General features: G+C 72.0%; 53 protein-coding genes (1 of these 53 running past the window's edge). 29 read left to right on the top strand and 24 right to left on the bottom strand.

Annotated elements, in window-relative coordinates; translation table 11 throughout:
* Positions 1-663, bottom strand: partial view of a globin domain-containing protein gene (locus QSK37_RS45030; RefSeq protein ID WP_285634259.1) — the 5' portion only. 447 nt of this gene lie to the left of the window's left edge; the window shows 663 of its 1,110 coding nt (coding positions 1-663); the start codon lies at positions 661-663; its stop codon lies beyond the left edge, outside the window.
* A 477-nt stretch (positions 664-1,140) separates the two neighbouring features.
* On the opposite strand from QSK37_RS45030, the gene QSK37_RS45025 reads away from it, so the two are divergent.
* The 3 genes from QSK37_RS45025 (at position 1,141) to QSK37_RS45015 (ending at position 3,624) form a co-directional block, all read left to right on the top strand.
* Entirely contained in the window at positions 1,141-1,860 is a 720-nt protein-coding gene (locus QSK37_RS45025) for a gamma-glutamyl-gamma-aminobutyrate hydrolase family protein (protein WP_285634256.1), read from the top strand.
* Positions 1,861-1,930: 70 nt separating this feature from the next.
* A complete protein-coding gene (locus QSK37_RS45020; protein WP_285634253.1) occupies positions 1,931-2,842 on the top strand; it encodes an alpha/beta hydrolase in 912 nt (303 codons plus the stop codon).
* Positions 2,839-3,624 carry an enoyl-CoA hydratase/isomerase family protein gene (locus QSK37_RS45015; protein ID WP_285634250.1) on the top strand — a complete coding sequence of 262 codons (786 nt, stop codon included), beginning with the start codon at positions 2,839-2,841 and terminating at the stop codon, positions 3,622-3,624. The genes QSK37_RS45020 and QSK37_RS45015 overlap by 4 nt, the downstream gene beginning before the upstream one ends.
* 7 nt (positions 3,625-3,631) lie before the next feature.
* Here QSK37_RS45015 and QSK37_RS45010 read toward each other — a convergent pair whose 3' ends face one another.
* Positions 3,632-4,063 carry an SRPBCC family protein gene (locus QSK37_RS45010; protein ID WP_285584236.1) on the bottom strand — a complete coding sequence of 144 codons (432 nt, stop codon included), beginning with the start codon at positions 4,061-4,063 and terminating at the stop codon, positions 3,632-3,634.
* A 79-nt stretch (positions 4,064-4,142) separates the two neighbouring features.
* Here QSK37_RS45010 and QSK37_RS45005 point away from each other — a divergent pair, with 79 nt between their 5' ends.
* Together QSK37_RS45005 and QSK37_RS45000 are read left to right on the top strand one after the other, a co-directional pair.
* Complete coding sequence (locus QSK37_RS45005) at positions 4,143-5,609, top strand: class I adenylate-forming enzyme family protein (RefSeq protein ID WP_285634247.1); 1,467 nt, start codon at positions 4,143-4,145, stop codon at positions 5,607-5,609.
* A gap of 288 nt (positions 5,610-5,897) precedes the next feature.
* Positions 5,898-6,266 carry a hypothetical protein gene (locus tag QSK37_RS45000; RefSeq protein ID WP_285634243.1) on the top strand — a complete coding sequence of 123 codons (369 nt, stop codon included), beginning with the start codon at positions 5,898-5,900 and terminating at the stop codon, positions 6,264-6,266.
* On the opposite strand, the gene QSK37_RS44995 is transcribed toward QSK37_RS45000, so the two are convergent.
* Positions 6,225-6,791: a helix-turn-helix domain-containing protein gene (locus QSK37_RS44995; protein ID WP_285634240.1), complete on the bottom strand. Its 567-nt coding sequence runs from the start codon at positions 6,789-6,791 to the stop codon at positions 6,225-6,227. The genes QSK37_RS45000 and QSK37_RS44995 overlap by 42 nt on opposite strands.
* 124 nt (positions 6,792-6,915) lie before the next feature.
* Here QSK37_RS44995 and QSK37_RS44990 point away from each other — a divergent pair, with 124 nt between their 5' ends.
* Positions 6,916-7,845, top strand: coding sequence for an SDR family oxidoreductase (locus QSK37_RS44990; RefSeq protein ID WP_285634237.1), 930 nt, complete (start codon positions 6,916-6,918; stop codon positions 7,843-7,845).
* Between the two features lie 56 nt (positions 7,846-7,901).
* On the opposite strand, the gene QSK37_RS44985 is transcribed toward QSK37_RS44990, so the two are convergent.
* Positions 7,902-9,083, bottom strand: a complete 1,182-nt coding sequence (locus QSK37_RS44985; RefSeq protein WP_285634234.1) for an acyl-CoA dehydrogenase family protein — start codon at positions 9,081-9,083, stop codon at positions 7,902-7,904.
* Positions 9,084-9,390: 307 nt separating this feature from the next.
* Between QSK37_RS44985 and QSK37_RS44980 the strand changes: the two genes are divergently transcribed.
* The 3 genes from QSK37_RS44980 (at position 9,391) to QSK37_RS44970 (ending at position 11,572) form a co-directional block, all read left to right on the top strand.
* Positions 9,391-10,443: a GAF domain-containing sensor histidine kinase gene (locus QSK37_RS44980; protein WP_285634231.1), complete on the top strand. Its 1,053-nt coding sequence runs from the start codon at positions 9,391-9,393 to the stop codon at positions 10,441-10,443.
* A gap of 65 nt (positions 10,444-10,508) precedes the next feature.
* Complete coding sequence (locus QSK37_RS44975; protein ID WP_285584250.1) at positions 10,509-10,823, top strand: PadR family transcriptional regulator; 315 nt, start codon at positions 10,509-10,511, stop codon at positions 10,821-10,823.
* Positions 10,820-11,572, top strand: a complete 753-nt coding sequence (locus QSK37_RS44970) for a permease prefix domain 1-containing protein (RefSeq protein ID WP_285634228.1) — start codon at positions 10,820-10,822, stop codon at positions 11,570-11,572. Before QSK37_RS44975 ends, QSK37_RS44970 begins: the two co-directional genes overlap by 4 nt.
* A 61-nt stretch (positions 11,573-11,633) precedes the next feature.
* Here the strand turns inward: QSK37_RS44970 and QSK37_RS44965 are convergent, their stop codons facing one another.
* On the bottom strand, positions 11,634-12,203 hold the full coding sequence (locus QSK37_RS44965) for a TetR/AcrR family transcriptional regulator (RefSeq protein WP_285634226.1): 570 nt from the start codon (positions 12,201-12,203) through the stop codon (positions 11,634-11,636).
* 97 nt (positions 12,204-12,300) lie between these two features.
* On the opposite strand from QSK37_RS44965, the gene QSK37_RS44960 reads away from it, so the two are divergent.
* Together QSK37_RS44960 and QSK37_RS44955 are read left to right on the top strand one after the other, a co-directional pair.
* On the top strand, positions 12,301-12,645 hold the full coding sequence (locus QSK37_RS44960) for a hypothetical protein (RefSeq protein ID WP_285634225.1): 345 nt from the start codon (positions 12,301-12,303) through the stop codon (positions 12,643-12,645).
* 202 nt (positions 12,646-12,847) lie between these two features.
* The gene (locus QSK37_RS44955; protein WP_285634223.1) at positions 12,848-13,393 is read left to right on the top strand and encodes a DUF4232 domain-containing protein; all 546 of its coding nucleotides are present in this window, start codon (positions 12,848-12,850) and stop codon (positions 13,391-13,393) included.
* 69 nt (positions 13,394-13,462) lie between these two features.
* On the opposite strand, the gene QSK37_RS44950 is transcribed toward QSK37_RS44955, so the two are convergent.
* The 3 genes from QSK37_RS44950 to QSK37_RS44940 all read right to left on the bottom strand — a co-directional run bounded on the left by QSK37_RS44950 (position 13,463) and on the right by QSK37_RS44940 (position 18,933).
* Complete coding sequence (locus QSK37_RS44950) at positions 13,463-16,540, bottom strand: discoidin domain-containing protein (protein WP_285634221.1); 3,078 nt, start codon at positions 16,538-16,540, stop codon at positions 13,463-13,465.
* A gap of 268 nt (positions 16,541-16,808) precedes the next feature.
* Positions 16,809-17,627 (bottom strand): hypothetical protein, encoded by an 819-nt coding sequence (locus QSK37_RS44945; RefSeq protein ID WP_285634218.1) that lies wholly within the window; start codon positions 17,625-17,627, stop codon positions 16,809-16,811.
* A gap of 1 nt (position 17,628) precedes the next feature.
* Complete coding sequence (locus QSK37_RS44940; protein ID WP_285634216.1) at positions 17,629-18,933, bottom strand: VWA domain-containing protein; 1,305 nt, start codon at positions 18,931-18,933, stop codon at positions 17,629-17,631.
* Between the two features lie 354 nt (positions 18,934-19,287).
* On the opposite strand from QSK37_RS44940, the gene QSK37_RS44935 reads away from it, so the two are divergent.
* Positions 19,288-19,680, top strand: a complete 393-nt coding sequence (locus QSK37_RS44935) for a hypothetical protein (RefSeq protein ID WP_285634213.1) — start codon at positions 19,288-19,290, stop codon at positions 19,678-19,680.
* 601 nt (positions 19,681-20,281) lie between these two features.
* On the opposite strand, the gene QSK37_RS44930 is transcribed toward QSK37_RS44935, so the two are convergent.
* Positions 20,282-21,472, bottom strand: a complete 1,191-nt coding sequence (locus QSK37_RS44930; protein ID WP_285634210.1) for a flagellar basal body-associated FliL family protein — start codon at positions 21,470-21,472, stop codon at positions 20,282-20,284.
* Between the two features lie 362 nt (positions 21,473-21,834).
* Here QSK37_RS44930 and QSK37_RS44925 point away from each other — a divergent pair, with 362 nt between their 5' ends.
* A complete protein-coding gene (locus QSK37_RS44925; RefSeq protein WP_285634207.1) occupies positions 21,835-23,436 on the top strand; it encodes an FAD-dependent oxidoreductase in 1,602 nt (533 codons plus the stop codon).
* A gap of 65 nt (positions 23,437-23,501) precedes the next feature.
* On the opposite strand, the gene QSK37_RS44920 is transcribed toward QSK37_RS44925, so the two are convergent.
* Entirely contained in the window at positions 23,502-24,929 is a 1,428-nt protein-coding gene (locus tag QSK37_RS44920; protein WP_285634204.1) for a sensor histidine kinase, read from the bottom strand.
* Complete coding sequence (locus QSK37_RS44915) at positions 24,926-25,681, bottom strand: response regulator transcription factor (RefSeq protein WP_349498046.1); 756 nt, start codon at positions 25,679-25,681, stop codon at positions 24,926-24,928. Before QSK37_RS44915 ends, QSK37_RS44920 begins: the two co-directional genes overlap by 4 nt.
* Before the next feature lie 181 nt (positions 25,682-25,862).
* On the opposite strand from QSK37_RS44915, the gene QSK37_RS44910 reads away from it, so the two are divergent.
* The 6 genes from QSK37_RS44910 (at position 25,863) to QSK37_RS44885 (ending at position 30,465) form a co-directional block, all read left to right on the top strand.
* Positions 25,863-27,233: a ferredoxin reductase family protein gene (locus QSK37_RS44910; protein ID WP_285634201.1), complete on the top strand. Its 1,371-nt coding sequence runs from the start codon at positions 25,863-25,865 to the stop codon at positions 27,231-27,233.
* A gap of 10 nt (positions 27,234-27,243) precedes the next feature.
* Positions 27,244-27,720, top strand: a complete 477-nt coding sequence (locus QSK37_RS44905; RefSeq protein WP_285634198.1) for an FMN-binding protein — start codon at positions 27,244-27,246, stop codon at positions 27,718-27,720.
* A 272-nt stretch (positions 27,721-27,992) separates the two neighbouring features.
* Positions 27,993-28,766 carry an FAD:protein FMN transferase gene (locus tag QSK37_RS44900; RefSeq protein WP_285634195.1) on the top strand — a complete coding sequence of 258 codons (774 nt, stop codon included), beginning with the start codon at positions 27,993-27,995 and terminating at the stop codon, positions 28,764-28,766.
* A gap of 181 nt (positions 28,767-28,947) precedes the next feature.
* Entirely contained in the window at positions 28,948-29,196 is a 249-nt protein-coding gene (locus QSK37_RS44895; RefSeq protein ID WP_285634192.1) for a hypothetical protein, read from the top strand.
* A gap of 77 nt (positions 29,197-29,273) precedes the next feature.
* Positions 29,274-29,729, top strand: coding sequence for a UbiD family decarboxylase domain-containing protein (locus tag QSK37_RS44890; protein WP_285634189.1), 456 nt, complete (start codon positions 29,274-29,276; stop codon positions 29,727-29,729).
* A gap of 85 nt (positions 29,730-29,814) precedes the next feature.
* Positions 29,815-30,465, top strand: coding sequence for a LysE family translocator (locus tag QSK37_RS44885; protein WP_285634188.1), 651 nt, complete (start codon positions 29,815-29,817; stop codon positions 30,463-30,465).
* 10 nt (positions 30,466-30,475) lie between these two features.
* Here the strand turns inward: QSK37_RS44885 and QSK37_RS44880 are convergent, their stop codons facing one another.
* The gene (locus QSK37_RS44880; protein WP_285634185.1) at positions 30,476-30,955 is read right to left on the bottom strand and encodes a MarR family winged helix-turn-helix transcriptional regulator; all 480 of its coding nucleotides are present in this window, start codon (positions 30,953-30,955) and stop codon (positions 30,476-30,478) included.
* 2 nt (positions 30,956-30,957) lie between these two features.
* Positions 30,958-32,799, bottom strand: coding sequence for an asparagine synthase (glutamine-hydrolyzing) (gene asnB, locus QSK37_RS44875; protein ID WP_285634182.1), 1,842 nt, complete (start codon positions 32,797-32,799; stop codon positions 30,958-30,960).
* Between the two features lie 936 nt (positions 32,800-33,735).
* Between asnB and QSK37_RS44870 the strand changes: the two genes are divergently transcribed.
* The 5 genes from QSK37_RS44870 (at position 33,736) to QSK37_RS44850 (ending at position 40,344) form a co-directional block, all read left to right on the top strand.
* Positions 33,736-34,197: an ATP-binding protein gene (locus tag QSK37_RS44870; RefSeq protein WP_285634179.1), complete on the top strand. Its 462-nt coding sequence runs from the start codon at positions 33,736-33,738 to the stop codon at positions 34,195-34,197.
* A 143-nt stretch (positions 34,198-34,340) separates the two neighbouring features.
* On the top strand, positions 34,341-34,610 hold the full coding sequence (locus QSK37_RS44865; RefSeq protein ID WP_285634176.1) for a hypothetical protein: 270 nt from the start codon (positions 34,341-34,343) through the stop codon (positions 34,608-34,610).
* Between the two features lie 483 nt (positions 34,611-35,093).
* Complete coding sequence (locus tag QSK37_RS44860) at positions 35,094-35,942, top strand: MEDS domain-containing protein (protein WP_285634173.1); 849 nt, start codon at positions 35,094-35,096, stop codon at positions 35,940-35,942.
* A 246-nt stretch (positions 35,943-36,188) separates the two neighbouring features.
* The gene (locus QSK37_RS44855) at positions 36,189-39,029 is read left to right on the top strand and encodes a helix-turn-helix transcriptional regulator (protein ID WP_285634170.1); all 2,841 of its coding nucleotides are present in this window, start codon (positions 36,189-36,191) and stop codon (positions 39,027-39,029) included.
* A 127-nt stretch (positions 39,030-39,156) separates the two neighbouring features.
* Positions 39,157-40,344 (top strand): polysaccharide pyruvyl transferase family protein, encoded by a 1,188-nt coding sequence (locus QSK37_RS44850; RefSeq protein WP_285634167.1) that lies wholly within the window; start codon positions 39,157-39,159, stop codon positions 40,342-40,344.
* 49 nt (positions 40,345-40,393) lie between these two features.
* Here QSK37_RS44850 and add read toward each other — a convergent pair whose 3' ends face one another.
* The 3 genes from add to QSK37_RS44835 form a co-directional block, all read right to left on the bottom strand.
* Positions 40,394-41,413, bottom strand: coding sequence for an adenosine deaminase (gene add / locus QSK37_RS44845; RefSeq protein ID WP_285634164.1), 1,020 nt, complete (start codon positions 41,411-41,413; stop codon positions 40,394-40,396).
* A 59-nt stretch (positions 41,414-41,472) separates the two neighbouring features.
* A complete protein-coding gene (locus QSK37_RS44840; protein ID WP_285634160.1) occupies positions 41,473-41,913 on the bottom strand; it encodes a hypothetical protein in 441 nt (146 codons plus the stop codon).
* Between the two features lie 65 nt (positions 41,914-41,978).
* Positions 41,979-42,902, bottom strand: a complete 924-nt coding sequence (locus QSK37_RS44835) for a LysR family transcriptional regulator (protein WP_285634158.1) — start codon at positions 42,900-42,902, stop codon at positions 41,979-41,981.
* A 144-nt stretch (positions 42,903-43,046) separates the two neighbouring features.
* Between QSK37_RS44835 and ypfJ the strand changes: the two genes are divergently transcribed.
* Positions 43,047-43,910 (top strand): KPN_02809 family neutral zinc metallopeptidase, encoded by an 864-nt coding sequence (gene ypfJ / locus QSK37_RS44830; protein WP_285634156.1) that lies wholly within the window; start codon positions 43,047-43,049, stop codon positions 43,908-43,910.
* A 190-nt stretch (positions 43,911-44,100) separates the two neighbouring features.
* Positions 44,101-45,843: a carbohydrate binding domain-containing protein gene (locus QSK37_RS44825; protein ID WP_285634154.1), complete on the top strand. Its 1,743-nt coding sequence runs from the start codon at positions 44,101-44,103 to the stop codon at positions 45,841-45,843.
* A 48-nt stretch (positions 45,844-45,891) separates the two neighbouring features.
* Here the strand turns inward: QSK37_RS44825 and QSK37_RS44820 are convergent, their stop codons facing one another.
* Both QSK37_RS44820 and QSK37_RS44815 read right to left on the bottom strand, forming a co-directional pair.
* Positions 45,892-47,133: an epoxide hydrolase family protein gene (locus QSK37_RS44820; protein ID WP_285634152.1), complete on the bottom strand. Its 1,242-nt coding sequence runs from the start codon at positions 47,131-47,133 to the stop codon at positions 45,892-45,894.
* Positions 47,130-47,603, bottom strand: coding sequence for a MarR family transcriptional regulator (locus QSK37_RS44815; RefSeq protein WP_285634149.1), 474 nt, complete (start codon positions 47,601-47,603; stop codon positions 47,130-47,132). Before QSK37_RS44815 ends, QSK37_RS44820 begins: the two co-directional genes overlap by 4 nt.
* Positions 47,604-47,692: 89 nt before the next feature.
* Here QSK37_RS44815 and QSK37_RS44810 point away from each other — a divergent pair, with 89 nt between their 5' ends.
* Complete coding sequence (locus tag QSK37_RS44810) at positions 47,693-48,700, top strand: C40 family peptidase (protein WP_285634146.1); 1,008 nt, start codon at positions 47,693-47,695, stop codon at positions 48,698-48,700.
* Between the two features lie 15 nt (positions 48,701-48,715).
* Here the strand turns inward: QSK37_RS44810 and QSK37_RS44805 are convergent, their stop codons facing one another.
* The 5 genes from QSK37_RS44805 to QSK37_RS44785 form a co-directional block, all read right to left on the bottom strand.
* Positions 48,716-49,669, bottom strand: coding sequence for an aggregation-promoting factor C-terminal-like domain-containing protein (locus QSK37_RS44805; protein ID WP_285634143.1), 954 nt, complete (start codon positions 49,667-49,669; stop codon positions 48,716-48,718).
* A 2-nt stretch (positions 49,670-49,671) separates the two neighbouring features.
* Positions 49,672-50,010, bottom strand: coding sequence for a hypothetical protein (locus QSK37_RS44800; protein WP_285584296.1), 339 nt, complete (start codon positions 50,008-50,010; stop codon positions 49,672-49,674).
* Between the two features lie 160 nt (positions 50,011-50,170).
* On the bottom strand, positions 50,171-51,391 hold the full coding sequence (locus QSK37_RS44795; RefSeq protein ID WP_285634138.1) for an SGNH/GDSL hydrolase family protein: 1,221 nt from the start codon (positions 51,389-51,391) through the stop codon (positions 50,171-50,173).
* A gap of 104 nt (positions 51,392-51,495) precedes the next feature.
* On the bottom strand, positions 51,496-52,182 hold the full coding sequence (locus tag QSK37_RS44790; protein ID WP_285634136.1) for a hypothetical protein: 687 nt from the start codon (positions 52,180-52,182) through the stop codon (positions 51,496-51,498).
* A 285-nt stretch (positions 52,183-52,467) separates the two neighbouring features.
* Positions 52,468-53,268, bottom strand: coding sequence for a class I SAM-dependent methyltransferase (locus QSK37_RS44785; protein ID WP_285634133.1), 801 nt, complete (start codon positions 53,266-53,268; stop codon positions 52,468-52,470).
* A gap of 103 nt (positions 53,269-53,371) precedes the next feature.
* Between QSK37_RS44785 and QSK37_RS44780 the strand changes: the two genes are divergently transcribed.
* Positions 53,372-54,262: an intradiol ring-cleavage dioxygenase gene (locus QSK37_RS44780; RefSeq protein WP_285634130.1), complete on the top strand. Its 891-nt coding sequence runs from the start codon at positions 53,372-53,374 to the stop codon at positions 54,260-54,262.
* A 232-nt stretch (positions 54,263-54,494) separates the two neighbouring features.
* Positions 54,495-54,728 (top strand): hypothetical protein, encoded by a 234-nt coding sequence (locus QSK37_RS44775; RefSeq protein WP_285634127.1) that lies wholly within the window; start codon positions 54,495-54,497, stop codon positions 54,726-54,728.
* A 90-nt stretch (positions 54,729-54,818) separates the two neighbouring features.
* On the opposite strand, the gene QSK37_RS44770 is transcribed toward QSK37_RS44775, so the two are convergent.
* A complete protein-coding gene (locus QSK37_RS44770; protein WP_285634125.1) occupies positions 54,819-55,883 on the bottom strand; it encodes an ADP-ribosylglycohydrolase family protein in 1,065 nt (354 codons plus the stop codon).
* Positions 55,884-56,018: the final 135 nt, after the last annotated feature.

The raw sequence follows: 56,018 nt of genomic DNA, 5'->3' as shown, positions 1-56,018 counted from the left end.
GGTGTGCCGGACGAGCGCCCCGCCGACCCATCCCGCGGGCAGCGCGCGTACGTGGAAGCGCAGCAGGCCGTCCGGGCGCGGGGCGTTGGCGACGGAGTACGGCCGCCACGTCCACGGCCAGCGCGCGGTCTGCACGGTGACGTACTGGCCCGCGCGGTAGGGGAGCGGCGAGCCGGGGCGTACGGTCAGCGCCGCGATGTCGGGCCGGCGCAGCTCGTGCTCGACGACCTCGGCGGTCCACCACGGCGGCAGCGGCGACTCCTCGGCGGCCTCGGCCATCATGTGGGCCGCGGTGGCGTAGGCGTGCCGCCATGAGCACTCCATCTCGGCGGTCCACGCGTCACCGCCGAACTTACGCAGCGTGGCCAGCAGCGCCCGCCCCATCGCGTCGTAGTGCTCGCGCGTCACCCCGAACTTGTGGTGGTCGCGGCCCAGCCGGGACAGGAGCGTCGAGAGAGTGCCCGGGCTGTCGATGCTCCAGACGATCTCCCGGATGGCGTGGAAGAAACGATCGCGCTGCCGGTTCATGGCCGGCGGGAAGAGGGCGCGCAGGTGCGGATTGTCGGCGAATAGGCGGCCGTAGAAATAGCCCGAAATATCCTCCTCTCTCCCCTCGAATAGGGCAAAACTCTCCTTGATGATCCGGGGATTCACCGATTTCATCAATCCCCCCACTGTCGGTTCGATGACCTCGATCACTTTTCCCCCGCAGGAAGTTTCGCATCTCACCAGGGAGAACATCAACCACCTACGGCGGCAGAGTCCGGGCATATACGTACTGTAATCGGTAATCGACTATTTATGCTCGGAGAGTGATTGCCGGGCGGTGACAAATACCAACCGGTATAAGATCGTTTTACGGGCGGCACTGATATCCTCCACTTCAAGAGTGTTATAAGAAATTCCAACGAGTTCGAAGGATCATTGACTCGGGGGCGGGGTTCCGTCATCCCGTGCCGAGGCGTCACCGGGCGGTGGCGTCCGGTCCGGGGGCGGTCCGCGGGTGCCCCGGCGACCGCGCCCGGAAGGCGGCTTATCGGGGGCTTGGTGGGGATGGGCCCGAAAAGCGCGACTATGCGCAATGATGATCACAAGCGATCGAGGCGCCCGTAGGCGCGGCGTCAAGGAGGGGGCTCTGGCATGGCAGGGGCGACGTACGGTGCGGGTCCCCCGCTCATCGGAATCACGGCCGGCATCGAGGCCGCCCGCTGGGCCGACTGGGTACGGGAGGCGGTGCTGCTCCCGGTGGCGTACCAGCGGGCGGTGGAGCGAGCGCGTGCCGTCCCCGTCCTCGTGCCGCCCTCGGTTCGCGCCACGATCCCGGTCCTCATCGAGCGGCTCGACGGCCTCATCTTCTCCGGCGGCGGCGACCTCGAGCCCTCCCGGTACGGCGAGGAGCCGCACGAGCAGACCGGCCCGCCGCAGCCGCACCGCGACCGCTTCGAGCTCGCGCTCCTGCGCGCGGCGATCGACGCCGACCTGCCCTTCCTCGCCATCGGCCGGGGCATGCAGGCGCTCAACGTCGTGCGCGAGGGCAGCCTGATCCAGCACTTGCCCGACGTCGTCGGCGGGCACGCGCACGAGCCCTCGCCGGGCCGGTTCGGCCGGCACCCGGTCCAGATCAGCGCGAGCAGCATGCTCGGCAAGACCCTCGGTGACCACGCCGAGGTGATGAGCGGCCACCACCAGGCGGTGCGGCGGCTGGGCAAGGGCCTGTCGACGGTCGCGTGGGCCGACGACCAGATCATCGAGGCGATCGAGCTCCAGGGGCACCGCTTCGGCATCGGCGTGCAGTGGCACCCGGAGGAGGCCGACGACCCACGCCTCATCGAGGCGCTCGTCGCCGAGACCCGAGGCTGAGACGCACGGCCCCGGGCGTACGCAACGCCTGGGATATGGTCGGCGCGAGCCGAGTCTGGAGGTCGAGCGCATGCCGCTGCATCCGCAGTCAGTCGCGTTCCTGGAGGTCATGCGGACCGGCGCGGCACCGGCGGAGCCCGACCTCGCCGCGATGCGCGCCGCCACCCGGATGAGCCCGCACCGGGGCGCCGGGCCGGAGCTGAAGGCGGTCGAGGACGCGGCCGTCGGCGCGATCCCGATCCGCACCTACCGCCCCGCGGACGGCGTGCTGCCCGCGCTCGTCTACTTCCACGGCGGCGGCTGGTCGATCGGCGACCTGAACTCCGCCGACCCGATGTGCCGCCGGCTCGCCGCCGAGGCGGGCTGCGTCGTCGTCAGCGTCGACTACCGCCTGGCGCCCGAGCACCCGTTCCCGGCCGCGGTCGAGGACGCCTTCGCGGTGACGACCGACGTCGTACGGCGCGCCGGGCACTACGGGGTCGCGCCGGACCTGGTGGCCGTGGGCGGCGACAGCGCCGGCGGCAATCTCGCGGCCGTCGCCGCGCGCCTCGCCCGCGACGAGGGCATCGCGCTCGCCCACCAGCTGCTGATGTGCCCCAACACCGACTCCGGGCTCGACTCGCCCAGCTTCACCGAGTTCGGTGAGGGCTACGGCCTGAGCGCGGCCTCGATGGCCTGGTTCTTCGGGCACTACCTCGGCAGCGCCGACCGCTGCGACCCGCGGATCGCGCCGCTGCGCGCCCCCGACCTGTCCGGGCTGCCGCCGGCGACGATCCTCACGGCCGAGTACGACATCCTCCGCGACGAGGGAGAGGCGTACGCGCACGCCCTCGCCGCCGCCGGCGTGCCGGTCGAGCTGCGCCGTTTCGACGGCATGATCCACAACTTCAGCACGATGCCGGAGGTGTTCGACGACGCCCACACCGCCCGTGTGTGGGCGGCCGGCCGTCTCCGGCGGTCTTTTGGTCAGGAGGAGCGATGAGTTACGCGTCGTACGAGCGGCTGAAGATCGACTGGGCCGCCGACGGTGTCCTGCGAGTGACGCTGAGCGCGCCCGGACGGCTCAACGCCGTCGACGCGACCGGCCACCGCGAACTCGCCGAGATCTGGCGCGACGCGGACGCCGACGACGACGTGCGCGCCATCGTCGTCCGGGGTGAGGGCACGGCGTTCTCGGCCGGCGGCGACCTCGACATGATCGAGGAGATGATGGCCGACTACGACGTGCGCTCCCGCGTCCTGCGCGAGGCGCGCGACATCGTCTACAACGTCATCAACTGCGCCAAGCCGGTCGTGAGCGCGATCCAGGGTCCGGCGGTCGGCGCGGGACTCGCCGTCGCCCTGCTCGCCGACATCTCGGTCGCCGGCCGCACCGCGAAGATCATCGACGGCCACACCCGCCTCGGCGTCGCCGCCGGTGACCACGCCGCGATCGTCTGGCCGCTGCTGTGCGGGCTGGCCAAGGCCAAGTACCACCTGCTGCTGTGCGAGCCGCTGACGGGCGAGGAGGCCGAACGGATCGGCCTGGTCAGCGTGTGCGTCGACGACGACGAGGTGCACGAGAGGGCGCTGGAGATCGCCGGCCGCCTCGCCGGGGGAGCGGCACAGGCCATCGGGTTCACCAAGCTGGCGCTCAACAACTGGCTCCGCACGGCCGGCCCCGCCTTCGACGCGTCGCTCGCGATGGAGTTCTTCGGCTTCGGCGGCCCGGACCTGCGCGAGGGCGTCCGCGCCCTCCGCGAGAAGCGGCCGCCGCGGTTCTGAGCGGCGGTCAGGTGAACCGCTCCTGGAGGGCGGCCAGGCCGGTCGCGAAGATGCCACGGGCGAAGGTCTTGGTCAGCCACGCCTCGTCCTGGGCGTCGGCGTCGTAGCGGGCGAACCACTCGGCGAACGCGAGCCCGGTGTCCGTGACCGGCGCCACCCGCAGCGTCGCGCGGTAGGACCGTACCGGGAACGGGCCCTCGAACAGGTCGTACGTCGAGGAGCGCTCGCCGTCGTCCAGCGCGACCAGGCGCTCACGGAACACCTCGCCGCCCGGTCCCGTCAGTCGGCGCACCGAGCCGACCTGGTCGCCGGCGCCGTGCTCCAGCTCGGCGGTCACGATGCCCGGATGCCACTCGGCGATGTTGCCGAAGTCGCGCAGGTACTCCCACACCCGATCGGCGGAGACCGGCAGGACGGTGCTGGCGTACGGCTTGGGCATCGCAATCGCTCCTGGTGTTGTGTTCTCATGGATGAGGTTCCCCCAGGTGCGGGGGAGCACGCGCGGACCAGGAGGGCGGATGCTGCTCGGAGACCTCGCTCACCGCGGCGGCGCGCTGTGGCCGTCGCGCACCGCCTTCGCCTGGGCGGGAGGCCGCCGCACGTACGGTGAGCTGGCCCGGCGCGTCGAACGGCTGGCCGGGGTGTTCGCCGCCGCGGGCGTGCGGGCGGGAGGCCGCGTCGCGCTGCTGACCGTCAACGCGCCGGAGGCCCTGGAGACCGCGTTCGCCGCGTCGCTGCTCGGCGCGTGCGTGGTGCCGCTCAACACCCGCCTGGCGCCGGCCGAGATCCGCTTCCAGGTCGAGGACGCCGGCGCCGTGCATGCGGTGGTGCATCCCGCGCTCGAACCGCTCGCCCGCGCGTCCGGGCTGCTCGGCCTGGCCCACTGGGTGATCGGCGAGGAGCTGGAGACCCGGCTCGACACCGCCACCGGCCCTCACACGGCGCGGCCGGACGACGACAGCCCGGTGATCAGCCTCTACACCTCCGGGACGACCGGACGGCCGAAGGGCTGCCTGCTCACGAACCGCGGCTGGGTGGCCGCGACGGCCAACGCCGTCCAGGGGCTGGGCCTCACCGCCGGTGACCGGCTGCTCGCGACGCTGCCGCTGTTCCACGTCGCCGGGTACGGCGCGGCGCTCGCGCACCTGGCGATGGGCGGCACCGTGGTGTTCCCGTCCGGCGCCGGCCTGGACGAGACGTGGTCGCTGGTCGGCGAGCACGGCGTCACCGTGGCGATCTTCCCGGCCGGCACGCGCAGGGCGTTCCGGCACCCCGCCGCCCGGCCCGTCCGCCTGGTGTACGGCATGGCGGGCACCGAGCGGGCCGCGACGCTGCGGATGCTCGCCGAGGCCGGCGTGGACTACCGGGGCGTGTACGGTTCGACCGAGGCGGGCAACTTCGTGTCCGTCTCCACGCTCGCCGAGGAGCTGGCCCGGCCGGGCACCGTCGGCCGCCCGCTGCCCGCCTTCGACGTGGCGGTCGACGCGCCGCCCGGCGAGGCAGGGGAACTGCTGGTCCGCGGCCCGTCGATGATGGCCGGGTACGCCAACCTGCCCGAGGCGACCGCCGAGACGCTGCGCGATGGATTCCTGCACACGGGCGACGTGATGCGCCGCGACGACGACGGATACCTCTTCTTCGTCGACCGCGCCAAGGACATGATCAAGTCGGGCGGGGAGAACGTCTACTCCGCCGAGGTCGAACGCGTGCTGCTCGCCCACCCGGCCGTCGGCGACGCCGCGGTCATCGGCGTGCCGGACCGCCGCTGGGGCGAGGCGGTCAAGGCCCTGGTGGTGGTCCGCGAGCCGGTCGGCGCCGAAGAGCTGGACGCGCACTGCCGCGAACGCCTCGGCGCCTTCAAACGTCCACGCTGGTACGAGTTCGCCGAGGCGATCCCGCGCAACCACTCCGGCAAGATCCTCAAACGCGACCTCCGCGCGGCACACGACCCGGCCGTGGCCGTACGCCTCCCGGAGCGTTCCTAGGATCCGGGGCCGCTCCCCGTCAGCAGCCGGTTCAGTTCGTCTCCCGCGTCCTCGTACCCGGCATCGCGGACGCGCCGCAGCTCGCGCAGGTCGCCGGCCGCGGCCGCGCGCCGGGTCAGCAGGAACCCGGCCCGTATGGACCCCTCGTCCAGCAGCTCGCTCAGCTCCGCGACGTCATCTGCCGCGTCGGCGAGGTCGGCCAGCCGGTCCAGAGCGGCCTCGTTGCCGTCATCGGCCAGGTCCGCAGGGGCTCCCGGTCGACGTTCGTGTTCACCATGACGCCATGGTGTGGCCCTGCCCCTGGGGGAAGGTCAAGCGAGACGAGGGACGGGTGCTCACCATCGGACAGCCGGCCAGGACCAGCGGGAGATTCTGGCCGATCCCGCGCTGCGGCGGCTCTTTCTCGAGTACGACCACACCTACGACCTCGACGCCGGCGATCCTCGCATCGACGGCCTCGCCCGCCGGGTCGCTGAGGCGAGCCGGGAGCGCTACGGAGCCGGCGGTCCGCCCCGGCTGGACGCGGCCTCCGAGATCCCCGTCCTCATCCAGGGCATGGTCAACGCGGCGTCCCCGGCGTGGCGGCGGCTCGACACGCTCATCCGCGACGCGATGCTAGGAGAGACTCGAGGCGACGGCTCTGAGTTCGTCGAGTGACTCGCGGATGAGCCGCGGTAGGTCCTTCCGCTCGCCCTCGGCGATCCAGCGGGCGAACGCGACCTTGAAGACGGCGATGCCCGCCTCGGCGGCCAGGCTCGCGGTCAGGTCCGTGACGCCGCGCCCGCGCAACGCGGCGGTGAGCGCCGAGGCGAGGGACGCCAGCTTGATCAGCTCGCGCTCGCGCAGCTCGGCGTTCGCGTCGATGACGGCCTGACGCTGCCGGGCGGACTCGCGGTCCAGGAGCACGGTGTCGGCGGCCGCCAGGGCGGCGGCCACCGCGTCGATCGGCCCGGCGGAGTCCGGCGCGTCGGCGACGGCCCGTACGAACAGGTCCTCCAGCACGGACCCGCCGGCGAACAGGACCTCACGCTTGTCGGCGTAGTGCCGGAAGAACGTGCGCTCCGTCAGCCCCGCCCGCTTGGCGATCTCCGCGACCGTGGTCTGTTCGAACCCGTGCTCGCTGTAGAGCTCCATCGCCGCCTGCGCGAGGCGCCCGCGCGCGTTCGGCTGCCATCGACCCATGCGCAGATCCTAGTTGATGTCAGCGACTGACATGCCTATGATGACGATGACAGCGACTGACATCGGTCTCTGGTCCTCGCGCACGCTTCGCGTCGAGGGCACCCACTCTTCTGGAGGTTTCGTCATGCGCGTTTTCGTCACGGGCGCGTCCGGCTGGATCGGCTCCGCCGTCGTCCCCGAACTCATCGGCGCGGGCCACCAGGTCACCGGGCTGGCTCGCTCGGACGCCTCGGCCGCCGCCCTCACCGCGGCCGGGGCGCAGGTGCGGCGCGGCACCCTCGACGATCTCGACGTCCTGCGAGACGCTGCGGCCGCGTCGGACGGCGTGATCCACCTCGCGTTCAAGCACGACATCGCCTTCTCAGGAGACTTCCAGGGCGCCGCCGACGCGGATCGCCGCGCCGTCGAGATGTTCGGCGAGGTGCTCGCCGGTTCCGACCGGCCGTTCGTCCTCGCCTCCGGCTTGCTCGGGCTCGCGCCGGGGCGGGTGGCGACCGAGCGGGACGGACGCGAGCCGGCTCCGGGGGAGCCGGGCGAGGGTCCGAGCGTCCGGCAGGCCACCGCCCGGTTGACACTCTCGTTCGCCTCCCGCGGCGTCCGCTCGTCCGTGCTGCGGCTGCCCCCGACGGTGTACGGCGACGGAGACCGCGGCTTCCTGGCGGCCGCGGTCGCCATCGCACGGGACAAGGGCGTCTCCGGTCACATCGGCGACGGCTCCAACCGCTGGCCCGCCGTACACCGGCTGGACGCCGCGCACCTGTTCCGCCTGGCACTGGAGAAGGCTCCGGCGGGATCGGCGCTGCACCCGGTCGCCGACGAGGGCGTGCCCCTCCGCGCCGTCGCCGAGGTGATCGGGCGCCATCTCGGCGTTCCGGTGGCCGCGATCTCGCCCGAGGACGCGGGCGCGCACTTCGGCTGGCTCGCCGGGCCTCTCTCAGCCGACAGCCCGGCGTCGAGCGCGCTGACCCGCGAGCAGCTGGAATGGCAGCCCACCCAGCCGGGGCTCCTCGACGACCTCGACAAGGGCCACTACTTCCACACCGGATCCGCCTGAGTCCGCCTGAACGCCCGCGGACGGTCCGCTCCGGGAGCGCGCCCCGGAACGGCCGGTCAGTACGACTTCGGCAGGCCGAGCTCGTGCTGGGCGATGTGCGCCAGGACGAGCTCCTCGGCGACCGGGATGTTCTTGCCGATCCGGGCGTCGCGGAACAGCCGGGCCACCGGATACTCCAGGGAGTAGGCCATGCCGCCGTGCGCCTGGAACATCCGGTCGGCCGCCTGCCAGGCCGCCTCCGCGGCGGTGAGCTTGGCGATGTTGGCCTCCGAACCGCAGGGCCGCTGCCGGTCCCACAGCCACGCCGCCTTGTAGGTCATCAGGCGCGCCAGCTCCACCTGCGCCTTGACCCGCGCGAGCGGGAACGCGACCGCCTGGTTGGCGCCGATGGGCCGTCCGAACGGGGCGCGGTCCTTCGCGTAGTCGCAGGCCACCTTCAGGCACAGCTCACCGCTGCCGGCGGCGCCGGCCGCGGCGATGATCCGTTCGGGGTTGAGGATGTCCCACAACACGGCGAAGCCCTCGTCCACCCGGCCGACGACGTTCGTGGCGGGGACGCGTACGTCGTCGAGGAAGACCATGTTCGAGGCGACCGTGTTGGTGCCGAGCTTGGGGATCGGCCGGTAGGTCAGGGTGCCGGCGGCGACCGCCTCCTCGATGTCCACCAGCAGGATCGTGAACCCGCTGACCCGCGGCTTCGCCTCCGCCGCCGGGATCGTACGGGCGACCAGGACCATGTGCCGGGCGCGTTCGACCCCGGAGATCCAGATCTTCTGGCCGGTGACCAGGAAGTCGTCGCCGTCGCGGCGGGCCTGGGTGGCGATGTTGATCGCGTTGCTCCCGGCGTCGGGCTCGGTGATGGCGAAGCAGGTCTCCGACTCGCCCGCGGCCAGGCCGGGCAGCAGCGCGCGTTTCTGCTCCTCGGTGCCGTGCCGGGCGATGGTCAGGGCACCGAAGGCGGGGGTGAGCAGATAGAGGAAGGAGGCCGCCGCGCCCGCGCCGGAGGCGGCGAGGGTCTCGGCGGCGACCGCGAGTTCGAGCAGGCCCTGCCCGCCGCCGCCGTACTCCTCGGGCACGGCGAGGCCGAGCCACCCGCCGTCCGCCAGCGCGTGCCAGACCTCCTCGGGCCAGCGCTTGTCCGCGTCGCAGCGGTCCCAGTAGTCCAGCCCGTGGCGCGCGCCGATCGCGGCGACCCCGTCCCGTACGGCGACGGCACTTTCCGGCAGGTCGAAATCCACCCGAACCTCCTTCGGTTTTCGCTGCGGACCACAGTAGCGAGCGCAGATGATCACTCTTCGCCGCGACTTGTCCACAGATCGTCATCGTCGATACAGTGAGCTGGTCGAATGCGAACCTCCGATCAACTGGTCACGAGGACAAGCCGTGAACGCACGGGCCTCGCGTTCGTCGGGGCCGGCCGAGACGCGAAGGCGATCGCCTGGTCGCCCGAAGGCGGCGCGCTCTCGGCGAACCGATGGTGACCCGGAAGAACGGGCCGCCCTGCAGCATGTCGCGACTCTGGTGGCGCGCGGTGCCTCGCCACCGGTGATCTTCGACGCGGCCGCGAAGGCCCTCGGCTGCCTCATCAAGGCGGACTACACCACGATCAATCGGCGTGAGGCCGACCAGACGATGTCGATCGTGACGCTGTACCGCGCTCCCGACGTTCCCGAGATCGACCTTCCCTTCGGAGGGCGCTGGCCGCTCAAGGAGGACACGGCTTCGGCCGCGGCCCTGCGCACGCACCGGCCGGCCCGGCGAGCGGCCGAGGCCATCCGCAGCGAGGTCGGCGACTGGCATCGGGCGACCCACGTCGGGCATGTCGTGGCCTGCCCCGTCATCGTCGAGGACCGTCTCTGGGGCACGATGGCCTGCCTGTACATCGGGTCGGAGCCGCCGCCGGACGACACCGAAGAACGCATGGCCAAGTTCGTGGAGCTCCTGAACTCCACGATCGCGCAGGCCGAGACCCGGGCGGAGCTCATCGCCTCCCGTGCCCGCCTCGTCGCCAACGCCGACGCCACACGACGGCGCATCGAGCGTGACCTGCACGATGGCGTGCAGCAGCATCTGATCTCGCTGGCACTCCAGCTTCGCGCGGCCGAGGCGAACGTGCCGCCCGAACACGGCGAACTCAGGCGGCAGCTGTCCGACACCGCCCAGGGCCTGTCGGACGTGATCATCGAGCTCCAGGAGATCTCCCGGGGGCTGCAGCCGCCGATGCTGGCGCGGCGTGGCCTGCCGGCCGCCCTCAAGGCGCTCGTGTCCCGATCTCCGGTGCCCGTCGAACTCCGCATCGGCGCCTACCGCCGCCTCCCCGAGAAGCTCGAGGTGACCATTTACTACCTCGTCTCCGAAGCGCTGACGAACGTCCTCAAATACGCGCACGCGTCCGTGGTGCGCATCGAGCTCGGCGGTGAGGAGTCGGAGATCCACCTGACGGTCCGCGACGACGGGATCGGCGGAGCCGACCCCGCCCGGGGCTCCGGGCTGACCGGTCTCAAGGACCGCGTCCGAGCGCTGGGGGGCACCATCCAGGTCACGAGTCCGGCCGGATGCGGCACGTCGCTGGCGGTCACGATCCCGTTCCGCTCCTGAGGCAGGGCATCTCCCGGAACTCGGCGGCTGGACACCTCGTAATGCTATGCCTAGAGTTACGAGGTATGCGACGAGAACAACTCAAGGGGCATCTCGACCTGCTCCTGCTGTCCGTGCTCGCCCGCGGGGCGGCGCACGGCTACGCGATCATCAGCGAGCTCCGGGACCGGAGCGAGGGTGCCTTCGACCTGCCGGAGGGCACCATCTACCCGGCGCTGCACCGGCTGGAGAAGGGCGGCCTGCTGCGCAGCTACTGGGCCGACGAGTCCGGACGCCGTCGCCGGCTGTACGAGCTGACCGCGGCGGGCGCCACCGCCCTCACCGGGATGCGCGAAGACTGGCGGACGTTCTCCCGCGGGGTGGGGGCGGTGCTGGCATGAACGAGATCGAGCGTTACCTCGACCGGCTCTCGGCCCGCCTGCGCGGCTCCGGCGCGGACGTCTCCCGGGTGCTCGCCGAGACGGAGGAACACCTGCGCGACGCCGTGCGCGACGGCGTCGCGGACGGGCTGACGGAGGAGGACGCCGCACGCCGGGCCGTCACGCGCTTCGGTTCGCCGTGGGCGGTCGCGCGCCGGTTCGGCGGACGGCCCGCGTGGGTGCTGATCGCTCCCGAACTCGCCCGGCTGGTGCCCTCCGCCGCGGCCGGGCTCGTCGCCATCGGGGTCAGCGGGGTGCTCGCGCAGGTGCTCGGCTGGCTCTTCGGGCCGGCCTTCGTCGCCGGTGACCTGCCGTGGGTGCGTTACACGCCGCAGCGATGCGCCGAACTGGGGCATCCGGCGCACGGCTGTCTCGACGCCGTGGTCCGCGACCACTTCGGTGAGGTCGTCGGCGGGCGCGTCGCGGCGGGCGTGCTCGGCCTGCTGGTTCTCGGCGGATATGCGCTGGTGCGCCGGCGCCTGGGCGCCGCGCGGGTGACGCCGATGCCGGGGGTGCTCCCGGTGGCCGGGACGGCGCTGTACGGGGTGGCGACGGCCGTCCTGCTGATCGACGGGATGAACCTGGCGACGGCCGGCGGGGCGCACGCGGGCAGCGGCCAGTGCTGGAGCGCGGGCGTCGTCGCCCTCGTCATGTTCCTCGCGTACGCCCGGACGCTCTACCGGGAACACTTCTCGCGATCTACAGCGTAAAGGCCCGCGTCCGGATCGACCCGCCCGAGGCCCGCGGCAGGGGCCGGACCTCTCGCGGGAGTCAGCGCGCCGTGTCACCGAGGTAGCGGGCGACGAGCCGCGCCAGGCGTGTCGCGACGGTCTCGGGCGGTTCCATCGGCAGGACGACGTGGCTCATCGTCAGCCGGACGACCATGTCCACGAGCTCGACGACCGCGTCCTCGTCGGCCTGGGGCCACTGCCGCAGCGTGTGGGCGATGATGCGCTTCTTGGCCGCGAACAGCACGGGCTCGGCGCGGGTGGTCATCAGCGGCAGCAGGTCCTCGCTGCCGGCGCCGGTGAGGATCGCCTTCTTCAGCGGGTCGTCGGCCGCCGTGGTGAGCGTGTACGACACGGCGTCGGCGACCGCGGAGTACAGATCGTCGTGACGGGTCATGGCCTCGTCGACCGCGTCGAGGTAGCGCTCGTTCTCCCGCAGGTTCAGCGCCTCGGCCAGCCGCCACTTATCCCCGAACTCGTTGTAGACGGTCTGCCGGCTGACCCCGACCGCGTCGGCGACGTCCTGCATCCGCACCCGCCGAAAACCGCGCTCGATGATCAGCACGGCGGCGGCGTCGAGCAGGTCGTCGCGGAGAGTTCGGCGCTGCTGCATGGGTCCAGAATTTCAGACATCCGCCTCGTCGAACATTCCTGTCATCCCGAACGGCGGCCCGCGCGTCCTCTCATTGGGAAGCGAGAAAGGGGGCGCCATGAAGGCATGGCCACCGGGTCGGCACCGTGGCACGGGTGCCGGCGGCCCGGCACGCCGTCCGCACACCCCTTCGCCCCTGGCGGACTGGGTGCTGCACGACGAGAAGCTGCTGGTGGAAACGAGGTTCGGGGGAGACCGCGAGCGGTACGGCGCCTGGCGTGACCGGCTGTGGGCCGAGATGCACGACGCGATGCACCGCCCCGGAGGCTGGCGGGAGTCCACCGCGGATGAGGAGTACGTGGTCGAGACGGCATTCGACGGCAACTGGGCGCAGTACCGCGTCTGCCGCGACCGGCTCCGCGAAGAGCTCTGGCAGATCATGAAGGTCACGAGAGAGCGCTGATCTTTCTCTGGACGCCGCGCGGCCGGGTCATTCCCCCCGATCCCGGTCGCGCGGCCTTTTTTTTATTGTCCGGGCGGCGGCGACGTTCGCCGCGAAAAATGGTTTACCGTGCGAGACGAAAAAATTGTCGCGAACATTTCCGTCATTTCGACGCTCCAACGGATAAGAGGTGCTGCGCACGCACCCGAAAGGAACCGGGGAGATGACGAGGAAATCGATGTGGACGCCGGCCGCCCTCTTGGCGGGCATCGCGATCGCCACCACGGGGGTGGCCGGTACGGCCGACGGCGCGACGCGTCCGCGGTCTGCGGCGGCGAGCGCGCCGGCGTGCCTGAAGAACCAGCTCGAAGCCCGGCTGTACGACGCCGGACTGGTCGGAGCGGGCAACGCGGGCACCATGGTCACGATCACCAACACCTCCACGACGACCTGTGAGATCTCGGGGTACGTCGTGCCGGAGATGCAGAACCCGGACTATCCCGATCTGCCGACCTACCCGCAGAACGGGTCCACCTATTTCAATGACGACCCCGGCGTACATCCGGTGCGGCTTTCCCCCGGCGAGCGCGCGAGTTGTGTCATGGCGTGGGGGAACGGGGATTCCTCCGACGGTGTGCTGCCGAAGACCCTGTGGCTCTGGCTGCCCAGCGACACGGACCAATATCTGACCGTGCCTTTCGCGCCCGGATATGTGCGGGCGGGGCGGATCACCGTCTCCGCCCTCGCCGCGCACACACAGCTGCACTAGCCGGGTCAGGTGAGCGGGCGGGGTCCCGCACCGGACCGGTGCGGGACCCCGCGCGGCACGCACGTACCGCTACCAGCTCCTGATACCGGCGCCGTAGGGGTAGAGGGGGTTTCCGTACGTGGTGGGCGGTGACTGGCCGGCGTCGATCTTCGCTCGGATGTCGGAGCGTTCGGCGGCGGTCGCGCCCAGATCGTACGGAAGGCTCCAGTCCTCGACGGCGTCGGCGGGAGTGTCGGTGCCGCCGGGCTTGAGGATCTGGTCGACGCTCCGCGGGAGCTGCCAGGGCAGGGTCCCGTGGGGCGTGTAGTCGCCGAAGAGGAGGGACGCGGTGGCGGGGCCGACCTCCTCGCCACCGCGATAGGTCATCACGATGGCGTCGGCGATGCCGTTCCAGTCGGAGATGACGGTCGGCCGGGGCAGGTCCATGACCACGACCACCGGGATGCCCTGGTTGTGGAAGTTCTGGATGATGGCGAGCTGGTCGGCGGGCAGGTAGGGCTGTTCCTTCACCCATGCGGTGGCGTGGGTGTAGCTCGGCTCACCGACCGCGACGACGGCCAGCTTGGGTGAGGGGCCGCTGTCGGAGTAGACGTTCACGCCCGCCGTCGCCGCGCGGGCCTTGATCGCGTCCAGGACGTCCAGTGAGCCGTAGTCGGGGTGGAAGTAGCTGGTCCACACGCAGCACGAGGCGCCGTCCGTGGCACGCGGCCCGGCGACCACGATGTTGTCGCCCGCCTTGAGCTTCAGCGGAAGCACCCCGTTGTTCTTGAGCAGCGTGATGGACTCGCGTGCGGCCTGGTTCGCCAGCTTGACGTAGGACGGCTGGTGGAAGCGGTACGGGCCGTTCACCGGGTCGCCGTACGGCCGGTCGAAGACGCCGAGCTCGAACTTCAGCCGCAGGATCCGGGTGACGGCGTCGTTGATCCGCGAGATCGGCACGCTGGACAGGAAGTCGGCGATCGAGAACCCGGACGCGCCGGGGTCGGCGCCGCCCATGACGTCCGAGCCGGCGTTCGCCGCGCTGATCCACGCGCCGGAGGGCAGCCAGTCGGTCGTGATGAGCCCGGTGTAGCCCAGGTTGTTCCGCAGGTAGTCGAGGATGGGCTTGCTGTTGCCCGCCCCGGGCCCGCCCGGGTCGAGGTAGGAGCTGCCCGCGTAGCCGGGCATGATGTTGACGGCTCCCGCGTCCAGCGCGGCCCGCCACGGGATCATGTGGTACTTGATCGTCACCCCGTCGTAGACGATGCCCGCCTCGCCGCCGGCCCCTTCACCGGGCCAGTGCTTGACGGTCGCCAGAACCGAGCCGGGGTTGAGCTCCGGTCCGCCCTGCAGGCCGGCCACCAGAGCCCGTACCTGCGCCGCCGCGACGTCGGCGTTCTCCCCGTTGCCCTCCTGGATGCGCGGGTAGAGCACCTTGGTGCCGACCTCGGCGAGCGGCCCCAGCACGCCGCGCGCGCCCACCTCCAGCTCCTCGCGGCGCTGCATGTCGCCGAGCTTGTAGTCGAGCGGATAGTCCTTGCCCGCGGCCAGCGCGCTCTGCAGCGGGTACGTGGTCTGGTACCCGGAGATCGTGTCGCCCGCGGAGACCGGGGGGATGCCGAGGCGGGTCCCCGCGGCGGCGACGAGCACGTTGTTCAGGTCGTTCGGCTGCGCGGGGCCGAAGTGCCAGCCCGACTGCGGATAGGTCTGGGCGTTGTAGAACATCTGGTACGCCTTCTCCTCGGGGGTCATCCGGGAGAGAAGGTCGGCCACCCGCGTCTCGACCGGCTGCCGCCAGTCCTCGTACGGCTCGATCGTGCCGTCCTTGTTGAGGTCACGCGCGCCGTTCACGATCTTGACGCCGTCGCTCGCCGCCGTGATGTCGGGGTGGTAGAGGCTGAACGTCCTGATGTTCGACGTGGTCTTCGTACCCGAACCGGTCACCGCGACGACGTACCACCGGTACGTCCAGCGGTCGGAGATGTCCCAGGTCGGCGTGTAGCTGGTGCCGGTCGGCTCGGCGACCTTGGTGTAGAGGTCGAGGAGCCTGCCGGATGCGGTGAAGTCGTAGTCGGTGCGGCTGACGTTGATCCACACCTCGTAGTGCGCGGCGCCGGGCACGGAGTTCCAGGCGAGCATCGGGCGGCGAGTGTCGGTGACCATCGCCTTGTCGGCGGGCGTCGTCAGCCCGAACTGGCCGGTGGTCGCCGGCGCCTTCGTGGGCGCCGACAGCAGCGGCGGCTCGTTGCTCGCGGTGTCGACCGTGCCGAAGACCTGGAACTCCCAGAGCGAGTAGCCGTAGCCCGTGGCCCGTTTCGTGCCGTAGAAGCGGATGTAGCGGCCCTTGCCGGAGAGGTCGAGGTTCTCGGTGCCGCCCTTGCCCGTCGTGGTGGTGTAGATGGTCGACCAGGATGTGCCGTTGTCGGACACGTCGATGTGGTAGCCGGTGGCGTAGGCGTTCTCCCAGATGAGCGTGGCGCCGGAGATCGTCGCCGCCCCGCCCAGGTCGACCTGGAGCCACTCGTTGTCGGTGTAGAGGCTGGACCAGCGCGTCGTCGTACGGCCGTCCAGCGCCGCCGCGGGCGCGTTGCCGCCCTCGGTCGAGGAGGCGGTGACCTGCTTGAAGGCGGAGATCGGCGTCGTACTCGGAGGCGGCGCCGAACCGCTCGTGCCGTACACCTGGAACTCCCACAGCGAGTAGCCGTACTGCGTCGCGCGCGCCGTCCCGTACATCCGGACGTAGCGCCCGCTGCCGGTGACGTTCAGCGTCTGCGTGCCGCCGGTGCCGGTGGTGGTGCTGTAGACGGTCGTCCAGGTGTTCGCGTCGCCGGAGACCTGGATCTGGAAGGCGGTCGCGTACGCCGTCTCCCAGTTGAGGACGACCTGGCTGACGGTGGCCGAGGCGCCGAGGTCGACCTGGAGCCACTGCGGGTCGCTCGCGGCGCTGGACCACCGGGTCGAGGTGTCCCCGTCCACGGCCGCGGCGGCGGTCGTGACCGCGTTCTCCGCCGAGGAGGCGACGGCCGGCCTGCCCTGCGACAACAGGGCCGGCGCCGCGCTCGCCGACCGGGGTAGGGCGGTGCTCACGCAGGCCATGAGCAGGGTCAGGGCGGCGATCACCACCGTCGTCACGGCGGGATGTACCGCCGTACGGGCACGGGGTCTCATGGGGCGTCTCCTCTTCACGGGCACGGCGGAGCGGCGGAGGGATGCCACCGTCGTGCGACGGGATGGGACGCCGGACCCCGGCGGATGACTGGCGGGTCGGGGCTGCCGAGAGCCGGCGTAGGAGCGCTCTTCCCGAGAGACTGATCGCGGTCAGGCATGGTGTCAACAGCCCGGCGCGATATTTTTCAAGGCTTATATTAAGCACCTGCATATGCCGGTGCGTCCGGCGTGCCGCCCGCCGCGCGAGGGCGGCGGACGGCACGCGGAGTCAGGAGAACCAGCGGCGCGGGTGCCGGGTGAGACGGTAACCGCCGACGCCCGCGAGGGCGGCGAGCAGGCCGCCGCCGATGGTCCACCACCATCGGGTGGACGGCCAGGAGATCCGGTTCCAGAAGTGGCCGGTCCGCTCGGCCTCGGCGGAGGGGGCCGCCGAGGAGTCCGCCTGCGGCGCCGTCGTGCTCCCGGCGTCGGTCTCCGGCGAGAGCGGGGCCTTCAGGCGCGCGTTGTCCGGCTGGGCGTCGCCCTTCTTCGCGGTGATCGACAGATCCGTCTGGACCGGCAGGCCGAGATCCTGGTCCGGCAGCCCGGTCGCCGAGAGCCGTACGTAGTAGGTGCCCGGGAGGGGTTCGTCGGACCAGGGGTCGGCCCAGGTGCGGACCTGGCGCAGGAGGCAGTGGAGCGCGAGCGTCGCGGCGCCGGCCGCGGCGGTGGCCGTCTGCGAACCCGCCGTGCACGGCTGACGCCGGCGGAGACCGTCGAAGACGTCGACGGTCCAGGTCGCCGGCCCGTGCCGGCTCGCGCCGGTCGGCAGAGTGATCGTGATGGCGAGCCGGTCGGTCTCTCCGGCCGCCGCGTCGAACGACCAGTACAGGTAGTCGCCGGTGGACGCGGAGACCCGTACCTGCTGACCGGGGTCCACGGCGGTGGCGGTGAGGAAGGACGTTCCGGCCGTGCCGACCGTGGCGCTCGGGCTGGGCGAGGGCGTGTCGTCCGCGACGGCCGGACCGGCCATGGGCAGGCAGGCGAGGAAGGCCAGGCCGGCCAGGCCGGCCAGACCGGCGAGCGGGTGGCGCGTGATGCCGCGCATGTCAGTTCTCCTTCCACACGGCGACGCGCCAGCGGGCCAGCCATCCGATGACCAGGCCGCCGACCAGTCCCGTTCCGGTCAGCACGAGCAGCAGCAGCCAGCCACGGCCCAGGGAGGGGCCGCCCGGCGCCGGGGAGGAGGAGACCACGTCGACGGTGAGCTCCAGCGGCATGCCGGGGTTCGTCTGGACGCCGGCGGGGGCGGAGAAGGAGTTGCTCACTACCAGGCAGACCATGCCGTCACCGGCCGCGTCCGAAGACGCCGAGGACACCGAGGGCTCGGGCGAGGCCTCCTGCCGGTCCTCCGCCTGCTGGTCCGACCAGCGCAGCCCGGTGGACAGCACGTCCGTGCGCCCGCCGTCCGCGCCGGTGCCGCGCACGATCTCCTGCCCGGTCCTGGAGACGGCGCGCAGCAGGACGCCGTAGTCGGGGTTCAGCCTCCGGTCGAGCGCGATGCTCACGGAGGCGCGCAGCTCCTGGCCCGGCGACACCGCCACCCGGTACCAGCGGTGCTCGGCGAAGCGCTCGCGGTCGGCGTACACGCCGGGCTTCAGGACCGGCGCCGCGGAGCACCGGGCGGCCCCGCCGACCTGGCGCGGGGTCTGGCGGTACGTGTCGTGCGCCCGGCGGACGAGCTGGTTCAGGCGGCTGGTGAGCTGGGTCTGGTGCTGGACTGCGGTGTACGTCCCGCCGGTCGCGTCCGCGATGCAGGTCAGCTGCTGCCGTACTCGCGCGTCCAGTGTGAGGCCGAGCGTGTCGATGACCAGGTGGGTGCCTGCCGCGGCGAGCTGCCGGGCCACGTCGCAGGGGTCGGGCAGGCCGCAGGTGTCCTCGCCGTCGGTGATGAGGACGATCCGCCGGGTCGTCTCGCCGGTGCCCAGGTCGTGGGAGGCGGCCCGCAATGCCAGCCCGATCGGCGTCCACCCGGTGGGGCGCATCGTCGCGATCGAGGCCTTGGCCTGCGGCTTGTTGACCGGGCCGACGGGACTGATCTGCTGGGTGTCCCGGCAGCCGAGGGCCTGGCTGGCCGAGTTCGGCACGCGCGAGCCGAGCGCGCGGATGCCGAGCTGCGTTTCGGGGGGAAGGGCGTCCACCACCTCGTCGAAGGACTGCTGGGCGACCGACATACGGCTGCGGCCGTCGATGTCGGCGGCACGCATCGAACCGCTGGAGTCCAGGACCAGCTCGACCTTCGGGGCCTCGCCGTCCGTCGGCTCACCGGCCGTCGCGGGCACCGCGCCCAGCGCCGTCACGCCGGCGAGCATGACGAGGAACAGCCCCGCGGCGGGGCCACGTCTGATGATCACGCCGGTGGATCTTAATGATCTTGGGTGGGGCCGCCTAATCGGTCGTACGGCCGCGAATCAACGGGCGTTCGCGCCTTCCGGCGACGGCATCGACGCCGTGATGTCGCGCGCGAGAGCCGTTCGGTGCGTACGGCCGTCGGCGCGGCGTCGGTCGGCGTCCGGAGCCACCCCGAAATCCGGTTTCGTACGCGCGCGACACGGCGAGGTTGCCGGGTGGTAGCGGAGCCGTTGGGGTGTTGGTACCTTCTATCCGCTTCCGTCCGATCTTGGCCGAAGAGGCGCCGTCATCGCGCCTCGTCCGCGGGACGTGCCGTAAGCGTTCCCTCTCAGGCGATCGAGGTCCGGGGTTCCCTCATGACGAAGCGCTGGATGATCCTGTCAGGCGTGCTCCTGGCGGCGGTGGTGGCCGTGGTGTCCGGACTGACCGCCTTCGGGGGCGGTACGCACCCCGTGGCCGGACGGACGACCGTGTCCCCGGCTCCGGTGGCGACGCCGAGCCTCCCGCCCACGCCGACCCCCACACCGCGCCGCACCGCGAAACGGCACCACACGGTCACGACGAGAGCCTCGGCGGCGTCACACCGGCGAGCGACGCACGCGACGACACACGACTCCGGAGCGGGCCAGGCCGACCCGTGCGCGCACAACCACCACTGCAGCGTGCCGCCCCTCCCGCCGTTGAAGCCGAACCCGGACCGGCCGGCCCCCCTGCCGACCCTGACCGTAACCGGCGCCCCCGCCACCTGACCCGCCGGAACCCGGCCCGGCAGCGCGTAGCCGGCCCAGTCGATCACGTACCGGGCACGGATCCACCCGTGCGGGGAGGCACGGCATCAGGGGGAGGCGACCTCAGGAGGGCACGGCGGCCGCGATGGCGGCACCGGCTCGGTCGTCCGTACGGACGGATCGAGATCGGAGGAGGCTGCGCTCGACGCGTCTGGTACTACCGGGGTCCCGCAGAGTGCGATGGACCAAAGACTCCCAGGAGCCCACTGGAGCACCCATTCGATGCGCTCTTCCGTTTCCTGCGAGAACTCCACGGTCGGGCGGGAGCGGGACTCAAGGCTCGCCCATGCCTCCCGTTCGATGCCGGCGGCTCGTGCGGCCGCGCTCATCGAAAGGCCGAGTTGCCGCCGACGGTCCCGGACACCTCGGGCGACACGTTCGGTGCGGGCCCGGTACATCTGTTCCAATAAGCGTTGCGATCTGTCGTGATCGAAGCGCTGCACCATGCACTGCCCTTTCTGGACTTATCTTGACCACCCCCAGGGAGGGCCGAAGACCGATACCCGCGGGGGTGGGGGCGTCGCCTCGGTGGGGATGGCCGACGTGCCTCGCGCGGTCGGGGTCAGAGGCGGTTCCAGGCGTACGTGGGCAGGTTCTGGCTGTTCGCGATGGGCTTCCACAGGTTGACCACCTGGCGCTTGGCCGGGCCGGCCTTGTCGTTGGCGGCGATGGCGGCTCGGTAGTGCGCGGTCAGCGGAGCGATCCGCTCGCCGCAGCCGCGGGACTGGACCTCCCGCGCCCAGGCGAGGTAGGCCTGGTCGGCGGCGAGGGAGCTCTGGTACGCGTTGATCATCGAACGCCGGAGCCGTGGGCCGTTCGCCAGCCGGTCGACCTTCAGGCCCTTGGACCGGGTCAGCTCCTGCTGGCGGTCCTGTACGACCTGCTGGAAGCCGGAGACGCCCGCCGCGACATCGTCGCAGGTCCGCAGGGGAGCAGGGAGATGCCCGCGCGCGGTCTTGCCGGTCTTGAGGATCTGGTCGACGGCGGCGGCCTGCTGCGCGGCGGTTCCCGCGCCCGTCGTCGCGCCGGACGCCCGCGTGCCGTTGTCCTTCGACCCGGGGAGGCCCTGCGTCAGGACGTACACCAGGCCGCCGCCGAGCACGACCACCGCCGCGACGCCGCAGGCCAGCAGCAGCGTCTTCCGGCTCTTCCCGGCGCGTTCGTCTCCGGGCTCCCCGGCGATCGGCGGATATCCGTACGGCGGCGGGTCCGCCATCGGGCCACCGGGGACGGGGCCGCCCGTCATGGGGCCGCCCAGGTTCTGCGTGGCCGCCTCGGGCGCAGGCGGCGTCGGGCCCGCCCCCGGACCGGCGCCCATTCCCGCGCCCATTCCCGGCCCGGGACCGGCGCCCATCCCCGGCCCGGGAGGTCCGAACGGGTCCGGTGCTCCGTACGGGCCGAGGTCTCCGTACGGCTCCGGGGACGCCGCGGGGCCGAAGGTCCTGGGCGGATCCGGCGGCGCCACAGGATAGGAGGTCCTGGGCGACTCCGGCTCCCTGAACGGCTCCGGTTCCCTGAACGGCTCCGGCGCCCGCGGCGGCTCCGCCGGTGCGGCCGCCTCCCAGTCGGTGACCGGTAGCGGCTCGGTCCCCGGGTTCGACTGTCCCGCCTGCGGCTCCGGCTCGCTCAGCGGCCGGAACAGCGAGCCCGGCTCCGGCCCGGGACGCTCGCCCGCCGCCGGAAGCGGCGCGCCGCACCGGGTGCAGGCGGACCGGCCCGAGGGGACGTCGTTCTCACATGCCGGACACTTCATGCAGGGTGCCTTTCTCGCCGACCATTGCCTGTCAGACGGAACATTGTGCCCTGCGCGGGTAACGGCCGGGCCGGTACCACCGCCGAGGGCGGGCCGGAGCCGGTGGCGCGACCGGTCTCCGGCGCCGCCGCACCGGCCGAACGGCGGACCCCGCCCCACGGGCGCCGGCCCGGTCGTCAGAACGCCGGAGACCGATCCGAAAACAGCATTTCACCTGCGCAAACGCGGATCGGGTACGCTGGGGAAGGCAACCAACCCCATCCCCATGATCGCGGCACGCCCTTCCTTCGCCCGCGCGACGTCTCCCTCTTCCTCAGGAGCCGCGAGCGCCGTCGTGGCCGCGGTCCAAGGAAGTCCCCCCAATGGAGATTCATACCGATGCCCTCGTCGTGGGCGGGGGTCTGGGCGGCGTCGCCGCCGCTCTGGCACTGCTCCGGGCAGGCTCCGACGTGGTCCTCACCGAGGAGTACGACTGGCTCGGCGGGCAGCTGACCAGCCAGGCCGTTCCCCCGGACGAGCACCCCTGGGTCGAGCGGCTCGGCGTCACGGCCTCCTACCGCGCCCTGCGCGACGGCATCCGCGACTACTACCGGCGCCACTACCCGCTGACCGAGCGCGCCCGTGCCCGGCCGGAGCTCAACCCCGGCGCCGGCCGCGTGAGCCGGCTCTGTCACGAGCCACGCGTCGCCGTCGCGGTGATCGAGTCCATGCTGGCGCCGTACCGCGGCTCCGGTCGCCTGCGCGTGCTGCAGCCGTACCGGCCGGTGGGCGCGGACGTCGACGCCGACCGGGTGAGCGCGGTCACCCTGGCGCACCGCGACACGGGCGCGCGGGCGACCGTACGGGCCCGGGTCGTCCTGGACGCCACCGAGACCGGCGAGCTGCTGCCGCTGACCGGCACGGAGTACGTCACCGGCTTCGAGTCGCGGGCCGAGACCGGTGAGCCGAGCGCCCCCGCCGAGGCGCAGCCGCAGAACATGCAGGCCATCTCGGTCTGCTTCGCCGTCGACCACGTGGACGGTGACCACACGATCGAGCGCCCGGCGACCTACGACCACTGGCGGGAGTACCGGCCGCCCTTCTGGGGCGACCGCCTGCTGTCGTGGCGCGCGCCGACCCCCCGCACGCTGGAGCCGGTCGAGCGTTCGTTCACCCCGAACCCCGACGAGGACCCGACCGAGGTGCTGGGCGACCTGCAGCGTCCCGGCGGCGACATGGAACTGTGGAGGTTCCGGCGGATCGCCGCCCGGCGCAACTTCGAGGACGGCGCCTACGCCAGCGACATCACGCTGGTGAACTGGCCGATGATCGACTACTTCGACGGCTCGATCATCGACGTTCCGGACGCCGGCCGGCACGTCGAGGCGGCGCGTGAGCTCTCCCGGTCGATGCTGTACTGGATGCAGACCGAGGCGCCGCGTCCGGACGGCGGCACCGGCTACCCCGGGCTGCGGCTGCGCGGCGACGTCGTCGGCGGCGCCGACGGCCTCGCCCAGGCGCCGTACGTCCGCGAGTCACGCCGGATCCGCGCTCTCCGCACCGTCCGCGAGCAGGACATCGCCCTCGCCGTACGCGGTGACAGGGGCGCGGTCCGCTACGACGACTCGGTGGGCATCGGGATGTACCGGATCGACCTGCATCCCTCCACCGGCGGCGACAACTACATCGACGTGGGCTGCTCGCCGTTCGAGATCCCGCTGGGCGCCCTGATCCCGCAGCGCGTGGACAACCTCCTGGCGGCGGCCAAGAACATCGGCACCACCCACATCACGAACGGCGCCTACCGGCTGCACCCCGTCGAGTGGAACATCGGCGAGGCGGCGGGCGCGCTCGCGGCGTTCTGCCTCGACCGCGACCTGCCCCCGCACGCCGTCCATGAGAAGGACGAGCTGCTCTCGGACTATCAGAGCCTGCTCGTCCGCTCCGGCGTGGAACTCCACTGGCCCCCGGTGTCCGGCTACTGACGAGCGGCGAACCTCACCGACGAGGCCTCCGCCGCCGGCGTGGCGGTGCCCGACCTGTCGCGGGTTCACCCCGAGGACGGCTCGCCCTGAGGCAGGCGGATGCGGAAGCGGGTGTGCCCGGGTTCGCTGCTCAGGTCGACCGTCCCGCCGTGGGCCTGGACGACGGCGGACACGATCGCCAGCCCGAGACCGGTGCCGCCCGCCTTCCGCGACCGCGAGCCGTCCCCGCGCGCGAACCGTTCGAAGACGTCCTCGCGCAGCCCGGCCGGGACTCCGGGACCGTCGTCGATCACGTCGAGGGTGACCATGCCGGCCGGGTCGGCGGGGCGGAGGCGCACCGTGACCTCCGTCCCGGCCGGCGTGTGGGCGTGGGCGTTCCCGAGGAGGTTCGCGACGACCTGCTGGAGCCGGAACTCGTCCCCGTACACCGTGACCGGCTCCTCCGGCAGGTCCAGCGACCAGCGGTGGCCGGGGGCCGCGGCGTGGGCGTCGCTGGTCGTGTCGATGGCCATCCGGGTCAGGTCGACCGGCTCGTGCGCGAGCGGGCGCCCGGCGTCGAGCCGGGCGAGCAGCAGCAGCTCGTCGACGAGATTCCCCATCCGCGCGGACTCCGACTCGATGCGGCACAGCGCGCGCTCGACCCGTGAGGGGTCGCGGCGGGCGAGCTCGGCGTGGCCGCGGATCGTGGCGAGCGGGGTGCGCAGCTCGTGGCTGGCGTCGGCGATGAACCGGCGCAGCCGGTCCTCGCTGGCGTGCCGCTGCGCCAGCGCCGACTCGACGTGCTCCAGCATGTGGTTGAAGGCCGTGCTGACCTGCCCCACCTCGGTCGCGGGGTCGGTGCCGGGCACCCGTGCGGGCAGCGTCACCTCGCCGCTGGCCAGCGGCAGCTCGGCGACCTGCCCGGCGGTGGCGGCGACACGACGCAGCGGCCGCAGCGCGAACCGTACGAGCGTGGACACGGCGAAGGCCGACGCCACGAGCACCGCGCCGAACACCAGGACCTCGATGAGCTCCAGCCGGCCGAGTACGTCGTCGACGCGGCGCAGCGGCAGACCGGTGACCAGGATGTCGCCGTCCCGGCCCGGCGTGGCGATCACGCGGTACGCGCCGAGGGACTCGAGCCGCAGCGTACGGGGCCGGGCGTCGGCGGGCAGCCCGGCGAGGCGGGTGGTGTCCGCCGCGGGCAGCGCGACCTGACCGCTCTGGTCGCTCACCACACCGCACTCGGTGACCCGGCCGCCGGCGATCCGCGCGCCGAGCGTGCCGACGGACTGGCCTTCGACCTCCCCGAGACCCCGCTGCCGGTGGTGCTCCAGGCTGACGGCGTACCGGTTGCCGGCGGCGGTGAGCTGCTGGTCCAGGCGGCTGATCAGGAATCCGCGCAGGGACAGCGCCGTGACGACCCCGACGACGCCGCAGGCGAGGGTGAACAGCAGCAGCGAGCCCACGATGAGCCGGCCCCGCAGCGTACGGACGCGGAGACGGGAGGTCATGGGGTGGGCGGCCGGAGGACGTAGCCCACGCCGCGGACCGTGTGGATGAGGGGTTCCCGGCCGGCGTCGATCTTCTTGCGCAGGTAGCTGACGTACAGCTCGACGACGTGGGCCTGCCCGCCGAAGTCGTAGTTCCACACCGCGTCGAGGATCTGGGCCTTGGGCAGCACCCGGCGCGGGTTGCGCATGAAGTAGCGCAGCAGGGCGAACTCTGTGGCGGTCAGCTCGACCGGCTCGCCGCCCCGGCTGACCTCCCGCGCCTCCTCGTCCAGCGTCAGGTCGGCGACGGTGAGGATCTCACCGCCCCGCGTCCGGGCGCGCCCGGACCGCCGGAGCAGGCCGCGCAGGCGGACCAGCACCTCTTCCAGGCTGAACGGCTTGGTGACGTAGTCGTCTCCGCCCGCCGTGATGCCGGCGACGCGGTCCTCGACGGAGTCGCGTGCGGTCAGGAAGAGCACGGCGACCTCCGGGTCGGTCTCGCGCAGCCGGCGCAGCACCTCCAGGCCGTCGGAGTCGGGGAGCATCACGTCGAGCAGGACGGCGTCCGGACGAAACTCCCGTCCCGCCCGTACCGCCTCGGCCCCGTCGCCGGCGGACATCACCTCCCAGCCCTCGTAGCGCAGCACGCCGGACAGGACCTCGGCGAGGCTGAGCTCGTCGTCGACGACCAGCACCCGTACGGGCGACCCGTCGGGACGGGTCATGAGCGGCTGCCGGGCCGCCGGGGCACCGGGGGAATGGGGGGTCGTCATCGCCACCTACGTTGCACGCTGCGAATCCACGAAGATGTGAATTGTCTCAGAAGATCCTATAAGGCGGACATGTATCCGCAGGTCAGAGCACTCTCAGCGGAGATGCATACACCTTTCAGAAAAATTCTTCAGGTACGGACCCGAGAGTTGAAGCCCGGACGACCGACCGACGGGGGAGACCGTGACCACTCTGGACGAACGCAGCGCCGTACGAGGCCCGCGCGCCCACCGGCCGCCGGCCCGCGCCCGGCCCGAGCACGTCCTCGTGCCCATCGCGCTCGGAGCGGCCGCCGTGATCGCCCTGTGGTGGCACGACACGCCCGCGATCACCGGGTTCGGCGACTGGCTCACCAACGCGGGACGCGTCACCGGCCTGCTCGCCGGGTTCGCGGCCGTCGTCCTGGTGGCGCTGATGGCGCGGATCCCGGCGCTCGAACGCGGCGTCGGCACCGACCGTCTCGCGCGCTGGCACGCGATGGGCGGGCGCTACATGGTCGGCCTGGTCGTCGCGCACGCCCTGCTCATCATCTGGGGTTACGCGGTCACCGCGCACACCGACGTCGTCCACCAGACGAAGACGCTCCTGATGAGCTACCCGGACGTGCTGATGGCGACCGTCGCGGGCCTGCTCCTCGTCGGTGTCGGCATCGTGTCCGCCCGTGCCGCGCGCCGCCGGATGCGTTACGAGACCTGGTACTACCTGCACCTGTACACCTACCTGGCGATCGCGCTGGCGTTCAGCCACCAGTTCGCGACCGGTGCCGACTTCATGACGAGCCGGCCGGCCCGCGTCCTGTGGTCCGGGCTGTACGTCGCCGTCGGCGGCCTCCTGCTCTGGTACCGGTTCGTGACGCCGCTGCGCCGGGCCCTCCGGCACCGGATGCGCGTCCACGGGGTGTACGCCGAGGGGCCCGGGGCGGTCTCGGTGTGGATCCAGGGGCGGCACCTGGACGAGCTGCGCGCCGAGCCGGGCCAGTTCTTCCGGTGGCGGTTCCTCACCCGCGACCTGTGGTGGGCCGCCAACCCGTACTCCCTGTCCGCGCCCCCGGCCCCGGACATGCTCCGCATCACCGTCAAGACGTTCGGTGAGCACAGCGGCGCCCTCGGCCGGCTGCGGCCCGGCACCCGCGTCTTCGCCGAGGGACCGTACGGGGCGTTCACGGCCGGACGACGCCGGCGGCGCAAGGTCCTGCTGCTGGCCGGCGGCGTCGGCATCACCCCGATACGCACGCTGTTCGAGACGCTCCCGGCCACCCCCGGCGACCTCACCCTGATCTACCGGGCGACCGACTGGGCCGACGTGGTGTTCCAGGAGGAACTGCCGCGCATCGCCGAGTCCCGCCACGCGGCCCTGCACTACCTGGTCGGGTCACGGCGCGACCTGGGCCGCGATCCGCTGTCGCCGGCGGTGCTGACCCGGATCCTGCCCGACCTCGCGGCCCACGACGTGTACGTGTGCGGGCCCGACGGCATGACGACGGCGGCCATCGCGTCGCTGCGCCGGGCGGGCGTGCCGCGGCGCCACATCCACCACGAGTCATTCGAGTTCTGAGAGGCCGACCATGAAACGAGCCGTCCTCGCCATCATCGGCACCGTCTGCGGGCTGGTCCTGCTGCTCAGCTTCAAGACCCACCCGGCGGCCGGGACGGGCGCCGTCGCGACCACCGGCGCGGGCGCCGACCCGGGCGCCGCCGCCTCGCCCGCGCCGAGCGACAGCGCCGCCTCCACGCCGGGCACCGGCTCCGGCGGGAGCGGCGGCAAGACCCGTACGGTCACCGGAGACACCGTCGACACCCGCTGGGGCCCGGTACAGGTCCAGGTCACCCTGAACGACGGCAAGATCACCAAGGTGCAGGCGGTCCAGCTGCCGAGCGACAACCCGCGCGACCTGGAGATCAACAACTTCGCCGTGCCGCAGCTCGAACAGGAGGCCCTGTCCGCCCAGAACAGCCAGATCGACATGGTCTCCGGCGCCACCTACACCAGCCAGGGCTACATCCAGTCCCTGCAGAGCGCCCTCGACAAGGCCGGCAAGTGACCGAGCGAGGCGAGGGAACCAGAAAGCACAGCACCTTTGGTCGCGGGGCCGACGGAGGAGGTCCCGGGACCGAGCGAAGCGAGGGAACCAGAAAGCGCAGCACCTTTGGTCGCGGGGCCGACGGAGGAGGTCCCGGGACCGAGCGAAGCGAGGGAACCAGAAAGCACAGCACCTTTGGTCGCGGGGCCGACGGAGGAGGTCCCGGGACCGAGCGAAGCGAGGGAACCGGAAGACACGCTCCCGTGGGCACTCCATCCGACGAAGGAGGACACATGACCCCGCAGCGGCACGCCGAGCCGTGCATGGGCACGGTCTTCTCCTTCGACCTGCGGGCGCCGCACCCTCCGGAGGGGACGCTGGAGCGGGTCGTCGGGTGGCTGCACCAGGTCGACGCGACCTTCTCGACCTACCGGCCGGACAGCGACATCGGCCGGCTCGGCCGCGGCGAGGTACGGATCGGCGACTGCGCGCCGGAGGTCGCGGAGATCCTCGCCCTGTGCGAGGAACTGGCCGAGGCCACCGGCGGCTGCTTCAGCACGTACGCAGGCGGGACCCTCGACCCGTCGGGCGTGGTGAAGGGATGGGCGATCGAGCGGGCCGGGGCGATGCTGCGCGAGGCCGGCTGCCCCCGGTACAGCGTGGGCGGCGGTGGTGACATCCGGCTGGGCCGCGCGCCGGAGCCGGACCGCCCCTGGCGCGTCGGCATCGCCGATCCCCGGCGGCCCGGAGAACTCGCCGCCGTCCTGACCGGCCAGGACATGGCCGTCGCGACCTCGGGGACGGCCGAGCGCGGTGCGCACATCCTCGACCCGCGCACCGGGCGGCCGGCGGACGCCGGCATCGCCTCGATGACCGTGGTCGGGCAGAGCATCACACTCGCCGACGCCTACGCGACCGCGGCGTTCGTCATGGGCGAGTCGGCCCGCGCATGGGTGGAGGCCCTGCCCGGGTACGAGGCGTTCGCCGTCGGCGTGGACGGGAGTACCTGGGCGACGTCCGGCCTGGGGGCCGGCGACCCGGTGGGGACACCGGGCGCGCGCGGATAGGTCACCGCGCCCGTTCAGTCGTCCGCGGCCATCCGGTCCGCCTCGTACAGGTGCTCGACGGTCTCATCCGTCGCCACGAACGTTCGTGTGACGTGAGCCGAGTCGTACACCCAGAGAATCGTCATCGGCGTCTCGCCCGTGTTGCGAAACGCGTGCTCCACGCCCGCCACAACCACGGGCGGTGCGCCGGTCCTCGACGCCGGACACGACGGGGACGCGGGTCTTCGCGCAAGCGCCCTTCGCCCGGTTCCACGTCGAATACCCGGAGGCGTACGACTCCCGCTTCCCGGCCGGACGCGTGGTCGCGCTCGGCGTGGTCGACGCCCGCTCCCCGCGACCCGAGACCGTGGACGAGCTGCTCTCCCGGATCGACACGGTCGCCGGGGTCCTCCCCATCCTCGCGCGCTACTACCGGGGCGACGAGCTGTGATCGGCCCGGGGGCCGGCGGCGGAGATCGAGGGTAGGACCGGTCTCGCCCCCTTCGCGCGTACGGGAAGGGACCGTCCGTGACCGCCGAGGGCGCCGACGCTCCGCCGATCACGGATCTGCGGTCGGCGCTTCCCACGTCGTCGGCCCGGTGGACCACCTCCTGGCAGACGACCTGGGACGGGATCTCGGTCTTCTTCGCGCCCGGGCGGCACATCGACGAGTTCCGCCGGCGCGCGGAGGCCGCGGACCGGCCGTTCCCGATCTCGGTGAACATGGGCGTGGACCCGGCGATCCACATCGGCGCCACATCCGAGGCGCCGACCACGCCGCTGGGCTACGACGAGCCGGCCATCGCCGGCGGGCTGCGCGGCACGCCGGTACGGCAACCCGCCCTGCCCGCGCGCGGCACCAGTGCCAAGATGATCTTCGACGCGACCGTGCCGTTCCGGTTCGCCGCCGCGTTCGAGCGCGCCCGGCTCGACGACGTCGATCCCCGGCCGTACGCGCCCGGGCTGGACCTGCCGTACCCGTGACCCCGCGGACGCCCTCGCGTCCGGTGAACCACCGGCACGTCGAAGCACGGTGTTCGTTTCAGCGAGAGATCATTAGCATTCGGGCATGCTGACCGCCGCGCTCGCGTTCGCGGGTGTCGCCCTGATCATCAACGTGACGCCGGGGCTGGACACGCTGCTCGTCCTGCGGACCTCGATCGTCCAGGGGCGGGGTGGCGGGTTCGTCGCCGCTCTCGGCGTTCTCACCGGCTGCGGGGTCTGGGCCCTGGCCGCCGCTGTCGGCCTGACCGCGCTGCTCACCGCCTCCCACCTGGCCTACGACACCGTACGGATCTGCGGTGCCGTCTATCTCGCGTGGATGGGCGCGTCGATCCTGTGGCACGCCCGGCGACGCGAACCGGAAGGCGACAGCGGCGACGCTTCGGCCGCCGAACGGCCGGGCGGGTCCACTCCGCGCGGATGGTTCGCGGCCTTTCGCGCCGGAATGGGGACCAACCTCCTCAACCCCAAGGCCGGCGTCTTCTACATGAGCCTGGTGCCGCAGTTCATGCCCCGCTACGCGCCGGTGTTCGGCACCACGATGCTCTTCTCGGCGATCGACGTCGCCGAACTCGCGATCTGGTACTGGGTGGTATCCGGGGCGGCCGCCGCGTTGGGCGAGCGGATCCGGCGGCCGTCGTTCCGGCGACGGATGGAGCAGGTCAGCGGGATCGCCTTTCTCGGCTTCGCGGTCGACCTTCTGGTCGAGGACCGCTGACGTCCCGGCGTCAGGCGAGGGGCGGCGACACGTCGTCGTCCGGCGCCGGACCGGCGGCGGGCAGGTCGGCGAGGGTGCTGAGGACGGGCGCCGCGGTGATCACGAGCCGGGCGTCGTCCTCCGGGAGCGTCGACATCAGCTCGGCGAGGACCTCGGCCTCGCTGTGCGCGAACGACCGCAGGATGTCCAGGCCCGCCGCGGTGGCGGCCACACGGGTCGCGCGGCCGTCGGTGGGGTCGGCCTCGCGGTCGACGAACCCGGCCGACAGCAGGCCCGCCACCGCGGTGGTGGCGGTCGGCTGGGAGCAGGGCACGCGCCGGGCGAGTTCGCCGATGCGCAGCGGGCCGTACTGGTTGAGCAGGGCGAGGACGATGAGCTGCGTCGGGTGCACCGTGCCGTTGTGACCGGTACGGCGAAGGCGCCGCATGAGGCGATGCATCGCGATCACGACGTCCAGCGCCTCGTCGGCGCTCACCGTCCTCGCAGTCATGCTCAGGATAGTTTCAGCGTCGGTTTGTACATGTCCAGCCACAGGGCCAGGTCAAGCGTGCGTTCGAGACCGTGCCGAGACGCCTGCGTGATCTGTGGCGTGTCGATCTCGACCGTCTGGGCGAGCCAGTCGCGGCTGACGAGGTCGAACACCGGGTGGCCCGGCGTCGAGAGGTACTCCCGCGCGTTGTCCTGCAGCTTCACCGCGTACTTGGGGTCCTGGGTGGACGGGTAGGGCGACTTGACCCGCTCCGCCACCGACTGCGGCAGCACGTCGCGGGAGGCGCCGCGCAGCAGCGACTTCTCCCGGCCGTCGTAGGTCTTGAGGGACCACGGCGTGTTGTACACGTACTCCACCAGGCGGTGGTCGCAGAACGGCACGCGGACCTCGAGGCCGACCGCCATCGAGGCGCGGTCCTTGCGATCGAGCAGGATCCGCACGAAGTGCGTCAGGTGCAGATAGCAGACCTTGCGCATCCGCCATTCGAAGTCGCTCTCGCCGTCGAGGCGCTCGATCTTGGCGATGGACGTGTCGTAGGCGTTCTGGATGTAACGCGGCAGGTCCATGGCCTTGGACAGGTCAGGCGAGAGAATGCCGCCGTCGTCGCCGAAGTGGCTGGCGAACCGCACCAGCCAGGGGAACGTGGTGGCGCGCTGGGCCTCCGGGTCGAAGAACTGCTGGTAGCCGCCGAACACCTCGTCGGCCGACTCACCGGACAGCGCCACCGTCGAGTGCTCGCGGATGGCCTTGAACAGCAGGTACAGCGAGGCGTCCATGTCGCCCAGGCCGGCCGGGATGTCGCGGGCCCGGATGACCTTGGAGCGCACCTCCGGGTCGGCGAGCTGGTCGGAGTTCAGGACGATGTCCTGGTGATCGGTGCGGGACAGCGCCGCGACGTCGTGCACGTACGGCGTGTCCGGCGTGGCGCGCAGGTCGTCGGGGACGAAGTTCTCGGTCTGGCCGACGAAGTCCACGGCGAAGCTGCGGACGGTCTCACCGACCTCGGCGAGCTGCCGGGCGGCGATCGCCGTCATCGCGGAGGAGTCGAGTCCGCCGGACAGGAGGGTGCACCGCGGCACGTCGGAGACGAGCTGACGGCGCACGATGTCCTCGAGCAGCTCCCGTACGTGCGCGACCGAGGCGGCCTGGTCGTCGGTGTGCTCGCGGGTGCGCAGCGTCCAGTAGCGGGTGGTGCGCAGGCCGTTCGAGTCGACGGTGACGATGGTGCCCGGCTCGACCTCGCGCATGCCCTCCCAGATCGCGTGGCCGGGCGTCTTGACGAACGCGAACAGCTCGTGGAGGCCGTCGAGCGTCAGGGTGCGCTCGGCGAGCGGGTTGGCCAGGATCGCCTTGGGCTCGGAGCCGAACAGCACGCCGTCGGCGGTCTCGTAGTAGTAGAACGGCTTGATGCCCATGCGGTCGCGGACCATGACGAGGCGGTTCTCGCGGGAGTCCCAGATCGCGAAGGCGTACATGCCGTTGAGCCGCTCGGTGAACGCGTCACCCCATTCGAGGTACGAGCGGAGCACGACCTCGGTGTCGGAGTCGGTGCGGAACCGGTGCCCGCGGCCGATGAGCTCGTCACGGAGCTCGGTGAAGTTGTAGGCCTCGCCGGAGTACACCATCACGACCGGGCCGTTCGGGGTGTCGACGCTCATCGGCTGCCGGCCGCCCGGCAGGTCGATGATGGCCAGTCGACGGTGCCCGAGAGCGGCGTGATCCGTGATCCAGGTTCCGCGGTCGTCCGGGCCACGGCAGGCCATGGTCTCGGTCATCGCGTCGACGGTGGCCGGTTCGGCGCGTAGGTCGCGCTCGAACGACACCCACCCGGTGATTCCACACATACAACCCTCCAACCGGCAGTTGTTCTCATACGGCGCGTAGCTCGCTGATCACCTTCCGCCACTTGTATTAACGAACTATATAAATTTCATGTTACATGATCCTCACAAGGAGAGTCACGTCGAGTGAGGTCGCTGGTGAAGGCGTGGCTCGTTGAGCGGAGATCGACCAGAAAACGCGTCGAGGAGTTCGGGGGGGATGGGGCGGATGTTGCGGATCGCGACGCCGGGGACTGTGCGCCGGGCCGCGATCGGCGGCGCGGACCGGCGTGCCGGGCCTCGTGTGGCCTTCGGTCGGGCCGGGCCGGTTCACCCTTGCTCATCCATGAGTGGCCGGGGACGTCGATCCGCCGGGCAGGGGCGTGCTGCGTGGGAGCGTTGGCGTTCACGTCGCCCGTGGGCGGCGGCGACGTGTGGCGCCCGCTTGGGGACCGTTCGTCCGAGGGTCCCTTGACGCCGGTGCGCCGCGGCGGAGAGGCCGCCCGGTACGGCGCCGGTCCGTCGTCGGCGCCGACCGCGCGGACCGGGCGCCGGTCGCATCGCCGCGGCCGCTTCGGCTCCTGGCGGGTCGCCGGCCTTCTCGTGGATGTGATTGACCGACTCGTGCGCGACGCGGTGCGCCTGCCGTCCCTCGCCGTACGGTGGGGCCGCGGAGTCGGGGGCCTCGGCGAACGTGCGCTGAGCCCTCGTGCCGGGCGGCTCGCTCCGCCCGACGGTGCCCTTCTCGGTCGTCTTGGGCACGTCCCCACCCCCGCCCGTCCTGGGTTCTCTCCGCAGGGCGTACCCAGACAATCGTGCTGTCACCGGCATATTCAGGACATACGACGCGATGAGGCTCAGGATCGTCGTCCCATGTGTCACTTCGGCATTCGCCGTTTCGGCCCGGCGGGGAGGGTACGTCTTCCGGGCCGATGACCGCCTCGACCGTGGGGAGTGCTCGTGAAGGTATCGCTCGTGTTGTGCCTGCCCAGAGACGCCGAAACCGTCCGTGTCACCCGGGAGGTCCTCGATGCCTCCCTGGCCGCGTTGAAGGTGTCGAGCGACATTCGTGACGACATCACGCTGGCCCTGGGGGAGGCGTGTGCCAACGTCATCCAGCACGCAGACGAGGGCGACGAGTACGAGGTCCGGGTCCAGGTGATGAGCTCGCGTTGCGTGGTGGAGGTCGTCGACACCGGCCGCGGGTTCGACTCGGCGCTGTTGAACCAGGTCCATGCCGACCAGGTGGCCACCGCCGAACACGGGCGGGGGCTGCAGATCATCGCCGCCCTGGCGGAGAACCTGCAGATCGAGAGCCGCCCCCTCCAGGGCGCGATGATCCGGTTCGAGAAGCATCTCCAGGCGGAGTCACTCGCGGGGGCGTCGCGCTCCGGTGGAGCGGACTCCCCGGCGGCGCGCTGAGCCGCCGGCGGGGCCACCGCGACGCCGTGCGTCCGTCTCGCCCGGATGGCCCATCGTCAGCGTGAGGGAACGGGCGACGAGCGCGCCGCCCATGATCGCGGTCAGCGCGGTGGCCGCCGTTGCGCGTCCGGGGTCTCCGGCTCGTGAGCGCAGCGGACCGCGAGGAGAAGTGGGCCGGCGCGCGGCCGAGCGGTCCGGCGACGACGGCCACCCCCGCGCTCGAGGGCCAACGGGTCGCGTCCGGACGGCGGCGCGGCGATCAGCGCGACGCCGCACGCGCCCACAGTGAGGACGCCGACGGGGTCCGGCCGGCGACGTCACGCGAACCCGACGAGCGCACCGGCGACGGAAACGGGCATCGTGATCGCCAGGGCGTGGACGTCACGGGGGAGTCGGGGCGGCGGAGCAGGTAGACCGGCAGCGGCACCGCGCCGTTGATCGCCAGGCTCGCCGCGTACCGTCGGCCGCGCCTCACCCCTCGGGCCTCTTCAGTGTGGGTATCGGGGTACCGCACTTCGCCTCCTCCCCGCGTCCGGTCGCCGGCCGGATGGCCTCCCCCTCCGATACCGAGATGTCGCGGCCTCATGGCGGAGGCGCGATCCGGAGCCGACGGCCGGACCGCACGAGGACTTCAACCGCGTCGAACCGGGGACCGGCCGACGCGTGCTCGCCCGGAGACCCTGGTGCGGCGGGGCGCCATCGTTCCCGTGGCCTGCCTCACGACGAACTCGTGAGGGAGATCGGCGACGCTTTCGCTCGGCCGTCTGATGATCGGCTGGCAGGCCAGGTCAGGCCGAGTCACCCAGAGCCGGGCGGTGTTCGGCGTACACTCACCTGCGGTAGCCGAACGACTACTTTGTGGACTGCAAATGGGAATTCGCATTACGGCACAACCGGTGGGCGAGATTCGGCCGGGTGATCATGCTGCGTTCCCTTTCGCGACGCCGGCGGAGCAGGCGCAGGTCATCGGGCCCTTCCTCAAGGACGGCCTGGCCGCCCGCCAGAAGGTCATCTACGTCGGGGAGGCGGGTCACCGCCGGCTTCCCGGGCTCGGCGGCCGTCCCGACGCCGACCGCTTCGTCCGTACGGGACAGTTACGGGTCATCCCTAGCGGCGCGGTCTGTCTGCCCCAGGGACATCTCGACCCGGACCGGATGCTCGCGGTGATCGGCCGGGAGATCACCGAGGCCGCCGAGCAGGGCTATCCCGCCGTCCGGCTCACCGCCGACATGAGCTGGGCGCTCCGCCAGTCCGGCGCGTACCCGCTGATGCTCGCCTGCGAGGCCCGGTTCGCCGAGGCGGTCGCGGCCGAGCCCGCCGTGATGGCGATCTGCCAGCTCGACCGCAGCCGTTGTTCCGCCGACCAGCTCAGGGCGCTGACCGGCACGCACCGGCTGCGGGTGACCGCGAACCCCGAGTTCGACGACGGCGTCCTCCGCATCACCCGCAGCCACGCCCCCGACGGCCTGCGGCTCGCCGGCGAACTCGACACCGCGCGCCAGGCGCCGTTGCTGACCGCGCTCACCTCGGTCGGCCGCGCCACCACCGACACGCACCTGGACTTCGCGGAGGTGCGCTTCCTCGACCTGGGCATCCTCAGCCTCCTGGTCACCTATGCCCTGCGCATCTCACCCGGCCGGCGGTTGATCCTGGACGACCTTCCGCCCGACGTGGCGGGCCTGATCCAGACTCTCGGCTGGCGCCACCTCCCCGGTCTCGCCCGCGGACGCTCCCGGCCGTCCTGACCGCCCGCCTCGGCGGGGAGCGGTCCGGGGCCGCTCTCGCTTAGGGCCTGTCCCCAAGCCCCGCTGTCCTGCTGCGCGGCGCCCGGGCGACGCCTCGCCGCGTCGTCGCCCCCACCCCACGAACTCGCGACGCGCCGCCTGGACACCGCTCGCCACGGGCGGGGACTTCGAGACAGGCCCAGCGGCGGCAGGGCGTTGACCAGGTACGTTGGTCGCGTGGTCTCTCGTCTCCCGGCGGGTGGGTGGGTGTCCGCTCTGAGCGCTCCGGCCGCCGATCTCCGGCCGCCGGGGGCCGGTCGGCGTGGCCGGGACCGGGAGTGGCGGGTGCTGACCCGTGCGCTGTGCGCGGCCGAGGGCGGCCGCGGCGGCGTGGTGCTGGTCGACGGCCAGTCGGGCATGGGCAAGACCCGCCTGCTCGCCGAGGCGGCCGAGGCCGCGGCGGACCGGGGCTTCACCATCGCCCGGGGCGGGGTGGAGGAGCCGGGGCGGCTGGAGCCGCTCGCGCCGCTGACCGCGGCTCTGGGGGAGTCCACCCAGACGCTGCTGGCCTCGGTGGCGAACGTCCGCGGGGACGCGGCGGACCTGCGGCTGTGGCTGGTGCAGGAGCTGCAGGCGCGGCTGGAGCGGCGCGCCGCCCACGGCCCGCTCCTGGTGACGCTCGACGACCTGCACTGGGCCGACCCGACGACCCTGCTGGCGCTGCGCACGCTGATCCCGGAACTGGCCTCCTACCCGCTGGTGTGGATCCTGTCCCGGACGACCGGCAGCGGCGACGCGGGCGTGGACCGGCTCTATGAGGTCCTCGAGCGCGAGGGCGCCACGCGGATGAGGCTGGCGGCCCTCGACGACCGGGCGGTGGCCGCGGTCGTCGCCGACGTGCTCGGCGCGACGCCCGACGCCGAAGTGCTGGAGCTGGCCGCCGGCGCGGGCGGCAACCCGTTCATCCTCGTCGAGCTGCTCGGCGGCCTCCTCGACGAGAGCGCGGTGGAGATCGGCGACGGTCGCGCACGCCTGGTCTCCCGGCGGCTGCCGCTCCGGGTGCAGGAGACGGCGCGACGCCGGCTGGGCCGGCTGTCCGCGCACTGCCGCCGTGTCCTGCAGGTGGCGGCGGTGCTCGGCCGCTCGTTCGACGTGAACGACCTCGCCGACATGCTCGGCGAACTGCCCAGCCGGCTGCTGCCCGCGGTGGAGGAGGCGGAGGCGACGGGAGTCGTGGTGCCGGACGGGGACCTGCTGGCCTTCCGGCACGATCTGCTGTGGCGGGCGATGATCGAGAGCATGCCGGAGTCCGCGCGGCGGGCCCTGCACAGGCAGGCCGCCGGCATGCTGCTCGAGCGGGGCGGATCATCCATCCGCGCCGCCGCGCACCTGCTGTGGTCCGCCCGGCCGGGCGATCCCGAGGCCGTGGCCGGACTCGACCGGGCGGTACGCGAGGTCCTGCCGTCGTCCCCGCAGACCGCGGCCGACCTCGCCGTACGCGCCCTCGAACTCACCGGGCCCTCCGACGCCGGCCGGTTCGACCGTACGGTGACGGCCGTCTACGCGCTGAGCAACGCGGGGCGGCTGGCCGACGCGATCGGCCTCGCACGTGCCGCGCTGGACCGGGCCACGCGGCCGCGGCAGGCCGCCCAGCTGCGGTACGAACTGGCGTACACGCTCCTGCTCGCCGGGCGGGCCGCCGAGGCGGTGACGGAGGCGGAGCGGGTGCTGGAGCAGCGGGGGTTGCCGGACGAGCTGCGCGGCGTCGCCGAACAGGTGCTGTTCCGCGGCATGTTCGCCAACCACGACCGGCGGGGACACGAGCGGGCGGAGGCGGTGGTGGCCGCCGGCGAACGCCACGGCCCGACCGCCCTGGTCGGCGCGCACATGCTCCTCAGCAGCGACACATGGGCCGAAGGGCGGTGCGCCGAGGCGATCGGGCACGTCCGCGAGGCCACTCGCATCGCGGCCGACGGGCCGATCAAGGCTCGGCACGCCCACCCGCGCCTGCACCTGATCAGCCTCCTCACCGACACCCGCCAGATCGAGGAGGCCGAGAACGCCCTGCGGACCGCCGACGAGGAGATCACGGCACTCGGCCACACGACCTACGACCCGTGCCCCGCGATCTTCCGAGGCCGGCTGCGTCTCGCGCAGAGCCGCCTCGATGACGCCGCCACCGAGGCCCAGGCGGGACTCGGCCGGGCCGAGGAGGTGGGCGCGCACGCGTTCGACCTGCTGGGGTTCGCGGTGCTCGCCCTCGTCGCCGTGCTCCGCGGCGACATCGACGCCGCCGTGGGGAGCGTCGAACGGTACGAGTCCTCGCACCGGCGGGGCCGAGGCGCGACGTACGGGATGCGCTGGGGTGACTGGGCCGTGACCCGGGTCGTCGACGCCCAGGCCGGCGCGACACGGGCGATGGAGGAGTTCCACTCGCGGTTCCTGGGCACCCTCGAACACCGCCGGCTGCTCATGACCGAGCCGAACGCCGCCGCCTGGCTGACCCGTACCGCCCTCGCGGCCGGCGAACGGCCGGTCGGCGAGGCCCTCACCGCGATGGCCGAGACCCTCGCCCGCGGCAACCCCGGCTTCCGGACCTACGCCGCGTCCGCCGCCCACGCGCGGGGGATCCTCGACGAGGACCCCGAGGCCCTGGCGCGGGCCGCCGCCACGTACCTCGAACCCTGGAGCCGCGCCTCGGCGGCGGAGGACCTGGGCGTCCTGCGCGCCCGTACGCCCGGCGCGCACGAGGCGGCGATCCACCACCTGGACGAGGCGCTGACCGGCTACCGGCGGGTCGGCGCGGCACGGGACGCGGCCCGCGTTCGCGCCCGGCTGCGGGAGTTCGGGGTGCGGCGCCGCAACCACCAGGGAGAGCGCCCGGCCTCCGGCTGGGCCGCGCTGACCGACACCGAACGCGCCATCGCCGCGCTCGTCGCCGAGGGGCTGACCAACCCCCAGGTCGCCACGCGCATGTTCATCTCACCGCACACCGTGAAGTTCCACCTCGGCCAGGCCTTCCGCAAGCTCGGCATCGGCTCCCGCGTCGAGCTGGCCCGCCTCGTCGCCGAGCACGCCCCGGAGAGCGAACCGCCCGCCCCGGAGTGAGGGATCTCCCCTCATGCCAGGTCCTCGGTGCCCTGTTGACGCGGGTCCGCCGCCTGGTGCGATGGTGGAGTGAACACACATCGCCACAGGCCGGTGTCGAGGTGGTGATCGGGGGATGTCGGATTCCGTGGGTCGCCCCCTCCGGATCGGGGTGCTCGGCTCCTACGGGGGCCTGAACCTCGGCGACGAGGCCATCCTCACCTGTGTGCTGACCGGCCTTCGGCAGATCCGCCCGACGGCGGAACTGATCATTTTCAGCCGTCACCCGGAGGACAGCCGGCAGCGTTTCGGTCTGACCGCGGTGCCCTACACCGGGGTGCCGCAGAGCCGGCTGATCGAGGCGGAGACCGGCCTTGACCTGCTGGTCCTCGGAGGAGGCGGCGTACTGCACGACGGCCAGGCGAGTGCGGTCACGCGACCGGTACGGCTGGCGCAGGAACTCGGCGTCCCGACCTTCGGCTACGCGATCGGCGCGGGGCCGTTGACCGACCGGGCGGAGATCCGCCTCGTCCGCGAGGCCGTGGAGAACCTCACCGACCTGACGGTACGGGACCACGAATCGGTCCTGGTGCTGGAGAACGCCGGGGTCGGGCGGCCGCTCTCGGTGACCGCCGACGCCGCGGTCCTGCTGGAGCCGGAGGAGTTCACCGATGAGATGCTGCTGCGTGAGGGCATCGACAGCCACGACCGCCTGGTCGGCATGTCGGTGCGCGAGCCCGGCCGGGCGGCCGACCACCTCGACGAGGCCAGCTACCACGAGCTGCTCGCGACCGCCGCGGACTTCATGACCTGCCGGCTCCAGGCCCAGACGGTGTTCGTGCCGATGGAACGGGGCGACATCGCCCACGCCCACGCGGTGCTGTCGGCGATGAACGCCCCCGAGACCGCGCGGATCCTCAACCGCGCGTACCGGCCCGCGCAGATCGCCGGGCTGATGCGTCACCTGGACTTCGCGGTGGGCATGCGCCTGCACTTCGTGATGTTCGCCGCCCGCGCCGGGGTGCCGGTCCTGCCGCTGCCCTACGCCGGCAAGGTCTTCGACTTCGCGCAGGTGGTCGGCGCGCCCGCGCTGACCGGCGTCGCGAGGAGGGAGACCGGGCCTCTCCTGGCGGAACTCGACCGGCTGTGGGACGACCGCGACGCCTGCACCCGGCGCCTGCGGCAGAGGTTCACGGTGCTGCGCGAGCGCGCGCTGCAGAACCTCGAACGCTGCCGCGCCGTGATCGACGGCCTGGAGACTCCGGCCTCCGTGCCGGTCGACATGGACGCGAACCTGGGAGCGGACGCCGGGCCGGCTCATCCGCGACGTTCGTGACCACGGCCTGCCGGACGCGCCGGCAAGGACCCGCGGGCACGTCCGGACGTCACGCCGGTGCGCGCCCGTACGCGGCGTCGAGGGCGCGTCCCACGCGCCGCCGTACCGGGTCGGCGGCGAACGCGGCCGCCAGCGCGTCGCGGTTCACCGCGTGGAAGTCGGCGAGCGTCCAGCCGAACAGGTCGCGCAGCCGTTCGTACTCCTGGGTCAGCCGCACGTTCGTCACCCCGCGGGTGTCGGTGCTGATGCCGAGGCGCACCCCGGCGCGGCGCAGGCGGTCGACGGGGTGCGCCTCGGGGGCGGGTACGACCGCCGTCTGCACGTTGCTCGCCGGACAGACCTCCAGGTGGACGCCCTCGTTCCGCAACCGGTCGAGGAGCGCCGGGTCCTCGGCCGCGCGCACGCCGTGCCCGATGCGGCGGGTGCCCGTCCGGTCGAGGGCCTCCCGTACGCTCTCCGGGCCGCCGGCCTCGCCGGCGTGGACGGTCACGCCGAGCCCGGCCTCCCGTACGAGGTCGAACGCGGGCAGGTGCGGGTCGAGGGGGTGGGCGATCTCGTCGCCGGCGATGTCCAGCGCCACCACCGGGCCCGTACGGGAGTGCCGTTCGACCAGGCGGGCGGTGGCCAGGCTCTGGCCGGCGTCGTGGTCGCGCAGGGTGCACAGGATCAGGCCGGCGTCGATCCCGGTGGCCTCGCTCTGGCGTGCCGTCTCCTCGGCGACGCACTCGACGACCCGGTCCGCCGACAGTCCGTCCCCCAGGTGCACGAGGGGCGCGAACCGGAGCTCGGCGTAGACCACGCCGTCGGCCGCCATCTGCGCGAACACGTCCTGAACCGCGATCCGCAGCGCCCGCTCGGTCTGCAGCATGGCCCGGTAGTTCAGCGTGTACTTCAGGAAGTCGGCGAGCGAGGCGCACCGGGGCGGCCCGGCGAACAGCGCCTCGTAGCGTTCGCGGGTGACGCCGGGGTCGATGCGGCGCACGGCGTCATGGCTCAGGCAGCAGTCGAGGTGGCTGTGCAGCTCGACCTTGGGCAGCGCGGTCAGGTCTCCGGAGTCCTCGGCGATCACGCGTGCCACGGTAGTCATACGTACTACTTACGCGCCATCCGTTTTTTCGCACCGGAGGATCAGGCTCCGTCCCCGGTCCGGTCGGGGACCACCGGCGCCTGGCCCATCCGGACGCTGAACACGAACGCGCCCGCGAGCGCGAGCAGCAGTGCGATGATCCCGGTCACGGTGGCGGCGCGGGCGACGGCTCGCGACTCGGGCGGGGGAGCGAGCCGCAGTTCGAGCCGGGCGAGCACGATCGCCAGCACCCCGACCGGCAGCACCGCGAACCACAGCGAGCCGATCACGTAGGTGACGGTGCGCCCGACGATGTCCAGGCCGAGCCACGCCGTGCGGTACAGCCGTAACGGCGCGGACCGGATGAGGAAGAGCCAGGCCGCCCACGTGGCCGCCGCCAGCACGAGCCCGACCACGCTCAGGGTGATCGACGCGATCGCCAGCCCGTCGTACTTCGCCGCCCGGGTGTCCCGTGCGTCATCGGTCGTCTCGGTGTCCGCCATGTGTCCTCCCGTTTCGCGCAGCATCGCGCGGAACCGGGCTCGGGGCCAGACCCAACGTGGGGCGCTCAGCGCTCCGGCGCGACCGGGGGGCGAAGACGGCTCAGTCCGGGATCGCGGGCCAGGGCCACCGCGAGGTCGCGGAACGCCCGGATCTCCGGCCGGAGATCGTCCCTCCGGCTGACCAGCGCGCTCGCCTCCCAAGGCGCGTCGACGACCGGGACGGCGCAGGTGCCGGGCGAACGGTAGTAGCGCCCGAGGGACTGCAGCGTGCCCGCGACGCCCCATCCCGCGGCGATGCTGGTCATCAGGTCCTGCGCGGAGGTCGCCTGGCCGACGCCCCAGTGAGTGTCCATGCCGTTGCGCGCCGCCGCGAAGCTTCCGTAGTCCGACAGCAGCCGGGGCGTGGTCTCGGGGAAGCGGACGAAGCGCAGGTCGAGGACGTCGTCGAGCCGTACGCCGTCCGCGTGGGCGAGGTCGCCCGCCGCCAGGGTGAGGAGGATGCGCGGCTCGACGGTGAGGGTGTCGGTGACCACGCGTTCGTCGTCGGGGGCCGGCCGCACGAAGGCGACGTCCACCCGGTGTTCGAGGACCGCCGACAGGAAGTCGGTGAAGCCGAGGCTCTCGACCGTGAGGCGGGTGCGCGGCTGCGCGCGGCAGAAGGCGCGCAGGATAGCGGGGGTCAGCTCCGCGGCGCCGGGGGTCATCACGCCCACGCGGATCACGGCGTCGCGGGCGCCGTGCAGGTCCTTGACGGCGGCGGACGCGGCGTTCGCGGCGGTCACCATGGCCTGGGCATGGGGCAGGAACCGTGCGCCGGCCTCGGTCAGCGACACCGGCGAGCGGTGCAGGAGCGGCACTCCCAGCTCGCGTTCGAGCCGGCGGACATGCCCGGTCACCGCGGGCGGGGACAGGAACAGCCTGCTCGCCGCCCGTGCGAACTGTCCCTCCTCCACCACCGCGAGAAAGGACTCGACATGCCGGAGCTGCATACCGCCACGCTATGTTATCGACGCAGGTCAGCGCCGACCGCCGGCCGCGAATCACAGCGAGGTCCGGCGGGGCGTTAGATCCGGCTCTCATCGGGGATCGAGGCGTCGTGGCGGACGCTGCCGGACGGGATCAGGAGGGCCGTCGTGGACTTCGATGACGATGCACAGCTCGACGCGTCACAGGTCGAGGACTCGCGCGGAATGCCGATCGGGGGGATGGCCTTCGGCGGTGGGGCGGTCGGCCTGATCGCGCTCGTCGCCGCGCTGGTCTTCGGGCTGAACCCCGGGCACATCATCGGCGGGGGAGGAGGCGCGCCGCCCGCCGGGAGCGGGAACCTGTCGTCGAAGTGCCGTACGGGCGCCGACGCCGACCAGTCCGAGGACTGCCGCATCGTCGGCGTGGTCAACAGCGTCCAGGCGTACTGGAAGCAGGAGTTCGCCGACAGTGGCCATGACTACACGATCGCCCGCACCCGGCTGTTCAGCGGCTCGACCAGCACGGCCTGCGGGGCGGCGACCGCGGAGGTCGGCCCGTTCTACTGTCCGGGCGACAAGCGCGTCTACCTCGACCTGGGCTTCTTCCAGGAGCTGCACGACAAGTTCGGCGCCAAGGGCGGCCCGTTCGCCCAGGCGTACGTGGTCGCGCACGAGTACGGCCATCACGTGCAGGACGTCCTCGGCACCATGCGCCAGGTCGGCGACAGCCGTCAGGGGGCCACGAGCGGCTCGGTCCGCCTGGAGCTGCAGGCCGACTGCTACGCGGGTGTCTGGGCGAAACACGGGGTGCAGACCGGTTTCTTCAGCAAGCCGTTCACCGATGCCGACATCGCGGACGCCCTGGATGCGGCGGGCGCGGTCGGCGACGACCGCATCCAGGAGCGAGCCCGGGGCCGCGCCGACCCGGAGACCTTCACGCACGGCACCGCGGCGCAGCGGCGGCACTGGTTCTCCACCGGCTACGACACGGGCTCGCCGTCCCGCTGCGACACCTTCTCCGGCTCCATCTGAGCCCGTCCGCGCGGGTTGGCCGAGGTAACTGTTAAGAACCTTGACAGATAGGTCGCGCGGTCTGACGATGGTGCGCACGCGGATCCGCATCCCTGCTCGCCCGTGACGTCCTCACCCGGCCGAGGCCGGGAGTCCGCCGTGCCCGCCTGCCCCAGGGCGGGCACGGCCGTCGCCCTCCAGGAGCCCCCCCATGCGACCACGTACGCCCCTGCGTGCCCTCCTCGCCACCACCGCGCTGATCCTGTCCGCGTTCGGCGTCGGCGCGGTCACCACGACCACCGCCGGCGCCGCGACCCTGCCCACCCACGTGTTCGCCCCCTACTTCGAGGCCTGGACCGGGGACGACCCCGCGACCCTGTCCCAGCAGTCCGGCGCCAGATACCTGACGATGGCGTTCATCCAGACCAGCGCCCAGGGGTCGTGCACGCCCTACTGGAACGGCGACACCGGCTCGCCGATCGCCTCCTCGTCCTTCGGCGCCTCGATCTCCTCGATCCAGTCCGCCGGCGGCGACGTCATCCCGTCCTTCGGCGGCTACACCGCCGACAACACCGGCACCGAGATCGCCGACAGCTGTACCGACGTCGGACAGATCGCCGCGGCGTACGAGAAGGTCATCACGACGTACGGGATCACGCGGATCGACCTCGACACCGAGGACAACTCGCTGACGAACAGCGCCGGCATCGACCGCCGCAACAAGGCGGTCAAGCAGGTGGAGGACTGGGCCGCCGCGAACGGCCGTACGGTGCAGTTCTCCTACACGCTGCCCACCACGACCGGCGGTCTGGCGGCGAGCGGGCTGAACGTGCTGCGGAACGCGGTGTCCAACAACGCCCGGATCGACGTCGTCAACATCATGACGTTCGACTACTACGACAACGCCTCGCACGAGATGGCCAACGACACCAAGACCGCCGCCACCGGCCTGCACGGTCAGCTCGCCACCCTCTACCCGGGCAAGAGCTCGGCGGAGCTGTGGAACATGATCGGCGTCACGGAGATGCCCGGCATCGACGACTTCGGCCCGGCCGAGACGTTCACCACCGCCGACGCCGCCCCGGTCGAGCAGTGGGCCGCGAGCACCGGGATCAACACACTGTCGTTCTGGGCCCTCCAGCGCGACAACGGCGGCTGCCCGGGCACCGGCGGCGCGGGTGACTGCTCGGGCATCGCGCAGGACACCTGGTTCTTCAGTCACACCTTCGAGCCGTTCACCGGCGGCGGCGGCACGCCCGCGAACGACTTCTCGATCGCGGCCGCGCCCTCCGCGGCGGCCGTCAGTCCCGGCGGCTCCACGTCCGCGACGATCAGCACGGCGGTCACGTCCGGGTCCGCCCAGTCGGTGGCGCTGACGGCGAGCGGCGCGCCCTCCGGGGTGACCGCCTCCCTCAGCCCCACCTCGGTGACCGCGGGCGGATCCGCCACGCTGAAGGTGACCACGACGTCGGCCGCCGCTCCCGGCAGCTATCCGCTCACGGTCACCGGGAAGGCGGCCTCCGGCAGCCACAGCACCACCTTCACGCTCACCGTGAACGGCTCGGGCGGTGGCGGCGGAGCGCTGGTCAACGGTGGTTTCGAAGCGGGCCTGAGCCCGTGGACCTGCCAGCCGGGCGGGGCCGTCGTGACCTCGCCGGCGCACTCGGGCGGTCACGCGTTGCAGATGGCGGCCACCTCGAGCCAGACCGGCGAGTGCGACCAGTCGCTCACGCTCCAGCCGAACCACGCCTACACGCTGACCGGCTGGGTCCAGGGGAACTACGCGTACGTCGGGGTCTCCGGTGACGCGACGGCGAGCACCTGGGCCTCGTCCAGCGGCTGGACCAAGCTGACCGTGCCGTTCACGACCGGCTCGACGGGCAAGGTCACGGTGTACGCCCACGGCTGGTACGCCCAGGGCTCGATCTACGCCGACGACTTCGCCGTGTCCTGACGCGCCGCCGCACGTGTGGTGGCCCCTCGCCGGGCCACCACACGCCGGCTAGCGGCGGCCGCGGAAGGTGCGCCGCAGGTCGTCCACCCACTGATCGGGGAGCTCCCACGGGATGAAGTGCCCGCCGTGGTCGTGGGCGGTCAGGTTGACGTGGTTGTACCAAGCCGCGCGATCGCTGTCGAGGAAGTGCCGGACCCGTTCGTCCGTGGTGACGCCCGGCGGGTTCTCGTACCCGACGAACGTGATGCCGGTGGGCGCCTCGACGACCGGCCACCGGTCGTGGGACGGCGTCCACGGGTAGCGGTTGTTGTTGGCGTAGGTGCGGACAGAGGTGCCGATCGCGTTGTTCACCCAGAAGATCATGGCGTGGGTGAGCAGGTCGTCCTTGGTGAAGACGCGTTCGACGTCGCCGCCGTTGTCGCTCCACTTCACCCAGCGTTCGAGGATCCACGCGAGCATCCCGGCGGGCGAGTCCGAAAGCCCGTGCGCGAGCGTGCTCGGGCCGAGCATGTGCACGGCGAGGTGGGCGGCGAACCGCCTCTCCCACGCGACGAGCTGGGCGTGGACGTCGGCGGGCAGCCCGTCGGGGATGGGCCGTCCGCCGCTGAGGTCCCAGCCGCGGTCGCCGTTGAACAGGGTGAGCTTGAGCCCGGAGCCGATGTGGATGCCGTACAGCTCGTCGGCGTACTTGTGCCCGAGCTGGCCGGTGACCAGGGCGCCGACGTCACAGCCGGCGGCGGCGTACCGGTCGTGGCCGAGCACCCGCGTCATGAGGACGTGCCACAGGTCGGCGACCTTCCAGAAGTTCATGTCGGGGTGGTCCGGCAGCGGGGTGGAGAAGCCGAACCCGGGAAAGGAGGGGACGATCACGTCGAACGCCTCGGCGGGGTCTCCGCCGTACGCGCCGGGGTCGGCGAGCGGATCCACGACCTTCGACCAGTGCCAGAACGTCCAGGGCCAGCCGTGCGTGAGGATCAGGGGCGTCGGGTGGGGACCGGTCCCGGGCCGCCGCATGAAGTGCACCGGCACGCCCTCCACTTCGACGCGGTAGTGCTCGTAGGCGTTGATCGCGGCCTCGGCCGCGCGCCAGTCGTAGCCGGTGCGCCAGTGGTCGACCAGCTCGCGCAGGTAGGCGCCGTTGACGCCGTAGTACCAGTCGTCGTTGCCCGCGTCGGCCGGCAGACGCGTCGACTCCAGGCGCCGCCGGAGGTCGCCGAGCACGTCCTCGGACACGTGGATCGGCGTCGGCTCCAGCGGGAACGTCTCGCGATGATCGGCCGTCTCTGTCATGGTTTCTCCCCCTGGTCGGATGCCGTGCCCTCCGGTCGCTCGTGGAGAGCGACCAGCCGCGCCAGGGCGGGCAGCGCCGCCGCGATGGCCGCCCGGTCGGCCGGTGAGAGCCGGCCGGCGAGTTCGGCCAGGTGGGTCGTGCGCTCGGCCCGCCGTCCGGTCACGACGGCCGTGCCCGCCGGGGTGGCGTGCACGAGGACCGCCCGGCCGTCCGACGGGTCCGGCCGGCGCTCGACCAGGCCGTCGCGCTCCAGCCGGGTCACGATCTGCGTGATCGCCGACTGCGTCACCTGTTCGCTCGCGGTCAGCTCGCCGAGCCGCTTCGGTCCCCAGCCGGCGAGCGTGTGCAGCACCGACAGGGTCGTGAAGCTCAGCCGCCGCACCGACGGCAGGCGGATCGCCATCCGCGTGTAGTCCTCCATCACGGCGGTCAGCTCGGCGACGTCCAGCTCTGGCTCGGATGTGGGCATGGCCCAGTTATATCAGTAACTTAAATAAGTTTCTAATGCTTATCTTCCGGGTCTGGACATCGGCCCCGTACGCCCGGTCGAATGTCGATGTGAGAACTCCCTCCCGGTTGCTCGTCGCGCTGCTCGCACTGTCCGGGGTCCTGACCGCGACGCCGTCTTCCGCGGCCGAGCCGGCCACGGCGTACGTCGACGTCGCGGTGGCCACCGCGTGGGTGAGCCCCGGCCTCGACCGGCCCGTCGACGCGCCCGCGGTGGCGAACCCGGCCGACATCCGGAAGTGGACCGCGGACATGACGCTGGCGCAGCGCTCCGCCCTCGTCGGCCGGCTGGAGACCCAGGCGCTCTACGGCACGCCCGTGCGGATCCTCGAACGGCGGGGCGACTGGGTGCACGTCGCCGTCACCGGCCAGCCGACGCCGCGCGACCCGCTCGGCTACCCGGGCTGGGTGCCCGCGCGTCAGCTGACCGGGAGCGCGGGCTTCGCCGCCCTCCGGCGGTCGCGGCCGGTCGCCACGGTGACCTCCGCGAGCGCGTGGCTGTCCACCGACCCGGCCGGCCGGCACCGCGAGATGGAGCTGTCGTCCGACACCCGCCTGCCGGTGCTGGCGCGCTCCGGCTCCGCGGTGCTCGTCGCCACGCCCGACCGCGGCGGCCGCTGGCTGCCCGCCCGCGACGTGCGGGTGGGGGACACCTCGACGGGCGCGCCCCGACCCACCGGCGCCGACCTGGTCCGCACCGCGAAGATGTTCGCCGGGCTGCACTACCTGTGGGCGGGCACCTCGTCGTTCGGCTTCGACTGCTCCGGGTTCACCCACACCGTCTACGACCTGAACGGCATCACGATCCCGCGCGACTCCGACGCCCAGAAGGCCGGCGGGCGGCCGGTGGACCGGTCCGACCTGCGGCCCGGCGATCTGATCTTCTACGCCCACGACCACGGCGCGGGATCGATCCACCACGTCGGCATGTACATCGGTGACGGCTACGAGATCGACGCGCCCGCCAACAGCGCGACCGAGGAGAGCCCGCTGGAGATCGTGAAGGTGGACGAGCACCGGTACGCGGACGAGTACGCCGGGGCCGCGCGGTACCTCTGACCGGTCATGGAGCGATCAGTACCAGTTGTGCGAAACCTCATGTGCCCATGCGGCGTTGGGGCTTCCGTATCGGTCGCGGATGTAGTTGAGCCCCCACTGAATCTGTGCCTTGTAGTCACCGAGATCGAACACGTGGCCGTGGCCGAGTGCCTGCGGGATGCCGGCCGCTCCGCTCGACGGGTTGACGGCATTGGCGTTCCAGCCGCTTTCCTGGTTCCAGAGCTTGACCAGCGATTCCCAGTCGCTTTCACTCCAGCCGTACTGGGCCATGAGCGACTTGGCGTACGCCTGCGCCTCCCCCGCAGAGGCGCTGTGCGTGCTGGTGTCGCCACTCGCCGACGGACCGAGTCCACCAGAGCCGCCCACTCCGTACGGGCCGGGATCACCGGTGGGCTGATCGGAGTCGCTGCGCCTCGGGGGTGCCAGTCCGGCCAGCGTCTGCGACAGGTCGGTATCCGCACGGCCCGCCTTCTCCACCGCAGCGTCGATCCTCGGCTGAAGGTCGTTGATGTATCCCTGGGCGGCGTTGACGAGGTTCGTGACGTCGGCCTGGGTCAGCGCCTTTTTCCCGTACGTGTCCATCACGACCGTGCCGACCGCCGGCGCGGTGTAGGACAGGTGTCCGGTCTCGGCGTCGACCTGGAGACCATGGCTTTGTGCCTCGGAGGTCAGGCCGACGAGTGTGTTCTTGGCCTCGTCGAATGCCTTACCCGCCGAGATCAGTGCCCCCTCGACGCTGCGCAGCCTTTCGGCTGAGTTGAGCAGGCCGGCGTGCGTGCCGTCGACCTTCCCGCGTGCGAGCACGGCCGGCGGGCCGTCCCAGTGTTGCTTCTCGATGTGTTGACCGACCTGTTCCTTCAGATATCCGGCGTGGACCAGAACAGCGTCCGCCCAGTCCTTCCACACCCCGGCGCTCTTATTGAGCATCGACGGATCAGCCTTCATGACATCGCCATAAGTGACGGACATGTTCAGAGCTCCTGGAGGGGCATCGACCCGCGTAGCCGGTTGACGTAGCCCTCGGCGCCATGTTCGCCGTGCTTGCTGTTGTGGTGCGTCTCGGTCAGCCGGTCGTAGTAGCCGTGGATATCGGTGGCGTGGTCGTGAACATCCTGGTGGCAGGCCGCGTGCAGCGCCAAGAGCGTCTTGTGCCAGTCGAACGCCTCGTGACCGGCGGCCGCCGATATGCAGCCGTCGGTCAGATCGTCAGTGTGTCTCCGCAGGCTGTGGGCTGTATTCGCGGCACCCTCGGCGGCTGTCAACAACTTGCCGTAATTGACGTACCGATTGGGCTCTGTGTTCTCGGTCATCGCTCCGCCTTGTATGGACGGCTTACATCGTACGGTTGACATCGCACCAATGAAGGCACACCAACGGTACCGCTTTGCCATGTATCCGGACCACCGTGCCGCACCGAGATGGCCGGGTAAGAACTTCGAAAATCGTTTAAGTGAGTACTGGTACGTCCGCTCACAGCGCGCCCAGGTCCACGCCGTTGCCCATCGCCGCGTAGCCGGCGTCGTTCGGGTGCAGGTGGTCGCCGGAGTCGTACGGCGGGAACAGCCGCCGGGGGTCGGCCGGGTCGCGTACGAGCGCGTCGAAGTCGATCACCGCGTCGAACGTTCCGCTCCTGCGGATCCAGGTGTTGACCGCCCGCCGCACGAGTTCCTCGCTCGGGGAGTAGTACACGCAGCCGGCGAAGGGTGTGAGCGTGCCGCCGACGACGCGCAGGCCGCGGGCGTGGGCGCGCGCGGCGATGGCGGCGAGACCCGCGGTGATCCTGGCGGGGTCGCGCTGGCGCGGCGCCAGGTGAATGTCGTTGATGCCCTCCAGCACGATCACCGTGCGCACGCCGGGGCGGCTGAGGACGTCCCGGTCGAGCCGCTGGAGCGCGGGCTCCCCACGTGAGCCTCCGCCGATCAGGATCCGGTTGCCGCCGATCCCGGCGTTCAGCACGGCGAGCGGGCGCGGACCCCGGGCCAGCCGGGTGGCGAGGACGTCGGTCCAGCGGTGGTCGGCGCCGTCGGTCGAGCGGTAGCCGTCGGTGATGGAGTCGCCGAGGGCGATGACCGCCCCCCGCGCGCCACCGCCGGTGACGTCCACGCCCGAGACGATGTGCCCCGAGTGCGTGACGGTCGGGAAGAGGCCCGAGTCCACGGCGTCCGCCGCGTCGGTGCCGCTGACCACCAGGGAGCGGCGCAGCCCGATCGGGTGCAGGCTCAGAGGGGTGGCGTATCCGGGCGTGTAGGTCGTGACGAACAGGTCGTGTGCGGCGGGCACCCGCAGGTGGACCGGGTCGCTGACGGCCTCACGGCCGGGGGCGACGCTGACGGAGGCGCGGCCGTGGAACCTGACCTGGCGCAGGGTGCCCGGCGCCACCCGCGTGCCGCCGCCCGCCGGAAGCGCCACCGTGGTGTGCCCGACGCGCAGGGGAGCGGTGCCGAAGACGTTGGAGAGCCGAACGCGCAGCGCGCGGCCGCCGACGCTCGTGTGCACCACGTCGCGGATCGTGCAGTCGACGCAGCCGTTGGCGGTCGCGGTGGCGACCGGACTCTCCCACGTGCCCACCCAGACCGGGCCGCCGCGCTCACGGGTCAGGATGGGCGCCCGTACGGACGCGGGCCCGACGACGAGCAGGGCGACGCAGCACGCCGCGGCCACCGGCCCACGGACCGTGATCCTCCCGACCAAAGGCGACCGTCCATCTCCCGAGCTTCCGGGGAGTCTCTCGTTCCGGGCGGTCCGCCGTCAATCGACTCGCGGGTATCGGAGTGACCCGGTTGTAAGGCCCCCGGTCAGTGGCGGGCCCGTGAGGGTCGCGCGACGGCGACCGCGGAGGGCAGCTTCGCGCGGGCCGCGGCGGACGTGTACAGGCCGACGACGTGGTAGCCGAAGTCGACCGCGTCCGGCGCCGGGGAGGCGAGGTTCAGCGTGAAGCCGGTGGCGCTCGCGTCGCCGGCCCAGTAGACGCCCCCCGGGTCGCCCTGCGGCGTCACGACCACGACGGGCCTGGCCGTGGTGTCCACGAACGCGACACGGAACGGACACGACGCGGACGTCGCGCCCGCGGCGACGGAGCAGACGCCGCTCACGCCGCCGTCGTCGTAGAGGTTGCCGCCGGACACCAGGCCGTCGCCCTGGGACACGACGCCGTACGCGGTGCCCTGGCCGAGCACGCCGGCCGTGCCCTGCCCCAGCACCCCGGTGTCCGACGAGCCCTGCCCGACCACCCCGGCGCCCTGGGAGGTGGTGACGCCCTGGACGCCGTAGTGGGTGCCGGTGTGCGTGTAGGTCTTGGCGTACAGCGCGTTGGAACCGTCGCCGGAGGCGTTCTGACGCAGCAGCATGGCCGAGCCACTGCCGGTGCCGTCCGAGGTGGACAGGATCGAGGTGCCCTGGGTGCTGCTCGCGCTCAGGGCGTACCCGCCGCCGGAGTTCGTGGCCGTCACCGCACTGCCGGAGATCACGGCGAATTCGAGCACCGGCGAAGCCGTCTCCACAATGGCGGTCCGGGTTATTCGCGCGCCCGTCACGAAACGGGAACCTGATATCCACCGAATCGCGGTAATCCTCCCATGGTCACCGAACGCCGCAGGTCAGACGCATGGCCGGAAGAGGACGGCCGGTGTGGCGGGCCTCCGGTGCCCCGCCAGAGTGTGAACGCCCCCGGAGGGTGGATGAAGTCCCCGCCGGTTAACCCGTCGCGAACAGTCGGTAAACCACGTTGTCAGGGACCGGTGGGAACTCTGAGGCCTTTTCGGTGCTGGTCAGCGGGTCCCGTGCGCGAGGAGCGCGTGCGCGGGGACGGACACCCGGCCGTCGCCGATGGCGTAACCGGTCAGCCGCCGGTCATAGGCCTCCTTGACCCGGGCGATGGTCGGCGGGTCCTGCCGGAGCAGGACGACGGCGTTCGAGCCGACCCGGGCCATCGCCCCGTCCCGCCACCACTCGTCCGGCTCGAACGTGAAGTCCCAGTCGAGGACCTCCGCCCGTGCCTCGCGGAACGCGCCGCCGACCAGGGCGGCGAACGCGTCCGGCCGGCCGTACGTCATGAACGGGCTCAGCGGCACGTCGTCCGGCCAGGCGACGCCGACCTCCTCCATGGCGTCGCGCACGAGGGCCAGGACTCCGCTGCCCGGCATCGTCCAGCACGTCAGCGCGACGCGGCCGCCCGGCCGCAGCACCCGGCGCAGCTCGGCGAGCGCCGCCACGGGATCGCCCACGTGGTTGATGACGAAGTTGCCCACCACGGCGTCGAACGTCTCGTCCTCATGCGGCAGCGCGGGCAGGACCGCCACGCGTACGTCGGCCTCGGGCACGCCGCGCGCGGCGGTCTCGGCCATCAGCGGATCGGCGTCCACCGCCGACACCCGCGCGCCGCGGTGAACGGCCTGGGCCGCCACGATCCCCGGCCCGGTGCCCAGGTCGAGCACCCGGGACCCCGCACCGACCCGCGCGGCGTCGAGGAGCGGGCCGACGCTGTGCGCGGTCAGCCGGGCGAAACCGCGTGCGTACACATCGGCGCGCCCGGCCCACAGGTCGCGTTCGTAGGTGTCGAAGTCCGTCATGCGGGGAGCGTACGCCGATGCCCCGACATCCGGCGCGCGTCCCGGGTGCCCGGCGTGCGCGGCCGTGCCAGGATCGGCTCATCGCGACGACGGGAGGCCTGACATGACTTCGGACGCGGACCGCGGGGAGCTGTTCAGCGAGGAGCGTTCGGCCGAGGTCGTGGTGAACAGCATGGAGGGCACCCGCGATCCCCGGTTGCGGCAGGTGCTGGACTCGCTCGTCCGGCACCTGCACGACTTCGTCAAGGACGTCGAGCCGACCGAGGAGGAGTGGGGCGCCGCGATCGCATTCCTCACCGCGACCGGGCACAAGTGCGACGCCGCGCGCCAGGAGTTCGTGCTGCTCTCCGACGTCCTGGGCGTCTCGATGCTGGTCGAGACCATCAACCACCGGGCGAAGGGCGTCGCGACCGAGTCGACCGTCCTCGGCCCCTTCCACGTCGTGGAGTCCCCGCCGCGATCCCTCGGCGCGGACATCTGCCTCGACCACCGGGGCGAGCCCTGCCTGGTCACCGGACGGGTCACCGGGCCCGACGGCGAGCCGGTCGGCGGAGCCACGGTCGACGTCTGGCAGGCCGACGCGGAGGGCTACTACGACGTGCAACGGCCCGGAGAGGTGCCGCCGGCGAACCTGCGCGGCCTGTTCACGACACAGGCCGACGGCCGGTTCTGGTTCCGTACGGTGATGCCCCGCCACTACCCGATCCCCGACGACGGCCCCGTCGGCGCGCTGCTCGAGGCCACCGGCCGTCACCCGTACCGCCCCGCCCACATCCACTTCCTCGTACGGGCCGCGGGGTACGCGCCGCTGACCACGCATGTGTTCGCCGCCGACAGCCCGTACCTGGACTCCGACGCGGTCTTCGGGGTCAAGCCGGACCTCGTACGCGACTTCGCCGTGGTGGAAGATCCCGTACGCGCCGCCGCGCTGGGCCTGCCGGACCGGTTCCGCGAGGTGGAGTTCGACATCGTCCTCCTGCGCGCGGAGGAGTGATCGTGGGTCAAGTGGCTATAGATCAATAAATGTCACTTTGACGTACCGGTATACGTCCGTAAAAGACACGCGAGGCGATCGTCAAGATTGATGTTCGTCGACGCCGGAACCGTTGTTACCAGCGGATTAACGCTGTCATAGTCGGATAAGTCGCAGCAATACGTACGTTAATGCGACCTTGGCGTGACCGAACGGTTGTCACGCGTAAGCCCGACCAAAGGAGGTAACTTCCATGAGAATCGCACCCCGGATGGGAGTAACGATCTCTGGCCTGGCCCTCGCGGGAGCGACGGTGATGACCCTCGGTACGGCGGCGTCGGCGAGCGCCCAGTCCGCGACCATCACACCGCGGCATGCCGTCACCGGATACTCGGTCGTCGACCGGCACCGGCGCTGGAGGCACCGCGGCTACACCTACACGTACACCTACTACTGGTGGGGCTGCGGCTGCTGTTGCTGCTGCTGACCGTCTGAACAGGTGATCGCCGTTCGACGGTGACCAGCGGGGTCTCGTGGCCCGGCCCGAGACCCCGGCCATCCCGCCGGTGAACGCGAGTCAGCGGAGTTCCCGGTGGACCCAGTCCGGCAGTATCTCGACGGCGTAGATCCATTCGCCAGGGGCGACCTCGGGACCGACGCGCCCCATGGCGCCGCGCCCATTGCGCGCGGCCACGACACCGCCCGTGATCGCACAGGTGGTGTCCACGTCGCCGAGGCCCTCCGCGGCCGTCCAGAGCGCGTCGGTGAGGCTGCCGAGATGATGGGCCGCGCACCACAGGGCGAACGGCACCGTGTCGTCGGCGCGGATCCGCCGGCCGTTGCCGAGGATGTCCGCCGCCTTCCAGGCGGGCGTGTGGCCCGGCAGGTCCGCGGCCCGCAGGACACCGTCCCGGGTCGACCCGGCGGGCGTGTACGCCGCGACCTCCCGGAGCAGGTCCGCCTCCCCGAGCACCCGCGTGTCCTCGGCCGAGGTTTCCGGCGGCGCGGCCTCGGCCGGGGCTTCCAGTGGCGCACCCAGGATGTTCTGCCGCCACCAGGCCTCGTGATCGGTCCAGCCGGCCACGGCGAGGGCCGCCGCCACGGCCACCGCGACGGCACCCGCGATGCCCTCGGGATGAGCGTGGGTCACGTGCGCGGACCGCGTCGCCTGCTCGACGGTGGCCTCGATGTCCGGGCCGAACCAGGCGCCCAGCGGAGCGACCCTCATCGCCGCGCCGTTGCCGAGACTGCCCTGACCGTCGAACAGCGCCCGCGCCGCCGTCCGCCACGCACTCGGCTCCGCTCCCAGCACGGGCAGCAGTTCGTGCATCCCGGCGCCGTACCCGCGGCCCGAATCGGCGGCGTAGGTGTCCGCGAACGCACGGGCCAGCCGCTCCTCGACGATCTCCCCGTCCCGCAGGAGCACACGTACGACGCTGAGAGCCATCGCGGTGTCGTCGGTCCAGTGCCACACCTGGCCTGGCCCCAGGCGCTGATCGGGCCCCCGGAGATCGGGAAGCCGCCGCGCGGTGATCTCCCGCCGGGCCTCCGCGCCGGACCGGAAGAACCACCGCTGACCGAACGCGTCCCCGAGCGACAACCCCATCACGCTGTCGAGGACCGCACGCCGATTGACGATCATGATCGCAGCCTAGTAGTGCTTTGTTAGGTGGTTAAGGCGAGGGGCTGTCGGCAGGTGGGGCAGTGGCCTGTCCAGGTGGCGAGTAGTGCCTGTAGCTCGCGGAGGACTTTGTAGAGGGTCAGGCCGCCCCGGTCG

This window comes from Actinoallomurus iriomotensis (assembly GCF_030269445.1).
Lineage (GTDB): Bacteria > Actinomycetota > Actinomycetes > Streptosporangiales > Streptosporangiaceae > Actinoallomurus > Actinoallomurus iriomotensis.
The sequence above is the reverse complement of the archived record's forward strand: the minus strand, read 5'-3'. Positions and strand labels throughout refer to the sequence as shown.

What these genes read in the sequence shown, in the direction of transcription:
- QSK37_RS45025 (WP_285634256.1), top strand. Translation starts at nt 1,141, where the DNA reads ATGGCAGGGGCGACGTACGGTGCGGGTCCCCCGCTCATCGGAATCACG.
- QSK37_RS45020 (WP_285634253.1), top strand. Translation starts at nt 1,931, where the DNA reads ATGCCGCTGCATCCGCAGTCAGTCGCGTTCCTGGAGGTCATGCGGACC.
- QSK37_RS45015 (WP_285634250.1), top strand. Translation starts at nt 2,839, where the DNA reads ATGAGTTACGCGTCGTACGAGCGGCTGAAGATCGACTGGGCCGCCGAC.
- QSK37_RS45010 (WP_285584236.1), bottom strand. Translation starts at nt 4,063, where the DNA reads ATGCCCAAGCCGTACGCCAGCACCGTCCTGCCGGTCTCCGCCGATCGG.
- QSK37_RS45005 (WP_285634247.1), top strand. Translation starts at nt 4,143, where the DNA reads ATGCTGCTCGGAGACCTCGCTCACCGCGGCGGCGCGCTGTGGCCGTCG.
- QSK37_RS44995 (WP_285634240.1), bottom strand. Translation starts at nt 6,791, where the DNA reads ATGGGTCGATGGCAGCCGAACGCGCGCGGGCGCCTCGCGCAGGCGGCG.
- QSK37_RS44990 (WP_285634237.1), top strand. Translation starts at nt 6,916, where the DNA reads ATGCGCGTTTTCGTCACGGGCGCGTCCGGCTGGATCGGCTCCGCCGTC.
- QSK37_RS44975 (WP_285584250.1), top strand. Translation starts at nt 10,509, where the DNA reads ATGCGACGAGAACAACTCAAGGGGCATCTCGACCTGCTCCTGCTGTCC.
- QSK37_RS44970 (WP_285634228.1), top strand. Translation starts at nt 10,820, where the DNA reads ATGAACGAGATCGAGCGTTACCTCGACCGGCTCTCGGCCCGCCTGCGC.
- QSK37_RS44965 (WP_285634226.1), bottom strand. Translation starts at nt 12,203, where the DNA reads ATGCAGCAGCGCCGAACTCTCCGCGACGACCTGCTCGACGCCGCCGCC.
- QSK37_RS44960 (WP_285634225.1), top strand. Translation starts at nt 12,301, where the DNA reads ATGAAGGCATGGCCACCGGGTCGGCACCGTGGCACGGGTGCCGGCGGC.
- QSK37_RS44955 (WP_285634223.1), top strand. Translation starts at nt 12,848, where the DNA reads ATGACGAGGAAATCGATGTGGACGCCGGCCGCCCTCTTGGCGGGCATC.
- QSK37_RS44950 (WP_285634221.1), bottom strand. Translation starts at nt 16,540, where the DNA reads ATGAGACCCCGTGCCCGTACGGCGGTACATCCCGCCGTGACGACGGTG.
- QSK37_RS44945 (WP_285634218.1), bottom strand. Translation starts at nt 17,627, where the DNA reads ATGCGCGGCATCACGCGCCACCCGCTCGCCGGTCTGGCCGGCCTGGCC.
- QSK37_RS44935 (WP_285634213.1), top strand. Translation starts at nt 19,288, where the DNA reads ATGACGAAGCGCTGGATGATCCTGTCAGGCGTGCTCCTGGCGGCGGTG.
- QSK37_RS44930 (WP_285634210.1), bottom strand. Translation starts at nt 21,472, where the DNA reads ATGAAGTGTCCGGCATGTGAGAACGACGTCCCCTCGGGCCGGTCCGCC.
- QSK37_RS44925 (WP_285634207.1), top strand. Translation starts at nt 21,835, where the DNA reads ATGGAGATTCATACCGATGCCCTCGTCGTGGGCGGGGGTCTGGGCGGC.
- QSK37_RS44920 (WP_285634204.1), bottom strand. Translation starts at nt 24,929, where the DNA reads ATGACCTCCCGTCTCCGCGTCCGTACGCTGCGGGGCCGGCTCATCGTG.
- QSK37_RS44915 (WP_349498046.1), bottom strand. Translation starts at nt 25,681, where the DNA reads ATGACGACCCCCCATTCCCCCGGTGCCCCGGCGGCCCGGCAGCCGCTC.
- QSK37_RS44905 (WP_285634198.1), top strand. Translation starts at nt 27,244, where the DNA reads ATGAAACGAGCCGTCCTCGCCATCATCGGCACCGTCTGCGGGCTGGTC.
- QSK37_RS44900 (WP_285634195.1), top strand. Translation starts at nt 27,993, where the DNA reads ATGACCCCGCAGCGGCACGCCGAGCCGTGCATGGGCACGGTCTTCTCC.
- QSK37_RS44885 (WP_285634188.1), top strand. Translation starts at nt 29,815, where the DNA reads ATGCTGACCGCCGCGCTCGCGTTCGCGGGTGTCGCCCTGATCATCAAC.
- QSK37_RS44880 (WP_285634185.1), bottom strand. Translation starts at nt 30,955, where the DNA reads ATGACTGCGAGGACGGTGAGCGCCGACGAGGCGCTGGACGTCGTGATC.
- asnB (WP_285634182.1), bottom strand. Translation starts at nt 32,799, where the DNA reads ATGTGTGGAATCACCGGGTGGGTGTCGTTCGAGCGCGACCTACGCGCC.
- QSK37_RS44840 (WP_285634160.1), bottom strand. Translation starts at nt 41,913, where the DNA reads ATGGCGGACACCGAGACGACCGATGACGCACGGGACACCCGGGCGGCG.
- QSK37_RS44835 (WP_285634158.1), bottom strand. Translation starts at nt 42,902, where the DNA reads ATGCAGCTCCGGCATGTCGAGTCCTTTCTCGCGGTGGTGGAGGAGGGA.
- QSK37_RS44825 (WP_285634154.1), top strand. Translation starts at nt 44,101, where the DNA reads ATGCGACCACGTACGCCCCTGCGTGCCCTCCTCGCCACCACCGCGCTG.
- QSK37_RS44820 (WP_285634152.1), bottom strand. Translation starts at nt 47,133, where the DNA reads ATGACAGAGACGGCCGATCATCGCGAGACGTTCCCGCTGGAGCCGACG.
- QSK37_RS44815 (WP_285634149.1), bottom strand. Translation starts at nt 47,603, where the DNA reads ATGCCCACATCCGAGCCAGAGCTGGACGTCGCCGAGCTGACCGCCGTG.
- QSK37_RS44805 (WP_285634143.1), bottom strand. Translation starts at nt 49,669, where the DNA reads ATGTCCGTCACTTATGGCGATGTCATGAAGGCTGATCCGTCGATGCTC.
- QSK37_RS44800 (WP_285584296.1), bottom strand. Translation starts at nt 50,010, where the DNA reads ATGACCGAGAACACAGAGCCCAATCGGTACGTCAATTACGGCAAGTTG.
- QSK37_RS44785 (WP_285634133.1), bottom strand. Translation starts at nt 53,268, where the DNA reads ATGACGGACTTCGACACCTACGAACGCGACCTGTGGGCCGGGCGCGCC.
- QSK37_RS44780 (WP_285634130.1), top strand. Translation starts at nt 53,372, where the DNA reads ATGACTTCGGACGCGGACCGCGGGGAGCTGTTCAGCGAGGAGCGTTCG.
- QSK37_RS44775 (WP_285634127.1), top strand. Translation starts at nt 54,495, where the DNA reads ATGAGAATCGCACCCCGGATGGGAGTAACGATCTCTGGCCTGGCCCTC.
- QSK37_RS44770 (WP_285634125.1), bottom strand. Translation starts at nt 55,883, where the DNA reads ATGATCGTCAATCGGCGTGCGGTCCTCGACAGCGTGATGGGGTTGTCG.